Below are 56239 nucleotides of genomic sequence, written 5' to 3'. Positions count from 1 at the left end.
GCGACAAACGTAGTCAGGCGAACTCGTGAGGGAAAGCCCCCAACTCCGTTTTTGCTGGAAATGCCGTCAGATGACCCCAAGGAAGGTTGGCGCGTGCGCGGAAAACCGCTGCCGGCTTTGCTGTTCACGCCGCGGCGATGCGGCAGACCATCGCTTGAATACCGCTTCGCGCCTATCAGAGCAGCTTCAGAAGGTGCTGTTCGTCGGGCATTATGGCGACTTCCGCCGCTGCGTCAGCCGGCAAGACCTCCGCTATCGCTGCACTCAGGCAGAGATAGCGCCGGGCAAAGGCAGCAGCGCTGAGGCGGCTCTGCGAGAGAAGAGCGGCAAACTGCCGCGCGGTTTGGCGTGAATAGAGCAATACGGCGTCAAACCGCCCCGCGCGCAGAAGGCTGGAGAGCTCGTCTGGGCGATAGGCGATCGGCGCCATCCGATAGCATTCGACGGTGCTGTGATCGACGCCGCGCTGCCGCAGCGCCCGTTCGAGGCCATCGGAGCGCGGCGAACCGGCAAGATAAAGGAGCGGTTCGCGGGGTCCCGCGGCGAATGCAGCTGCAATCGTTTCGGCAAGATCTTCGCCCGTGCCAGGGCCGACATGAATGTCGGTGAACCCGAGCTCCGCAGCGGCGCGACCGGTCGCCTCGCCGACGCAGAAGAGCGGTGTTGCAAGATGCGGTTCAAGCGCGCGACCCAGCGCAGCCAGCACCCGGGTCGCTTCTGCGCTCGTCACCGCGATGGCGCCGTGCTTTCTTTTCAATGCGGACTCGACAGCGGCCACGAGATGCTGCGCCTGCATCAGCGGCAGCAGGATCGCTTCGTGGCCCATCGCCTCGAGCTTCAGCGCCGTCGCGGTAGCGGCCGGGCGCGGCCGAGTGACGAGCACGCGCATCGGCTCACGTCCAGCTCGAGAAAAATCCCGGTCCGGCCTTGGCGCGGATCTCTTCGCCGGCCCGGCGCCCGAGTTCGGTCGCCTCCGTCGCCTTGCCCTCGACGGCGATGCGATGGCAGGTTGTGCCATCCGGCGTCAGGATCATGCCGGCAAATCGGATATGCGTGCCGTCCGACTGGGCGTGCCCGGCGATCGGCGTGCGGCAGGAACCGTCGAGCGTCGCGAGAAAACCGCGTTCGCAGGAGACGGCCTCGTGCGTGCGCGGATCGTCGATGGCGGCAAGCAGCGTATTGACGCGCGTGTCGCCGATACGGCTTTCGATGCAGATCGCCCCTTGCGCCGGCGCCGGCGGAAATTCCTCCGGATCAAGCAGTTCTGTCGGGACGTCGGTCATGCCGAGCCGCTTCAGGCCGGCATAGGCGAGCAGCGTACCGTCGACCTGCCCTTCCGCGAGCTTGCGCAGTCGCGTTTCGACCTGGCCGCGATAAGTGATCACGTTGATGTCGGGCCGCAGGCGCCGAATGAGCGCCTGACGGCGCAGCGACGATGAGCCGACGGTGGCGCCGTGCGGCAGGTCCAGGAGTTTCGGTGCCGTCCGCCCGACAAAGGCATCGCGAATGTCCTCGCGCGGCAGGAAGGCCGAGAGGGCGAGCCCGTCGGGCAGCTTTGTCGGCATGTCCTTCGACGAATGCACGGCGAAATCGAGGTCTCCCGACGAAAGCTGTTGTTCGAGTTCCTCGGTGAACAGGCCCTTGCCGCCGATCTCCGCAAGCGACCGGTCGGTGATCCGGTCCCCCTTGGTGGACAGGATCACGATCTCGAACATTTCCGGCGGCAGACCATGAGCGGCGGCGAGCCGGTCACGCGTCTCATGCGTCTGGGCGAGCGCCAGCGGGCTGCCGCGCGTGCCGATGCGGAAAGGTTTTGTTTGCATCCTCGGTCATCCATTGTTACTGCATGGTTCCTTAAATCGGGACCGATTTAAGGATGAAACCATGCAGCAGTTCAAAGCGTTACAGCGTCCTTTGTGCTTCTGAAAGACGCACGGCGCTGACACAAGTTCCGTGTACCCACCTTTCCTTGCGACCGCAATCTTTGAGTAGACCACCTATGTCCGCGCCCCTGCGTATCCTCGGCATCGAAACAAGCTGCGACGAAACCGCGGCGTCCGTCGTGCTGCGGGAAAAGGACGGCAGCGGCCGGATCCTCGGCGATGTCGTGCTCAGCCAGCTGGAAGAGCATAGCGCCTATGGCGGCGTCGTTCCGGAGATTGCCGCGCGCGCCCACGTCGAGGCACTCGATACACTGATCGAGGAAGCGCTGCTGCGCGCCGGCGTCAAGCTTGACGACATCGACGCGATCGCTGCGACAAGTGGTCCCGGGCTGATCGGCGGGCTGATCGTCGGGCTGATGACCGGCAAGGCGATTGCGCGTGCGACCGGCAAGCCGCTTTATGCGGTCAACCACCTCGAAGGCCACGCGCTGACGGCGCGGCTCACCGATGGCCTGACCTTTCCCTATCTGATGCTGCTCGTCTCGGGCGGCCACACGCAATTGATCCTCGTGAAGGGCGTCGGCGACTACGAGCGCTGGGGCACGACGATCGACGATGCGCTCGGCGAGGCCTTCGACAAGACGGCAAAGCTGCTCGGCCTTCCCTATCCTGGCGGGCCGGCGGTCGAGCATATGGCCCGGACTGGCGATCCCAAGCGCTTCGACTTTCCCCGCCCGCTCGTCGGCGACGCGCGGCTCGACTTTTCCTTCTCCGGCCTGAAGACGGCGGTTCGCCAGGCGGCGCAATCGCTGGAGCCGGTGACCGAACAGGATATCGCCGACATTTGCGCCTCCTTCCAGCGCGCCATTTCGCGCACGCTCAAGGACCGTGTCGGGCGCGGGCTGAAGCGGTTCAAGGCCGAGTTCGCGACCGTCGAGCAATCGGCACTGGTTGTGGCCGGTGGGGTTGCCGCCAACCAGGAGCTGCGGGCGACGCTTCAGGAGCTTTGCGACCGGAGCGGCTTCCGCTTCGTGGCACCGCCGCTTCAGCTTTGCACCGACAATGCGGCGATGATCGCCTGGGCCGGCGCCGAGCGGCTGGCGGGGGGACTGGCGGCGGATGGCCTCGACGTTGCGCCGCGCTCGCGTTGGCCGCTTGACAGCCAGGCGCAGGCATTGATCGGCTCCGGCAAGCGCGGCGCCAAGGCATGATGGACAAGATGAGCGAAAAACCGAAAATCGTCGTCGTTGGAGCCGGAGCCTTCGGGACCGCGCTTGCAGCCGTCGCGGCGGCGACCGGCAATGCCAAGGTGACATTGCTTGCCCGGCGACAGGAGACGGTCGAGCAATGCTACCGCACGCGCCGGAACGATGCGTTCCTGCCCGGCATTCCGCTCCCGGCGGAACTTGGATTTTCTTCCGATACCGCCGTGCTTATGGACGCCGATATCGTCCTCTTCGCCATGCCTTCCCAGGAGCAGAGGGCCGCGGCCCGCAGCTATGGCGCCTCGATCGGCACCGGTGCGACGATCGTCACCTGTGCCAAGGGCATGGAGCAATCGACCGGCTGGCTCCTGACGGAAGTGCTCGACGAGGAGCTGCCGGGCCACAAGGTCGGTGTGCTGTCCGGTCCCGGCTTTGCCGCCGATATCGCCAGGGGTCTTCCGACGGCAATGGTCGTCGCGGCTCGCGACAGCGACACCGCCACGGAACTCGCGGAAACCCTTTCCGGCCGGACGTTTCGGCTCTACCCCTCGGCGGACCGCATCGGCGTGCAGCTTGGCGGGGCGCTCAAGAACGTGCTCGCGATCGCCTGCGGCATCGTCGAGGGCGCCGGTCTCGGCGATTCGGCCCGTGCGGCGCTGATCTCCCGCGGCCTTGCGGAAATGTCGCGCTTCGTCGTGGCGCAGGGCGGGGAACCGGATACCGTCCGTGGCCTTTCCGGGCTCGGCGACCTCGTGCTGACGGCGACGAGCCATCAGTCGCGCAACCTGCGCTTCGGCATCGCGCTCGGCAGGGACGGGCCGGCGAGCGGACAGGGCCGGGAACTGGTCGAGGGCGCCTTTGCCGCGTCGGTTGCCGCGCGCGTCGCGCACGAACTCGGTGTCGACATGCCGATCACCGAAGCGGTCGCCGCCATCATCGACGGAAGGCTCGATGTCCGCACCGCCCTGGAGCAGTTGATGTCGCGCCCGATCACCCAGGAATGATTCGGCGGCGGGATGGGCAAAAGCGTAAAGCGGCTTTCGGCTCGCCTCCCGCTCCGATCGATAACGTCAGGAGGAACCATGCTCTTCGCACTTCTATGCACGGACAAGCCCGGCGGCCTGCAACTCAGGCTGGATACGCGTCCCGACCACCTCGCCTATCTCGATCATCTCAACGCCAGGGGCATCCTCAAGATCGCCGGGCCCTTTCTTGGGGCGGATGGAAAGCCGACGGGAAGCCTGGTGATCGTCAAGACCGAGACGCTTGAGGAGGCGAAAGCGATCGCCGCGGCAGATCCCTATGCCAAGGCCGGCCTCTTCTCGAATGTCGAGATCAAGGCCTACAACTGGGTCTTCAACAATCCGGAGGCGTGAGGGCGATGGCTTTCTGGCTTTACAAATCCGAGCCGAATAAGTGGTCCTGGCAGATGCAGAAGGACGCCGGCGAAAAGGGTACCGAGTGGACCGGCGTTCGCAACTACCTCGCGCGCAACAACATGCGGGCGATGCAGATCGGCGACAAAGGCTTCTTCTATCACTCCAATGAAGGCCTGGAGATCGTCGGGATCACCGAGGTATGCGCGCTGTCGCACCCGGATTCGACGGCTGAAGGCGATGCCCGTTGGGACTGCGTCGATATCCGTGCAGTCATGGACATGCCGCGCCCGGTCTCTCTCAAGGAGATCAAGGAAAACCCCAAGCTTGCCAAGATGTCGCTGGTGACGTCGATGCGGCTTTCGGTGCAGCCGGTTACCGATGAGGAGTGGATCGAGGTCTGCCGCATGGGCGGGCTCGACAACCCGCCGCGCTGAGACGTTCTCCTTGAAGACCAATCCCGAAAGCTTCATCCGCGCCAACACGGGCATTCTCTCGCCGCCGCATGTACCGGAGATCCGGCTGCGTCTCGCGAGCGAAGCGCACGATCTTTGGCTGAAGACGCAGGAGGAGCTTGAGGAGATAGGTCTGCCGCCGCCGTTCTGGGCTTTCGCCTGGGCGGGCGGGCAGGGGCTTGCGCGTTATGTCCTCGACCGCCCGGAAACCGTGCGCGGCCGCCGTGTGATCGATTTCGCCTCCGGCTCAGGCCTCGTCGCGATTGCGGCGATGAAGGCAGGCGCCGCTTCCGTCCTCGCCGTCGACATCGATCCCTGGGCGGAAACGGCGGTACGGCTGAATGCGGCGTTGAACGGGGTCGAAATCGCGTTCAGCGACCGAAACATCATCGGCGAGCCGAAGTACGCCGACGTCTATCTCGCCGGCGACGTCTTCTATGACAAAGGGTTTGCCGATCTGCTTCGCCCCTGGCTTGCCGGGTTGGCGAGGGCGGGTGCTGCCGTGCTCGTCGGCGACCCGGGGCGCGCCTATTGCCCGCGGCAGATGATGACGGCGCTTTCGACCTATGAAGTGCCGGTCACGCGAGCCCTCGAAGACAGCGAGGTGAAGCGCACGACCGTCTGGCGCTTCGAGCCCGCCGACACCTTCGGCTGACAGGCGCCCACACTTTGCACGTCTGATAAGACCCCTCCCCAACCCCTCCCCACAAGGGGGAGGGGCTCATCGTGCCGCGAGCCTCCGTTCCTTTTGACGTTGCAGCGGGCTAAATTTTTGGAAATGGCACGCGGCCGCAGCGCATGCTGAAGCCCCTCCCACTTGTGGGGAGGGGTCTTTGTTGGGAGGGCGGGCGGACGCACCCGCGCGCCCATCCTGCCGCCTTATTCCGCCTATGGCCGGATGACGCAGACCCCATGTTCCCACGAGCAGACGCGGTCGTTCGGTTGCGGCGAGACGGCGATGATCTTCGCACGATTAAGCGGCGGGGCGGGATCGGCCGCACCCTCAGCCACATAGTTGTTGTTGTCGTAGTGGCTGAAATAGATGCCGTTGCCCTCCTGCCGGAAGGCCGAAATGCCGCCCGCATAGGTTCCGATGCCGGGTGTGACCGAAGGAAAGTCGTCGCCGCCATAGGACCCTATGGCATCGTATGGGCCGAAGCCCCCGCCAATCACGATCACGTCAACGTCCGGGCGCCAATCACGCCGCGCGAAGCCCCTCAGGTGATGCTTCAGCCGTACGTGCCGGGTGCGGGTCTGGATATTGGGCAGGCCTTGCGAAGTGAAGGACGAGAAATCATCGATGCCTGACATGACGGAGCGGTGTCTCCGATGGCCGGCAAAGAACCGATGGCCGCGGTGGAATTTGCGAAAGCCATGATGGCTGAAGCCGTGCTTGAGCCGGACATGGCGTGTCCGGGTCTGGACGTCGCCAAAGCTCGCGCCGTTCGCCGCTGCCGCCGGCAGACCGACAGGCATTGCCAGGGCGCAAGTCAGTACCAGGACTTTGGTCGCACCGACCACTCGCAACAGATTCATTCTGCCGTGCCCTCCGGACCATCCTTAACAAATCGTTAAAGCCATCCTGGGCCAGTTGCGGGCAAATGTCACGGATTTGCTTATGTTTTTTGCGCTTATCGTTAATTCGCTCCCATGTCTCAGCAGGGCTCAAAAATGCCGTTTTTTGTCTAATCGATTTTATTTATTTTGCACCGCAAGGATACTTGTCGTTATGCCCTGGGGTGATTAAAGGTCCGAATGACTGAATTGCGCACAATCGTGTGCGATACCGGACTAAAGCGATCAAGTTTTTGGCCGCGGCAATCCGATCACACCGTGAGGTTCCGATGACGAATGTCACAAGAAGCCGGCCGCTCTCGCCGCATCTTCAAATCTACAAACCCATCCCGACCATGGTGATGTCGATCGTGCATCGCATTACCGGCGGCGCCCTTTATTTCGGCACGATCCTCGTGGCCTGGTGGCTGATCGCCGCCGCCTCGGGTGCCGCCTATTATGATTGGGTCAGCTGGCTGTTCGGCACCTGGATCGGCAAGCTCGTCCTCTTCGGCTACACCTGGGCCCTCGTCCATCACATGCTCGGCGGCATCCGCCATTTCGTCTGGGATCTCGGCTACGGCTACGAGAAGCATTTCGCGACGAAGATGGCCAAGGCGACGATCATCGGATCGGTTTCTCTGACACTGCTGATCTGGGTGATCGGCTATCTGGTTCGGTACTGAGGGAATACGACATGGATATGCGCACACCTCTCGCCAAGGTCCGCGGCCTCGGCTCCGCCAAGGAGGGGACCGATCATTTCTGGCGCCAGCGTCTGACGGCTGTCTCCAATATTCCGCTGCTGATTTTCTTCGCCTTCTTCGTGGCCCGCTATGCGGGCGCTCCCCATGCGGAGGTCGTCGCGGCGCTCTCCAATCCGTTCGTCGCGGTGATCATGGCTCTCGTGCTCCTTTCCGCTCTCACACACATGAGGCTCGGCATGCAGGTGATCATCGAAGACTACGTGCATGCGGAAGGCATCAAGATCGCTCTTCTCATGCTCAACACATTTTTCGCGATCGCGGTCGGCGGGCTCTGTCTTTTCGCCATCCTGAAGATCGCTTTTGCAGGGTAATTTCGCCATGGCATCGATCAGTTCACCCGCTGCAAACGGCAGGGCTTACCAATGTGTCGACCACGCCTTCGACGTGGTCGTTGTCGGCGCCGGCGGTGCGGGCCTGCGCGCGACCCTCGGCATGGCCGAACAGGGGCTGAAGACGGCCTGCATTACCAAGGTCTTCCCGACGCGCTCGCACACCGTTGCGGCCCAGGGCGGCATCGCTGCTTCGCTGCAGAACATGACGCCCGACAGCTGGCAGTGGCATCTCTACGACACGGTCAAGGGGTCTGACTGGCTCGGCGACGTCGACGCCATGCAGTATCTCACCATGGAAGCGCCGAAGGCAGTCTATGAGCTCGAGCATTACGGCGTGCCCTTCTCGCGCAACGAGGAAGGCAAGATCTACCAGCGCCCATTCGGCGGCCACATGCAGAATTACGGCGAAGGCCCGCCGGTGCAGCGCACCTGCGCGGTTGCCGACCGCACCGGCCATGCGATCCTGCACACGCTCTACGGTCAGTCGCTCAGGAACAACGCCGAGTTCTTCATCGAATATTTCGCCATCGACCTGATCATGTCGGACGACGGCCGCTGCACCGGCGTTATCGCCTGGAACCTCGATGACGGCACGATCCACCGCTTCTCGGCGAAGATGGTGGTGCTGGCGACCGGCGGTTATGGCCGCGCCTATTTCTCGGCGACCTCGGCGCACACCTGCACCGGCGACGGCGGCGGCATGATTGCGCGCGCCGGCCTGCCGCTCCAGGACATGGAGTTCGTGCAGTTCCATCCGACCGGCATCTACGGCTCCGGCTGTCTGATCACCGAGGGTGCGCGCGGCGAAGGCGGCTATCTCGTCAATTCGGAAGGCGAGCGCTTCATGGACCGTTATGCCCCGTCCGCCAAGGATCTTGCCTCGCGCGACGTCGTCTCGCGCTGCATGACGCTGGAAATCCGGGAAGGCCGCGGCGTCGGCAAGAACAAGGACCACATCTTCCTGCACCTCGACCATCTCGATCCGGCCGTCCTGCACGAGCGCCTTCCGGGCATTTCCGAGAGCGCGAAGATCTTCGCCGGCGTCGACGTCACCCGCGAGCCGATCCCGGTTCTGCCGACCGTCCACTACAACATGGGCGGCATTCCGACCAACTATTGGGGCGAGGTCCTGAATGCCGACGGCGAGAACCCCGAGCGCATCGCGCCCGGCCTGATGGCAGTCGGCGAAGCGGGCTGCGCCTCGGTTCACGGCGCCAACCGGCTTGGCTCCAACTCGCTGATCGACCTCGTCGTCTTCGGTCGCGCCGCGGCAATCCGCGCCGGCCAGATCATCGACCGCAACGAATCGATTCCGGCGCTCAACACGGCTGCCTGCGACCGCATCGTCGAGCGCTTTGACCGCCTGCGCCATGCCAATGGCAGGACGCCGACGGCGGTGCTGCGCGAGAAGATGCAGCGCGCCATGCAGGAAGACGCCGCCGTCTTCCGCACGCAGGAATCCCTCGAATCCGGCTGCCGCCGCCTGTCGGAAATCTGGAAGGAGCTTTCCGACGTCAAGGTCACCGACCGCTCAATGATCTGGAACTCCGACCTTGTCGAAACGCTGGAGCTGGAAAATCTGATGGCCAATGCCATCACGACCATCTACGGCGCCGAGGCGCGCAAGGAGAGCCGCGGGTCGCATGCGCGCGAGGATTATACCGAAGGTCCGTTCGGGGGGCGCGACGACGACAACTGGCGCAAGCATACGCTTGCCTGGGTCAACGCGGCCGGCGATGTCCGGCTCGACTATCGCCCGGTTCACACCGACCTGATCGCCGAGGGCATCGATCCCAAGAAGATCGCCCCGAAGGCGCGCGTGTACTGATCTCGAGGACTAAGGCACATGGTTGAACTCGCTCTCCCCAAGAACTCGCAGATCACCGAAGGCAAGGTCTGGCCGAAACCGGTCGGCGCGACGAACCTGCGCGAATACCGCGTCTATCGCTGGAATCCGGACGACGGCAAGAATCCGCGCGTCGACACCTACTACATCGACATCGACGACTGCGGTCCGATGGTGCTCGACGGACTGCTCTACATCAAGAACAAGATCGATCCGACGCTGACGCTTCGCCGCTCCTGTCGCGAGGGCATTTGCGGCTCCTGCGCGATGAACATCGACGGCACCAACACGCTCGCCTGCACCAAGGGCATGGACGAGATCAAGGGCACGGTGAAGATCTATCCGTTGCCGCACATGCCGGTGGTCAAGGATCTGGTGCCGGATCTCACTAATTTCTATGCCCAGCACCGCTCGATCGAACCCTGGCTGAAGACGGTTTCGCCGACGCCGGCCAAGGAATGGAAGCAGAGCCATGAGGACCGGCAGAAGCTCGACGGCCTCTACGAGTGCATCCTTTGCGCCTGCTGCTCGACCTCCTGTCCGAGCTATTGGTGGAACGGCGACCGCTATCTCGGCCCGGCCGTTCTCCTGCAGGCCTACCGCTGGCTGATCGATAGCCGCGACGAGGCGACCGGCGAGCGGCTCGACAACCTCGAGGATCCGTTCCGGCTCTACCGCTGCCACACGATCATGAACTGCGCCCAGGCCTGTCCGAAGGGGCTCAACCCGGCCAAGGCGATCGGCGAGATCAAGAAAATGCTGGTCGAGCGCAGGGTCTGATTCCCGGCAACTTTTTCGGCATTGACGGCGAGCTTTCTGGGCCCGCCATCAGATCACGATGATTTTGGGTCGATTCGACCCAAAATCATAAACGTGATCGACTCTAGCGCATCGGCCCGAAAATCGGACCCGATTTTCGGAAAGCACGATGCGTGGAATCAAAGAGTTACAGCGTCCTTTGTGCGTCCTAAAGGACGCACGGCGCTGTAATAAGTTAGAGCGGGGTTGCGGGCGGAAAACCGCGCACACTTTTCCTCATCCCGCTCGGGCGTATTTCACGAACTTCACGGCCCCGTGTCGGCATTTGATTTTGAAACTTTCGGCGGTCCTCATAGCTTTATACTGGGGATCGGAGATCGCGATGAATCGTTTGCTGTTTGCACTTGCCGCTGCGTGCTTGCTGTCATTGCCGGCGCGGGCGGCCGAGCCGCAGTTTGCGCTGTTTGCCGGCGGCTGTTTCTGGTGCGTCGAGACCGATTTCGACGGCGTGCCCGGCGTGCTGGAGACGATCTCGGGGTACGCCGGCGGCAAGAGTGCCAATCCGACCTATGAGAACTATGTGAAGGGCGGCCATCGCGAAGTCGTCCGCATCAAATTCGATCCGGACCGCGTTTCCTATTCGACGCTTGTCTCGGTGCTGTTCCACACGACCGACCCAACGGATGCCGGCGGTCAGTTCTGTGATCGCGGCTTTGCCTACACGACCGCGATCTACGCGCTCGACGAGCGGCAGGCGATGGACGCCAAGGCCGGAAAGATCAAGGCTGAGGCCGAACTCGGGAAGCCGATCGTGACACCGGTCGAGCGGGCCGCAAAATTCTGGCGGGCCGAGGACTATCATCAGAACTTCGGCGCACGAAACCCGATTCGCTACTGGTACTACCGAAACGGCTGCGGCAGGAACCGGACGGTCGAGTCGCTCTGGGGCGACCGTGCCTATGCGGGTGTCAATCATTGATTGCATTTGCGCCGCCCGGCCATGCCGTGTTTTCAGCATCGGCGGGTGTGGCGCGCACCCGTTCGACGCGGCGTTTCAATCGTGCAACAGGCACTGCTGAAATGCCTTCCCTTGATTTGTCAGGTGGATTTGCTGTAGTTCGGCCATTATTATCGCGTTGCATCATGGTTCGACGAAGATATCGGGGGTAAGAGACATGCGGGTTTTTCATGCGGCGGCGGGGCTGGCGGTTGTGCTTGCGCTGACCGGATGCCAGCGGACATCTATGGGTGGTTTCGGTTCTCAGGATGTTTCACCTGCTCCGCTGCAGGCTCAGCCCGTTCCGACGGTTTCGTCGAGCCAACTTCCGGATCCGACGACGAACACTTCCCAGTTCCCGGCGGCACCCACCGCCGGCGCAGCCGTACCCGGCGGCGCGCCGGCCGGCACGCAAGTTGCGGCCAATCCCAACGCGCTTGACGTGACGAAGGAATCGATGGTCGGCAATTGGCGCGTGTCGAGCGCCGGCAGCTCCTGCGACATGTTCCTGACGCTGACGAACCTCGGCAGCGGATCGCGCGGCGGCACGCGCGGCTGCGCCGGCGAACTGACGACGATGGGCTCCTGGGAAGTCGCTGGCAAGCAGGTGGTGCTGAAGGACCGCGGCGGCAATCCGATCGCCCGCCTCTACAAGACCGCGGACGCGCGCTTCGACGGTTCGACCAACAGCGGACAGCCGGTCAGCCTCAGTCGCTGATCGCCACCAACGCCGGCGCGCCCAGCCAGATGCGACGCGGGACGAGGACGTGTGAGCAGCCTTGCCCGTCCCGCGCCTCTCACCGAAATTCTCCTTGCTCACCTTGGGTGCCGCGTGCTCAACCCAGACGACAGCATTCTTCACAAGCTTGAAACGCTCGTTGCCACCGGCGAACGGCAGCGCGATCCGGCGCAAATCGCCATCGCGCGGCGGCTCGACCACCTGACCGCGGAGCTGCTTGCCAGCAGGCCGTCGCGCAAGTCCAACGCGCTCGGCTGGCTCTTTGCCTCGCGCAAGAAGGAGCAAGCTCCAGTCCGGGGCCTCTATATTCACGGCGGCGTCGGTCGCGGCAAGACGATGCTGATGGACATGTTCTTCGACGCCGTGCCGATCCAGCGCAAGCGCCGGGCGCATTTCCACGAGTTCATGGCGGATGTGCACGAGCGCATCTACAAGCATCGGCAGAAACTCAAGAACGGCGAGACGAAACAGGCCGACCCTATCCCGCCGGTGGCCTCCGAGCTTTTCGGCGAGGCGCGGCTGCTGTGCTTCGACGAATTCTCGGTCACCGACATTGCGGATGCGATGATTCTGGCGCGCCTCTTCGGCGAACTCTTCGCCAAGGGATGCGTTCTCGTCGCGACCTCAAATGTCGAGCCGAGCGATCTTTATCGCGACGGTCTCAATCGGGGACTCTTCCTCCCGTTCATCGACCTGCTGAAGGCGAACACGGAGATCATTTCGCTCGACACAGAGACGGATTACCGCCTGCAGAAGACCGACGGAAACCCGGTCTGGCTTTCACCGCTCGGCCCGGAGGCGGAAGCGGCGATGGCGCGCGCCTGGTATGTCGAGACCGGCGGGGCACCGGAGGCACCGGCAGAGATCAGCCGCAAGGGGCGCAAGATCCACGTGCCGTCGGCGTCCGGCCGAAGCGCCCGGTTTGCTTTCGCCGACCTTTGCGCGCAGCCACTCGGTGCCGCCGACTATCTCGCCATTCTGACGCAATACAGCACCATCTTCCTCGACCACGTCCCGCATCTGGGGCCGCATCTGCGCAACGAAACCAAGCGATTCATCATCCTCGTCGATGCGCTCTATGACCAGGGTGCCCGACTGTTCGCCTCTGCCGCAGCCGAGCCGCACCAGCTTCTGACTGCGAAAAAGGGAACCGAGGGCTTCGAGTTCGATCGCACCGTTTCGCGCCTGATCGAGATGCAGAGCGAGGAATATGCGGCGCAGCATCCGGCAAGAACGGCCGCTCGATGACGCAATGATGACACGCAATCTTACGTTTACGTAAGAATTTTGTCATCTAACCGATTGAATTTGCTCTGTCGAAAAGTATGCGTTGATATTTTACCATTTGCCGTTTAAGGGCTTTCCCGAAGGTTTGGCGTTTGCCGCGTTTCAGGCCTCGATCATTTTGGGATCACAAAGGAAGCACTTTCATGGCGCGCAACAAGATCGCACTTATCGGCTCAGGGATGATTGGTGGCACGCTGGCGCATCTCGCCGGCCTGAAGGAACTGGGCGATATCGTCCTGTTCGACATTGCCGACGGCATTCCTCAGGGCAAGGGCCTCGATATCGCACAGTCGTCCCCGGTCGAAGGTTTCGATGCCTCGCTCACCGGCGCGAGCGACTATTCTGCCATCGAAGGTGCGGACGTCTGCATCGTGACCGCCGGCGTGCCGCGCAAGCCGGGCATGAGCCGCGATGACCTGCTCGGCATCAACCTGAAAGTGATGGAGCAGGTCGGCGCCGGCATCAAGAAATATGCCCCGAACGCATTCGTCATCTGCATCACCAACCCGCTCGACGCCATGGTTTGGGCGCTGCAGAAATTCTCCGGCCTGCCGAAGAACAAGGTCGTCGGCATGGCCGGCGTGCTCGACTCGGCCCGCTTCCGCCTGTTCCTCAGCCAGGAATTCAACGTGTCCGTCCAGGATGTCACGGCTTTCGTGCTCGGCGGCCACGGCGACACGATGGTGCCGCTCGCCCGCTATTCGACCGTTGCCGGCATCCCGCTGACCGATCTCGTCCAGATGGGCTGGGTCAAGAAGGAGCGCCTCGAGGAAATCATCCAGCGCACCCGTGACGGCGGCGCCGAAATCGTCGGCCTCTTGAAGACCGGCTCGGCCTATTATGCGCCGGCCGCTTCCGCGATCGAGATGGCGGAAGCCTATCTCAAGGACAAGAAGCGCGTGCTTCCCTGTGCGGCCCATCTTTCCGGCCAGTACGGCGTCAAGGACATGTATGTCGGCGTGCCGACGATCATCGGCGCCGGCGGTGTCGAGCGCATCATCGAGATCGACCTCAACAAGAGCGAGAAGGAAGCCTTCGACAAGTCGGTGGCGGCGGTCGCGGGCCTTTGCGAGGCCTGCATCAACATTGCACCCAGCCTGAAGTAACCGCCATCCGGCCAATCAGACAGGAAAAAACCCCATGAACATTCATGAATATCAGGCCAAGGCTCTCTTGAAGAGCTACGGCGCTCCGGTCGCCGAAGGCGTCGCGATCTTCTCCGCCGACGAAGCGGAGGCGGCCGCGAAGAAGCTGCCGGGACCGCTCTACGTGGTGAAGAGCCAGATCCACGCCGGCGGCCGCGGCAAGGGCAAGTTCAAGGAACTCGGCCCCGACGCCAAGGGCGGCGTGCGCCTTGCGAAGTCCGTCGACGAGGTCGTCACCAACGCCAAGGAGATGCTCGGCAACACGCTGGTGACCAAGCAGACGGGTCCGTCCGGCAAGCAGGTCAACCGTCTCTACATCGAGGACGGCGCCGACATCGATCGCGAACTCTATCTCTCGATCCTCGTCGACCGCTCGGTCGGCCAGGTTGCCTTCGTCGTTTCGACCGAGGGCGGCATGGACATCGAGGCGGTTGCCGAGCATACGCCGGAGAAGATCGTCACTGTCGCGATCGACCCGGACAAGGGCGTCACCCCGGAAAACCTGAAGACGCTCGCCGACGCGCTGAAGCTCGAAGGCGAGGCGCGGGCCGATGCCGAAAAGCTCTTCCCGATCCTCTACAAGGCGTTCGTCGAGAAGGACATGAGCCTGCTCGAGGTCAACCCGCTGATCGTCATGAAGAACGGCCGCATGCGCGTGCTGGACGCCAAGGTCTCCTTCGACGGCAATGCGCTCTTCCGCCACGAAGACGTCGTCGCGCTGCGCGATACGACCGAAGAGGACGAGAAGGAAATCGAAGCTTCCAAGCACGACCTTGCCTATGTCGCGCTCGACGGCAACATCGGCTGCATGGTTAACGGCGCCGGTCTCGCCATGGCGACCATGGACATCATCAAGCTCTATGGCGCCGAACCGGCCAACTTCCTCGACGTCGGTGGCGGCGCTTCGAAGGAGAAGGTCACGCACGCCTTCAAGATCATCACTGCCGATCCGGCCGTGAAGGGCATTCTCGTCAACATTTTCGGCGGCATCATGAAGTGCGACGTCATCGCTGAAGGCGTGCTCGCCGCCGTCAAGGAAGTGGGTCTCAAGGTGCCGCTCGTCGTCCGCCTCGAAGGCACGAATGTCGAGCTTGGCAAGAAGATCATCAATGAATCGGGCCTCAACGTCATCTCCGCCGATGATCTGGACGATGCCGCCCAGAAGATCGTTGCAGCCGTGAAGGGAGCCTGAGGCCGATGTCCATCCTGATCAACAAAGACACCAAGGTCCTCGTTCAGGGCCTGACCGGCAAGACCGGCACCTTCCACACCGAACAGGCGCTCGCCTATCACGGCACGAAGATGGTCGGCGGTATCCACCCGAAGAAGGGTGGCGAGACCTGGACCGGCGCCAAGGGCGAACAGCTCCCGATCTTCGCGTCCGTTGCCGAAGGCCGTGAGGCGACCGGCGCCAATGCGTCGGTGATCTATGTTCCGCCGGCAGGGGCTGCGGCTGCGATCATCGAGGCGATCGACGCGGAAATTCCGCTGATCGTCTGCATCACCGAAGGCATCCCGGTCGCCGACATGGTCAAGGTCAAGGCGCGTCTGGAAAAGTCCTCCTCGCGTCTCATCGGCCCCAACTGCCCGGGTGTGCTCACCCCGAACGAATGCAAGATCGGCATCATGCCCGGTAACATCTTCCGCAAGGGCTCGGTCGGTGTGCTGTCGCGTTCGGGAACGCTGACCTATGAGGCCGTCTTCCAGACCACCAACGAAGGCCTCGGCCAGACAACGGCGGTCGGCATCGGCGGCGACCCGGTCAAGGGTACCGAGTTCATCGACGTGCTGGAAATGTTCCTCGCCGACGACGAAACCAAGTCGATCATCATGATCGGTGAGATCGGCGGTTCGGCCGAAGAGGACGCGGCGCAGTTCCTCAAGGACGAAGCCAAGCGCGGCCGCAAGAAGCCGATGGTCGGCTTCATCGCCGGCCGTACGGCCCCTCCCGGCCGCACCATGGGCCATGCCGGCGCGGTCATCTCCGGTGGCAAGGGCGGCGCGGAAGACAAGATTGCGGCCATGGAATCGGCCGGTATTCGCGTCTCGCCGTCGCCGGCACGCCTCGGCAAGACACTGGTCGAAGTCCTGAAGGGCTGACATTCCGATAGCGAGGCTTGGGGCTGGTGTCTTCCGCCGGCCCCAAGCCGGACCCAATTAATGACGCAAGCTTGGTGCACTAAAAAGCGCCGAATAAACATGAACGACCGGGAAGACCCGGCATCCCAACTTCAGTCAGGAGGCGAACCAGGGGTTCGCGAAAGACCATGACAAGGCAAGAGGCCAACGAGCAATTCCAGCTCACATCGTTTCTGGATGGCGCCAATGCTGCTTATATCGAGCAGCTCTATGCGCGTTACGAAGCGGATCCGTCCTCCGTTTCGTCCGAATGGCAATCCTTCTTCAAGGCGCTCGCCGACCGGCCGGAAGACGTTGTGAAGGCCGCCAAGGGCGCCTCCTGGAAGAAAAGCAACTGGCCGATCGCCGCAAACGGCGAACTCGTGTCGGCGCTCGACGGCGACTGGGGCGTCGTTGAGAAGGTCATCGAAAAGAAGGTCAAGGCCAAGGCCGAGGAAGCAGCCGCCGTCGCCGGTGTCCCCGTGAGCGAAGCGGAGGTCCATCAGTCGACGCGCGACTCGGTCCGCGCCATCATGATGATCCGCGCCTACCGCATGCGTGGCCACCTGCATGCCAAGCTCGACCCGCTCGGACTTGCCGACCCGGTCGAGGACTATGACGAACTCTCGCCGAAGACCTATGGCTTCGAAGAGAAGGATTACGACCGCAAGATCTTCATCGACAACGTTCTCGGCCTCGAATACGCGACCGTGCGCGAAATGGTCGAAATCCTCGAGCGGACCTATTGCTCGACGATCGGCGTCGAGTTCATGCATATGTCCAACCCGGAAGAGAAGGCCTGGATCCAGGAGCGGATCGAGGGACCGGACAAGGGCGTCGAATTCACGCCCGAGGGCAAGCGGGCGATCCTGCAGAAGCTCATCGAAGCCGAGGGCTTCGAGCAGTTCATCGACGTCAAGTACAAGGGCACCAAGCGCTTCGGCCTTGACGGCGGCGAATCGCTGATCCCGGCGCTCGAACAGATCATCAAGCGCGGCGGCCAGCTCGGCCTCAAGGAGATCGTCCTCGGCATGGCCCACCGCGGCCGACTGAACGTTCTCTCCCAGGTCATGGCGAAGCCGCATCGCGCCATCTTCCACGAATTCAAGGGCGGCTCCTACGCACCGGACGACGTCGAAGGCTCCGGCGACGTGAAATACCATCTCGGCGCCTCGTCCGATCGGGAATTCGACGGCAACAAGGTGCACCTGTCGTTGACCGCGAACCCGTCGCATCTCGAAATCGTCAACCCGGTCGTCATGGGCAAGGCGCGCGCCAAGCAGGACCAGATCGCGACCGTGTTCGAAGGCGACATCATTCCGCTGCGCGAACGCGTCAAGGTCATGCCGATGCTGCTCCATGGCGACGCGGCCTTTGCCGGCCAGGGCGTCATCGCAGAAATCCTCGGCCTCTCCGGCCTGCGCGGCCACCGCGTTGCCGGTACCGTGCACTTCATCATCAACAACCAGATCGGCTTCACCACGAACCCGGCCTTCTCACGCTCCTCGCCTTATCCGTCAGACGTGGCGAAGATGATCGAAGCGCCGATCTTCCACGTGAACGGCGATGATCCGGAAGCCGTCGTCTACGCGGCCAAGGTCGCGACCGAGTTCCGGATGAAGTTCCACAAGCCGGTCGTCGTCGACATGTTCTGCTACCGCCGCTTCGGCCACAACGAGGGCGACGAGCCGGCGTTCACGCAGCCGAAGATGTACAAGGCCATCCGCGCCCACAAGACGGTCGTCCAGCTCTATTCCGAACGGCTGATCGCCGAAGGTCTGATGACCGAGGGCGAGGCCGAGAAGATGAAGGCGGACTGGCGCGCTCATCTCGAGCAGGAGTTCGAGATAGGCCAGTCCTACAAGCCGAACAAGGCCGACTGGCTCGACGGCGTCTGGTCGGGCCTGCGCACGGCCGACAACCAGGATGAGCAGCGCCGCGGCAAGACCTCGGTGCCGATGAAGCAACTGAAGGAAGTCGGCCGTAAGATCTCGGAGATCCCGGCCGGCTTCAACGCCCACCGCACGATCCAGCGCTTCATGGAAAACCGCGCCAGCATGGTGCAGACCGGTGAGGGGATCGACTGGGCAATGGCGGAAGCGCTCGCCTTCGGCACGCTTGTCACCGAGGGCACGAAGATCCGCCTCTCCGGCCAGGACTGCGAGCGCGGCACGTTCTCGCAACGCCACTCGGTTCTTTATGATCAGCAGACGGAAGAGCGCTACATTCCGCTCGCCAACCTGTCGCCGACCCAGGCGCGCTACGAGGTCATCAACTCGATGCTCTCGGAAGAGGCGGTGCTCGGCTTCGAATACGGCTATTCGCTTGCGCGCCCGAATGCGCTGACGCTGTGGGAAGCCCAGTTCGGCGACTTCGCCAACGGCGCTCAGGTGGTATTCGACCAGTTCATCTCGTCGGGCGAGCGCAAGTGGCTGCGCATGTCCGGTCTCGTCTGCCTGCTGCCGCACGGCTATGAAGGCCAGGGGCCGGAGCACTCCTCCGCACGCCTCGAACGCTTCCTGCAGCTCTGCGCGGAAGACAACATGCAGGTCGCCAACGTCACCACGCCGGCGAACTACTTCCACATCCTGCGCCGCCAGGTGAAGCGCGACTTCCGCAAGCCGCTGATCCTGATGACGCCGAAGTCGCTTCTGCGCCATAAGCGGGCGGTCTCCAGCCTTTCCGAAATGGCGGGCGAGAGCTCCTTCCACCGGCTGCTCTGGGACGATGCGGAAGTCATCAAGGACGGCCCGATCAAGCTACAGAAGGATTCGAAAATCCGCCGCGTCGTGCTCTGCACCGGCAAGGTCTATTACGACCTGCTCGAGGAACGCGAGAAGCGCGGCATCGACGACATCTACCTGCTGCGCGTCGAGCAGCTCTATCCGTTCCCGGCCAAGGCGCTGATCAACGAGCTCAGCCGCTTCCGCAATGCGGAGATGGTCTGGTGCCAGGAAGAACCGAAGAACATGGGCGCCTGGTCGTTCATCGATCCCTATCTCGAATGGGTGCTCGCCCATATCGATGCCAAGTATCAGCGGGTGCGCTACACCGGCCGTCCGGCCGCCGCTTCGCCGGCAACCGGCCTGATGTCGAAGCACCTGGCGCAGCTTGCCGCCTTCCTCGAGGACGCGCTGGGGGGCTGATCGGCTCCCCACGGTCTGCCAATCGCTGGAGCACTTCCAGGAAAAGTGCATAGCGGTTTTCCGTCCGGAAGTGCGTAACTCAAAGAGCTAGAAACAGATATCTGATCAACGGAACAAAAATCATGGCAACAGAAATCCGCGTTCCCACTCTTGGCGAATCCGTCAGCGAAGCGACCGTCGGCACCTGGTTCAAGAAGGTCGGCGATGCGATCAAGGCCGACGAACCGATCCTCGAGCTCGAGACCGACAAGGTAACGATCGAAGTTCCGGCACCGGCGGCCGGCACGCTCTCCGAAATCGTGGCGCAGGCGGGCGAGACCGTCGGCCTCGGTGCGCTGCTCGGCCAGATCGCCGAAGGCGCCGGTGCTGCGGCCGCAGCTCCGGCTCCGGCGGAGAAAAAGCCTGAACCCGCTGCTGTCGCTCCGGCTCCGCAGCCGGCCGCTCCCGCGCCGGCCCAGCAGGCGCCGACGTCGATGCCGCCGGCTCCGGCTGCCGCCAAGCTCATCGCGGAAAACAACCTCGCCGCCGAGCAGATCGACGGTACTGGCAAGCGTGGCCAGGTGCTGAAGGGTGACGTGATCGCTGCCCTTGCTAAGGGCGTTTCCGCTCCCGCGGCCGAACCGGCGAAGGTTCAGGCGCGTGCGCCGGCGCCGGCCGAGGATGCCCTTCGGGAAGAACGGGTCAAGATGACGCGACTGCGTCAGACGATCGCCAAGCGCCTCAAGGACGCGCAGAATACCGCCGCCATGCTCACCACCTACAACGAGGTGGACATGAGCGCGGTGATGAGCCTCCGCAACAAGTACAAGGACATCTTCGAGAAGAAGCACGGCGTCAAGCTTGGCTTCATGGGCTTCTTCACCAAGGCCGTCACCCATGCGCTGAAGGAGCTCCCGGCAGTCAACGCCGAAATCGACGGCACCGACATCATCTACAAGAACTTCTGCCACATCGGCGTCGCCGTCGGCACCGACAAGGGCCTCGTCGTGCCGATCGTGCGCGATGCCGACCAGATGTCGATCGCCGAGATCGAGAAGGAAATCGGTCGCCTCGGCAAGGCTGCCCGCGATGGCGTGCTGTCGATGGCCGACATGCAGGGCGGCACCTTCACCATCTCGAACGGCGGTGTCTATGGCTCGCTGATGTCTTCGCCGATCCTCAACGCGCCGCAGTCCGGCATCCTCGGCATGCACAAGATCCAGGACCGCCCGGTTGCGATCGGCGGACAGGTCGTCATCCGTCCGATGATGTATCTGGCGCTTTCCTACGATCACCGCATCGTCGACGGCAAGGAAGCGGTCACCTTCCTGGTGCGCGTCAAGGAAAGCCTGGAAGATCCGGAGCGGCTGGTGCTCGATCTCTAAGACAGGCGGGGGCGCGACAAGCAGCCCCCCCTTCTTCTTCCGGGTGCGCGGATGTCGCTGGAATTGACCTACCTGCTCGCCAGCGCGGTGCTGGCTTTCATCTACATGCTGGCGCAGGCTGGTGCCTATCGCTTGCAGCACGGCGTCATCGACCAGGATCCCAATCGCGATCGGGAAGAACGGCCGAACATGCTGACGGCGCGCGCCGGCCGCGCGCTTCGCAACTTTCATGAGACCTACCCGATCTTCATCGTGCTGGTGGTCGTGGTAGAGTTCACCGGGCGCAATGGACTGCTGACGCAGTGGGGCGCCGCAATCTGGTTCTGGGCGCGCGCCTCCTATCTGCCGGTCTATGTCGGCGGGCTCGGGCGCATTCGCTCGGCGATCTGGGCTGTATCGGCAGTGGGGCTGGCGCTGATCCTTGCGGGCATTCTCATCTAGACGGAGGAGAAAAGCATGGCATTCGAACCGAACGTTCCCCCGATCCAGGCGCATATCTGCGTAAAGGACGGCCTTGCCGCCATCGCCTTTTACGAAAAGGCGTTCGGCGCGGTAAACACGTTTCACCAGATGGCCGAGGACGGCAAGCGCGTCATGCACGCCAATCTCGCCCTCTTCGGCGGCGAGATCATGCTGCATGACGAGTTTCCGGAATTCGGCATGAGCATCAGCTCGCCCAAGACGGCGGGCGGCGCCAGCGTCGCGATCAATATCAACCTTCCGAAGGCGGAAGATGTCGATCAGGCCTATGCCAGGGCGATTGCCGCCGGGGCATCGACAGTGATGGAACCGCAGGATACGCTCTGGCAAGCACGCTATGCGCGCATCCAGGATCCCTTCGGCCACATCTGGGCCCTCAACGCACCGGTCGCAAAGTCATGAGCCACTATCTGATCGAACTCGCATCGCTGATGGCGATCTTCTCGTTCGCCATCATCTCGCCCGGTGCCGATCTCGCCATGGTGATGCGGCAGTCGCTGGTGCATGGGCGCCGCCAGGCCATCATCACGTCCTTCGGCATCGGCACATCGCTGATGTTCCACGTGACCTATACGATTCTCGGCCTGGGGTTGATCATTTCCCAGTCGATCTATCTCTTCAACATCGTCAAGTGGTGCGGCGTCGCCTACCTCGTCTATATCGGCATCAAGGCGCTCCGCGCCGGCCAGACGGAGATCGCGGTCGATGCCGGAGAGGGCAGGGCAGGCAGCGAGCAGTCGCCGGCGAAGGCCTTTGGCCTCGGCTTCGCCGCCAATGCGCTCAACCCGAAGGCGGTGTTCTTCTTCCTGTCGATCTTCTCGACGGTCGTGAACGCCCATACGCCGATGATGGTCAAGTTCGGCTATGGCCTCGTGATGGCGAGTTGCCTGATCCTCTGGTTCGTCGGTGTCAGCCTGTTCATGACGACACCGCGCATGCGGGCCGCCTTCACCCGGGCGAGCAAGTGGATCGACCGGGCAAGCGGCGTGGTCTTCATCGGGCTCGGGTTGAAACTCGCGACGGAGAAGGCCGCCTGACGATGAAGGGCCGGAACGCTCTCCTCGCTTCGCTCGCGACCATCCTGGCCGCCGCACCCGCCCTTGCGGACCAGTGTGCCCAGGCGCATGCGATCTATGCCGACCCTGCCGGCACCTACGAGTTGCGGTTCGAGCCGGTCGGCTCGGAAAGTGCCGTCACCAGCAATCACTTCAAGGTCAAGATCGGCAACACCCGCCTGTCGCTCGATGGCGTCGTGATGCAGTCCGGCGAGCCGCTGCGCGCGAACGGGATCGTCATGCATGACTGCCCGACGGGCGACGTCACCGGCGCGGAGCTTGAGGCCTGCACCGTCTGGGAGGGTGTGATCTACACGGTCGACAAGGCCGGCCGCATCGGCCTGCTTCTGGCGGAGGATGCCCCGGCGGCCGAGCAGCTCCTGCTTCCCGGTTTCGGTCCATCGCTGCGCACTTCGAGCGCATGGGGCGAGGGCAAGGCGAACGCCGACAGCTCCGACGTCTTCGAGTTCAAAGGATGTGCTGCATGAGTGGCGAGCGTGTTCTTCTCGTCACGGGGGGCAGCCGCGGGATCGGTGCTGCCGTCTGCATCGCAGCGGCAAGCGAAGGCTGGCGCGTCGCCGTGAACTATGCATCCAATCGGCAGGCGGCGGATGAGGTGGTGCGAGCGGTCGAGGCAGCGGGCAGTGCCGCAATCGCCATCGAGGGAGACGTCGGTTCCGAAGCCGGCGTGAAGGCGATCTTCGCCGCGGTCGACGCAGCCTTTGGTAGGCTCGACGGCCTCGTCAACAATGCCGGCATCGTCGGCCCGCCACAACGCATCGACGAGATTTCGCCGGAACGACTGGACCGCATGTTCCGTGTCAACGTGACCGGTTCGATCCGCTGTGCGGCCGAAGCGGTGCTCAGGATGTCGACGCGCCACGGCGGGCGGGGCGGTTCGATCGTCAACCTGTCCTCCATCGCGGCTGTGCTCGGCGCGCCGGGGCAATATGTCGACTATGCCGCCGCAAAGGGTGCGATCGACACCTTCACCGTCGGCTTGGCGCGTGAAGTGGCGGCCGAGGGCATTCGCGTGAACGCGGTGCGCCCCGGCATCATCGACACGGACATTCACGCATCCGGCGGACTGCCGGACCGCGCCCGCGACATGGCGCCCTCGATCCCTGCGCAACGCCCCGGCACGACCGGCGAGGTTGCCGATGCAATTCTCTATCTCCTGTCGGATAAGGCGACCTATGTGACGGGAGCAATTCTCAACGTCAGCGGCGGCCGGTAGCCGCCCTGAAACAAGGATTATCAAATGGCTTATGATCTCATCGTTATCGGAAGCGGACCCGGCGGCTATGTCTGCGCCATCAAGGCGGCGCAGCTGGGCATGAAGGTTGCCGTGGTCGAAAAGCGCAGCACCTATGGCGGCACCTGCCTCAACGTCGGCTGCATCCCCTCCAAGGCGCTGCTGCATGCTTCCGAGATGTTCCATCACGCACAGCACGGTCTCGACGCGCTGGGCGTGGAGGTCGCAAGCCCGAAGCTCAATCTCGAAAAGATGATGGCCCACAAGGACGCGACCGTTAAGTCGAATGTCGACGGCGTTGCCTTTCTCTTCAAGAAGAACAAGATCGACGGCTTCCAGGGCCTGGGCAAGGTTCTGGGCCAAGGCAAGGTTTCCGTCACCAACGACAAGGGCGAGGAACAGGTCCTCGAAGCGAAGAACATCGTCATCGCCACCGGATCCGACGTCGCCGGCATTCCGGGCGTCGAGTTCGAGTTCGATGAGAAGGTCATCATTTCGTCGGACGGCGCGCTCAAACTGGAAAAGGTTCCTGAGAGCATGATCGTCGTCGGCGGCGGCGTCATCGGCCTCGAGCTCGGCTCGGTCTGGGCGCGTCTCGGCGCCAAGGTGACCGTGGTCGAGTTCCTCGACACGATCCTCGGCGGCATGGACGGCGAGGTGGCCAAGCAGCTCCAGCGGATGCTGACGAAGCAAGGCATCGACATCAAGCTCGGCGCGAAAGTGACCGGCGTTGCGAAGCCCGGCAGTGGCGCGAGGGTCACCTTCGAGCCTGTTAAGGGCGGTGAAGCCACCGCGCTCGATGCGGACGTCGTCCTGGTCGCGACCGGCCGCAAGCCGTGCACGGAGAATATGGGCCTTGCCAAGGCGGGCGTCGTGCTCGACTCGCGTGGCCGGGTCGAGATCGACCGTCACTTCCAGACGAGCCTGACCGGAGTCTACGCGATCGGCGACGTCGTGCGCGGTCCGATGCTTGCTCACAAGGCGGAGGACGAGGGCGTGGCCGTGGCGGAAATCATCGCCGGGCAGGCCGGTCACGTGAACTACGACGTCATTCCGGGCGTCGTCTATACCCAACCGGAGGTCGCTTCCGTCGGCAAGACCGAGGAGGAGCTGAAGGCTGCGGGCGTCGCCTACAAGGTCGGCAAGTTCCCCTTCACCGCCAATGGCCGTGCCCGCGCGATGCTCCAGACGGATGGTTTCGTCAAGATCCTCGCCGATAAGGAAACCGACCGCGTGCTCGGCGGCCATATCATCGGCTTCGGCGCCGGCGAGATGATCCACGAGATCGCGGTGCTGATGGAATTCGGCGGTTCGTCGGAAGACCTCGGCCGCACCTGCCATGCCCATCCGACGATGTCGGAAGCAGTCAAGGAAGCGGCGCTCGCCACCTTCTTCAAGCCGATCCACATGTGACAATTGGCCCGGGGTCTGCGACAAGCGGCCCCCTGCTAATCACCGCCACGGGACGCGAACATGGGCGAGCCGATATGAGGATCGCTCATGAGACCGCGAAGCGTCGCCGCCCATCTTCCGAACGCATTGCTGCCCGAAGCCGACTGGGCGGATCGCTACGAGCTTCTCATTTTGAACGAGCGGCTGACGGCGGGCGAGGCGGCCCGGCGCATGCTCGGCCGCTTGCCGGCCTGGGTCCGAGCGCTTCTGGTACTTCGCAACCGCATCGTCTCGCCCGTCGGGCTGAAGACCGCTGCACCCGCCGCGGATCGCGGCTTGATCGGGTTCTTTCCGGTTTTGCTCGACGACGAGCGCAAGGCCGTTCTCGGCTTCGACGACCGGCATCTGGATTTTCGCGTTGTCGTGGACGTCCGTGATGGTCCGGCCGACAGCCAGGTGGTCAGTGTCACGACTCTGGTGCGTCGCCGGAATCTTTTCGGCCGCATCTATCTCGCGGTCGTCACGCCTTTCCACAAGACGATCGTCCCGGCATTGTTGGCCGGGCTTAACGAACGACGTTGAACGTGATCTCTAATGAGATGAGACGCGGGATGCGAGCGGAAAACCGCACACACTTTTCCTCATCCCGCTCTAGTTTACCGGCGTGACGGTGAAACCGCGTTGACGCAGGAGCTCGACCAGGCCTTCCGCGCCGGAGAGGTGCAGCGCACCAACGGCCATGAAGGCGTTGCCGCCCTTCAGGATCGGTTCGGCACGTGTCGCCATGATCTTGTTGCGGTCGATGATGATGCGCTGCTCGAAATCGGCAAAACCAAAGTCTTTTGCCGCAGTCTGCAAGGACACGGACTTCATCATCGGCATGATCATTCCGGTGTCGCCGGAGAGATAGAGATCAGTCGTCGTCGTCATGACATCGTCAATCGTCTTGCCGAGCGCCAGCGTCTCGATCAGCGCCTGCAGGTGGAGCTCGACGGGCAGCGAGTCCATTGCCGAAAGCTGCTCGACCAGCGTCTCCAGGCCCTTCAGCGCCTTCCCTTCCCTGATGGCGTCCTCCGCCAGCTTCTTGTCGAGGAAGGACGCGCCGCCGGCCTTGCGCGAGATCTCGCAGGCCGGAAGCGCCACGAAACTTGCAATCATCCACGGCTTCATCTTGGCGACGAGCGGCAGCGGAATGCCGCGTTCCTTGAGACCGGTTTCCAGGCGGGTGCGATCCTCGGGCTTGAGGAAGTCGTTGATCGTCTTGTCGCCGGCAAACATGGTCAGGTCCGGGCGCATCATGATTGCGGCCGCCGCCTTCTTGTCGTCGACGATCTCGTCCGATTCGACGATGACGATGGCCGCCTTGGCAAAGGCGTCCGCCGCACCTTCCGGCATCGCCAGGACGCGCGGGTCGGTGACGTGCATGGTGCCGAGCAGCCAGGAGGGTGCCGATCCTTGGGCTTCGATTTTCCAGAGGAGGCCCTTTCCGTTCGGCACCGCGTCGGCCTCTTGGCGCAGGGCGGCGAGACGCGTCGGGTCCGATTGTTCCAGTCCGGTCAAGATGTTGCTGCCGCCGCAGGCGGACTCTTCGGCGGCGCGCGCATCCGAAATGGAAAGCAGTGCGGCGATCAGGCTTGCGAGCACCAGAAGATTGAGGGACGCGATCAGCCACAGGGCGCTGTCTGCGAGCCTGTCGGCAAGATTGCGAACGGGTATTGAGATCGGAAACGTCATCATCGGCACCGGTTCTGCGCAATTCTACTTTCCTGGAATTGCTCCCTCGATCACGATGATTTTGGGTCGAATCGACCCAAAATCATCAACGTGATCGATTCTAATAAGTTAGAGCGGGATGCGGGCGGAAAACCGCTCACACTTTTCCTCATCCCGCTCCAGAACCCTACGCTGCGAGGGTCACGGGTTCCTTAACGCGTTTGGTTAATCCGGTACTTTGCCGAATTTCAGGCGCGGGGATGGGCGCGATCGTAGATTTCCAGGAGACGAGCCGAATCGACGCCGGTGTAGACCTGCGTTGTCGAGAGGCTGGCATGGCCGAGCAGTTCCTGGATGGTGCGCAGGTCGCCCCCGCCGGCGAGAAGATGCGTCGCGAAGGAATGACGCAGTGCGTGCGGCGTTGCCGAATCGGGAAGGCCGAGGGCGGCGCGCAGTTTCTGCATCTCGCGCTGGATGATCGCCGGCTGGAGCGTGGCGCCGCGGGCACCGCGGAACAGCGGTGCATCGGCGGCGAGATGGTAGGGGCAAATCCCGGTGTAGGTGGCCACGGCCTCGGTAGCAGCGGCAATGAGCGGGACGATTCGCGTCTTGCCGCCTTTGCCGCTGACGCGCAGCGAAGAGCTGGCGCCAGCGAAATCGTTGGGCGTCAGCGCAAGCGCCTCGGAAATGCGCAAGCCGCAGCCGTAGAGTAGCGTCAGAACGGCGGCATTGCGGGCGGCGATCCACGGCTCTTCAGCAAGCTGCGCGTCCGCGGTGACGACCTTCAGCGCCTCGCGGTCCGTCAACGGTTTCGGCAGGGATTTCGGTTGCTTCGGCGAGCGTACGGCCTTAGCGCCCGCGGCGTTGGCAAGACCATTTTTCTCCAGGTAGCGCAGGAAAGAGCGGAGGCCCGCCAGCCCGCGCCCGAGCGTGCGCGCCCCCGCACCGTGTTTGCGCCGCTGTGCAAGGAAGCCACGCAGATCGGCCGGGCGCAACGCGCGGATATCTACGAGGCGCGGTGGCCCGGCGAGATGGCCGGTGAGAAAGGTCAGGAATTGTCGCGTGTCGCGCTCATAGGCCTCGACCGTCTTGGCAGACAGCCGCCGTTCCTGGGTGAGGCTCGCCAGCCAGCGCTGGCGCTCCGCCATGATTTCGGGGTGACCAATTGCAAGTAGCTCGTTCATCGTCGCTCCGGCGATTCCGTGTGCCGTACACTATGTCGCCGGGCGTCTTATGTTTTTGCTAATGCACTTCTTTTTGCTGTTGCACTCTTGGAATTTGTCATTGTTCGATCATATTGAACTGCGATGGTCGGTCAGCAAACGCGGATGGGACTATGGCGAGACGGGACATGGGGGGCGGATTCGCGCATTTTGCTGAGGTCATTGCCCTGGTTTCGCAGGGACAACCCGGCCATATCGTCGACACCCTGATTGCGGAACGCGGCCAGAAGATCGTTCGCCACCCATTGTGGCCGGCCATGCGGCCCTTTCTCTACACGCTGCTCAATTATCGCAAGGCGATCGAGTTTGCCGATGCGGTCGCCAACATGCCGGGCTTTCAGGCGTTCGAACACTTGAGCTCGCTGCTTTCGCTCGACATTCGCGTCGACAAGGTCGAGCGCATTCCGGCAAAGGGCGGCTTTCTCCTTGTCAGCAATCATCCGACCGGCATTGCCGATGGTATAGCGGTATTCGATCTTCTGAAGTCCCGCCGGCCGGACATGATGTTCTTCGCCAATCGCGACGCAATCAGGGTCAATCCGCGCTTCGTCGAGATGGTCATTCCGGTCGAATGGCGTGAAGAATACAAGAGCAAGCTCAAGGCCCGCGAAACGCTGCAGGTCACCAATCGCGCCATCGAAGAGGGCAAGGCAACCGTTCTTTTCCCTTCGGGCCGCATCGCCTATTGGGCTGATGGGCGGCTCAATGAACGTCCATGGAAAAGCTCTGCCGTCGGTTTTGCGCGCAAATATGGCCTGCCGATCCTGCCGGTGCACATGAGCGCGCGCAATTCCGGCCTCTTCTACTGGTTCGCCAAATGGTCGACAGAGCTGCGCGACATGACGGTCTTCCATGAACTTCTGAACAAGAAGGGCGACCTTTTCGATTTTCGCGTCGGCAATCTGATCGCGCCCGAAGCGCTCGACGGCGATCCGGCAGACGTTACGCGTGCCCTCGAACGGCATACGGTCCATGCACTTGCTGAGGACAGCGATGCAGTGTTCCAGCCGTCGGTCAGCCAGATCTGAACGGCACGGCTCTCTCATGTCCGCGCCTCATCCGGCCTGCCGGCCATCTTCTCCCCGCAAGCGGGGCGAAGGACCCTCTCCCGCCTGCGGGGAGAGGGCTACTGCATGATTCCTTAAATCGGAATCGATTTAAGGAATCATGCAGTAAATCAAAGTGCTACAGCGGCCTTGGCGCGTCCGATTGGACGCGCGGCGCTGTAGTCCTCGGGTTTAAACCCGAGGAGAGGGGCCGATCACATGCAGGGCGACCCGAACGCACGAAGGCCTCGCATCGCTGCGAGGCCTCTCAAATTCTGCGCCCTTGAACGCGACCGATCAGCCGATCTTCTGGCCGGTCTTTGCCCAGTCGGCCAGGAACATTTCCAAGCCCTTGTCGGTCAGCGGGTGCTTGACCAGCGCCTTCAGCGTTGCCGGCGGTGCGGTAACGACGTCGGCGCCGATGAGGGCGGCTTCCTTGACGTGGTTGACCGTGCGCACCGAGGCGGCGAGGATTTCCGTCTCGTATCCGTAGTTGTCGAAGATGTGGCGGATTTCACGGATGAGATCCATGCCGTCGAAGGCGATGTCGTCGAGCCGGCCGATGAAGGGCGAGACGAAGGTCGCGCCGGCCTTGGCGGCGAGCAGAGCCTGGTTGGCGGAGAAGCAGAGCGTCACATTCGTCTGGTGGCCGTCCGAGGTCAGCGCCTTGCAGGCCTTGAGGCCGTCGAGCGTCAGCGGCACCTTGATGCAGATGTTGTCGGCGATCTTCGAAAGCGCGGCCGCCTCCTTCATCATCTCGCTGTATTCGGTTGCCGTCACTTCCGCCGAAACCGGTCCGTCGACGATCGAGCAGATTTCCTTGGTGACTTCGACGATGTCGCGGCCCGACTTCAGGATGAGCGAGGGGTTGGTGGTGACGCCGTCGAGCAGGCCGAGATCGTTCAGTTCCCGGATTTCCTTCACATCGGCGGTATCAACGAAAAATTTCATGGAGGTATCTCCCTTGGGGCATGATTGCCGTTCGGGCGCATATCTGCCGGACGGAAAATCCGCGGGCAGAAACCGCGCGTTGAAACTCTGATGGAACCGTGACAAACCCTGCTATCCACAAGGCAGCGGTTCGCTGCGCAGTTTTCTTTAGCTGAAAGCGGTGGCAAGGTCACGGCAAAATGACTCTTGATTCAACCGATTTATTCGGGGCCGTATTCGACCGCCGCATTGTGCCCGTCCTGGTGCCGATGCCGGCGCCGAAGGCCTATTCCTACGTGGTGCCGGATGGCATGGCGGTCGAGCCGGGCTCGATCGTGCAGGTGCCGCTGGGCCCGCGCCTCGTCGTGGGCGTCGTCTGGGACGGCGTCGATGAGGGTACGGTCGATCCGAAGAAATTGAAGCAGATCGAGAAGGTTTTCGACTGCCCGCCGCTGACGGGCGACATGCGGGCCTTTCTCGACTGGGTGGCGGCCTACACGGTGACACCGCCTGGCCTCGTCGCACGCATGGCGCTGCGCGCGCCGACGGCTTTCGATCCGGAGCCGATGGTGGAAGCGCTGCGGCTGACGGACCAACGGCCGGAGCGCATGACGTCGGCGCGCGAACGCGTTATCGCCGCTGCGAACGACGGGTTTTCCTGGACGCGGTCCGGGCTCGCGCATGCGGCGGGCGTTTCTTCGAGCGTGGTCGATGGCCTTACCGCGCAAGGCGTGTTCGAAACCGTCTTCATGCCGCCGCCGCCCGTTGTCGCCCCGCCCGATCCGGATTTCGCCGCTCCCCGGCTGGAGGGTGCGCAAAAGGACGCCGCAGCCGACCTGCTGGAGGCGGTGGAAGAGGGGAAATTCTCCGTTTCCCTGATTGACGGCATTACAGGCTCCGGCAAGACAGAAGTCTATTTCGAAGCGATCGCGGCGACCTTGCGGGCCGGCAAGCAGGTGCTGATTCTGCTGCCGGAAATCGCACTTACCGCAAGTTTCCTCGAACGCTTCCAGGACCGCTTTGGCGCGAAGCCCGCCGAATGGCATTCGGATCTCGCACCGCGAACGCGCGAGAAGGTATGGCGGCAGGTGACGACAGGCCAGATTCGTGTCGTCGCCGGTGCCCGTTCGGCCCTGTTCCTGCCCTTCGAGGATCTTGGCCTGATCATCGTCGACGAGGAACACGATCCCGCCTACAAGCAGGAGGACCGCGTTTTCTACAATGCCCGCGACATGGCGGTCGTGCGCGGGAGGATCAGCGGCTTTCCGGTCGTGCTGGTCTCGGCAACGCCCTCTGTCGAAAGCCGGGTCAACGGCGAGATGGGCCGCTACAGGCCGATCCACCTGCCGACGCGCTTCGGCGATGCGGCGCTGCCGCATCTCGGCGTCGTCGACATGCGCCGCCATCCGCCCGAGCGCGGCGGCTTTCTTTCGCCCGTGCTCCTCAACCAGGTCGGCAAGGCGATCGGCCGTGGGGAACAGGCGCTCCTGTTTTTGAACCGGCGCGGCTATGCGCCCCTGACGCTCTGCCGCGTCTGCGGCCATCGCTTCCAGTGCCCGGACTGCTCGAGCTGGCTCGTCGAGCACCGCTTCCGCGGCCAGATCCAGTGCCATCATTGCGGCTATTCGGAAAGGACGCCGGAGGCCTGCCCCGAATGCGGCACGCTCGATCATCTGGTCGCCTGCGGCCCAGGGGTCGAGCGCATTGCCGAGGAGGTCGAGCGGCATTTTCCCGAGGCCCGGACGATCGTGCTCTCCTCCGACCTGATGGGCGTCAAGCGACTGAGGCTGGAACTGGAAGCGATCGCGCGCGGCGAGGCGGATATCGTCATCGGCACACAGCTCGTCGCCAAGGGCCATAACTTCCCGCTGATGACGCTGGTCGGCATCGTCGACGCCGACCTCGGTCTCGCCAACGGCGATCCGCGTGCGGCGGAGCGCACGTTCCAGCTTCTCTCGCAGGTGACGGGCCGCGCCGGGCGGACGGGCTTGAAGAGCCTCGGCCTGCTGCAGACCTATCAGCCGCAACACCCGGTGATGCAGGCGATCGTCTCGGGCGATTCGGACGCCTTCTACGACCGCGAGATCAATGAACGGGAACGCGCCGCGCTGCCCCCTTTCGGCCGCCTCGCCTCGATCATCGTTTCGGCCGACACGCGCAACGACGCCGAGAGCCACGCGCGCGGCCTGCGCATGGCGGCCCCGCGCGTCGACGGCATCTCGATCCTCGGTCCGGCCGAGGCGCCGCTCGCGCTCATTCGCGGACGACACCGTTTCCGCCTGCTCGTCCACGGACGGCGCAACAGCGACATGCAGGCCTTCGTCAAGGCGATGATTGCCGGCGGGCCCAAGGAGAGGGGATCGATCAGCGTGCAGCTCGACATCGATCCGCAGAGTTTTCTGTGATCGATCGATCGAACGCCACGGAGCGGATTCACATCGGCGCCGACATGCGCTAGACCTCCCCGGTGCTGCGTCTGCGGGGGAACCACCCGAGCGCGACGCAATGGGGGTAATCAGCGGGGACGGCATGGAGTTCTACATTCCGACGGAAACCGGGGAGTTTCTGGCATTTTGCGCGGCGGCGACCGCGGCACTCATCGGCCTTTTCATGCTCTTCGCTCCGCGCCTTGTCTTTCGCGCGGCCGGCATCGGCCTTGCCGAAGGGCGCCGCGGCGGCCTTGCGGAAGCACGCTCCACTATGGGCGGCATGCATATCGGTCTCGGCCTCGGCGCCATCCTGCTCGGCCAGCCGATGGTCTATCTTGCGGTCGGCGCCGCCTTCGCGCTCGCGGCCTTCGGCCGCATCCTGTCGATCATGAGCGACAACGGCGCAACGCTTTTCAACTGGACCGCCCTTGCTGTTCAGGCGGTGCTTGCGATCCTTCCGCTTGCTTACGTTTTCGGGCTGATCTGACAAGCGTAAGCGGGATTTCACCGTTCCGTTCGGGATTTACGGCAAAATTCGGCCGACGAAGGTCGACTTATGCCGCATTCCTGCCGTTGGCGTGTTGCGAGTCCAAACATCCTATGCTAGACGAACCGCGAATTGCGGGGGAAGTGGGTCGAAAGGCCTCGATAGCCTGCGAGTTATTGCAGCAAATTCAAGATGTTAAGTCAGCGGTTCGCCGCAGCTGACGTTCTTGGATGATTTTGAGAGAAGCTTGTGCCCGTGGCAGACACATCCCAGCTTATTTCCGGTGTTGCAGAAAGATATGCGTCCTCGCTCTTCGAGCTGGCTCTTGAGGCTGGTTCGGTCGAGGCCGTTGGCGCCGATCTCAATCGCGTCCAGGCGCTGATCGACGCTAGCGATGATCTGAAGCGACTGATCGTGAGCCCTGTCTTTTCTGCCGACGACCAGTTCAAGGCCATTTCCGCGGTCGCGGAAAAGGCTGGAATTTCCGGGCTGGTCGGCAACTTCCTCAAGGTCGTTGCCCGTAACCGCCGTCTTTTTGCGCTGCCGGGCATCATCAAGGCATTCCGCCTGATTGCTGCGCGCCACCGCGGCGAAATTTCCGCCGACGTCACGTCGGCCCACGCGCTCACTCAGGCGCAGGAAACTGAATTGAAGGCGACGCTCAAGGGCGTCACCGGCAAAGACGTGGCGGTCAACGTCACCGTCGACCCGTCTATTCTTGGAGGTCTGATCGTCAAGGTCGGTTCCCGCCAGATTGACACCTCCCTTCGCACCAAACTCTCTACCCTTAAGCTTGCACTGAAAGAGGTCGGCTGATGGATATCCGCGCCGCGGAAATTTCCGCAATTCTCAAAGATCAGATCAAAAATTTCGGCCAGGAAGCAGAAGTCTCCGAAGTTGGCCAGGTGCTTTCCGTCGGTGACGGTATCGCCCGCGTCTACGGCCTCGACAACGTTCAGGCAGGCGAGATGGTCGAATTCCCGGGTGGAATTCGCGGCATGGCGCTGAACCTCGAAGCCGACAACGTCGGTGTGGTTATCTTCGGTTCCGACCGTGACATCAAGGAAGGCGACACCGTCAAGCGGACCGGCGCCATCGTGGACGTCCCGGTTGGTCCGGAGCTGCTCGGCCGCGTCGTCGACGCGCTCGGCAACCCGATCGACGGCAAGGGCCCGATCAATGCCAAGCAGCGCGCCCGCGTTGACGTCAAGGCTCCCGGCATCATTCCGCGCAAGTCGGTTCACGAGCCGATGTCGACCGGCCTCAAGGCGATCGACGCCCTCATCCCGGTCGGCCGCGGCCAGCGCGAACTCGTCATCGGCGACCGCCAGACGGGCAAGACCGCGATCATTCTCGACACCTTCCTGAACCAGAAGCCGATCCACGACAACGGCCCGGAACAGGACAAGCTCTATTGCGTCTACGTCGCCATCGGCCAGAAGCGTTCGACCGTTGCTCAGTTTGTGAAGGTTCTCGAAGAGCGCGGCGCGCTGCAGTACTCGATCATCGTTGCTGCAACCGCTTCCGATCCGGCTCCGATGCAGTACCTCGCTCCGTTCGCCGGCTGCGCGATGGGTGAATATTTCCGCGACAACGGCAAGCATGCCCTGATCGGCTACGACGACCTTTCCAAGCAGGCCGTCGCCTACCGTCAGATGTCGCTGCTTCTGCGTCGCCCGCCGGGCCGCGAAGCCTACCCGGGTGACGTCTTCTACCTGCATTCCCGCCTTCTGGAACGCGCCGCGAAGCTCAACGACGACAATGGCGCCGGCTCGCTGACGGCTCTGCCGGTCATCGAAACGCAGGGCAACGACGTGTCCGCGTTCATTCCGACCAACGTGATCTCGATCACCGACGGCCAGATCTTCCTTGAAACCGACCTGTTCTACCAGGGCATCCGTCCGGCCGTTAACGTCGGCCTCTCGGTTTCGCGCGTCGGCTCCTCGGCGCAGATCAAGGCGATGAAGCAGGTCGCAGGCTCGATCAAGGGCGAACTCGCGCAGTACCGCGAAATGGCGGCCTTCGCACAGTTCGGCTCGGACCTCGATGCCGCAACGCAGCGCCTGCTTAACCGCGGTGCCCGCCTGACCGAACTCCTGAAGCAGCCGCAGTTCTCGCCGCTGAAGACGGAAGAACAGGTCGCCGTGATCTTCGCCGGCGTCAACGGCTATCTCGACAAGCTGCCCGTCAACCAGGTCGGCAAGTTCGAGCAGGGTCTGCTCTCCTACCTGCGTTCGGAAGGCAAGGACGTGCTGGAAACGATCCGCACGGAAAAGGCGATTTCCGACGACACCAAGGGCAAGCTGAAGGCTGCAATCGACACCTTCGCCAAGTCTTTCGCCTGAGCGGGTTTCATTTAGGACGGACAACGGATGCCTTCACTTAAGGATCTGAAAAACCGGATCGCCTCCGTCAAGGCGACGCAGAAGATCACCAAGGCGATGAAGATGGTCGCCGCGGCGAAGCTTCGGCGTGCGCAGGAGGCGGCCGAGGCCGCCCGGCCTTACTCGCAGCGCATGGCTGCCGTTCTCGCCAACATCGCCCAGGCGGTCGGTGCGGACGAAAGCGTACCGCAGCTGATGACCGGAACCGGCAGGGACGACACGCATCTGCTGATCGTCTGCACGGCGGAACGCGGCCTCTGCGGCGGCTTCAACTCGCAGATCGCGCGCTTTGCCCGCGATCATGTGCGCAAGCTGCTCGCAGCCGGCAAGACCGTGAAGATCATCTGCGTCGGCAAGAAGGGCTTCGATATCCTGCGGCGTGAATTCGCGTCGCTGATCATCGACCGTGTCGACCTGCGTGAAGTCAAGAAGATCGGTTTTGAAAACGCCGATCAGATCGGGCACAAGGTCATCGCGCTCTTCGAGAAGGGCGAGTTCGATGTCTGCACGCTGTTCTACTCCGAGTTCAAGTCCGTCATTTCGCAGGTTCCGACCGCGCAGCAGCTCATCCCGGCCTCGGCCGGCGATGTTTCCGTCGAGAGCGCGGATGCTTCGGCGATCTACGAGTACGAGCCGGACGCAGCCGCCATCCTGACGGATCTCATCCCGCGCAACATCTCGGTGCAGATCTTCCGGGCTCTGCTCGAGAACGTCGCTGGCGAAATGGGTGCCAAGATGAGCGCCATGGACAATGCGACGCGCAACGCCGGTGAGATGATCAACAAGCTGACGCTCAACTACAACCGTCAGCGGCAGGCGCAGATCACCAAGGAACTCATTGAAATCATCTCTGGCGCGGAAGCGCTCTAAGGTTACGAAAGAGGGTAAGAATTATGGCTAAGGCAGCTACCCCGAAAGAAACCGCAGCGGCGAAGAAGCCCGCTGCTCCGCGTAAGGCAGCTTCCGCCAAGACAGTCGTTACGGCTACCGGCGCTGTCGGTCGCGTCACGCAGGTTATCGGCGCCGTTGTCGACGTCACTTTCGAGGAAGGTCAACTCCCGCAGATCCTGAACGCGCTCGAAACCGACAACAAGGGCAACCGCCTTGTTCTCGAAGTCGCGCAGCATCTCGGCGAAAACTCCGTCCGCACGATCGCCATGGACTCGACCGAAGGCGTGGTTCGCGGCCAGTCGGTCACCGACACCGGCGGCCCGATCTCGGTTCCGGTCGGAAAGGAAACGCTCGGCCGCATCATGAACGTCATCGGCGAGCCCGTCGATGAAGCCGGCCCGCTGGAAACCTCGGCACGCCGCGCGATCCACCAGGACGCACCGGCCTATGTCGAGCAGTCGACGGAAGCACAGATCCTCGTCACCGGCATCAAGGTCGTCGACCTGCTCGCTCCCTATGCGAAGGGCGGCAAGATCGGCCTCTTCGGTGGTGCAGGCGTCGGCAAGACCGTTCTGATCATGGAACTGATCAACAACGTCGCCAAGGCGCACGGTGGTTACTCGGTCTTCGCAGGCGTCGGTGAACGTACCCGCGAAGGCAACGACCTCTATCACGAAATGATCGAGTCGGGCGTGAACAAGCACGGCGGCGGCGAAGGCTCCAAGGCTGCTCTCGTTTACGGCCAGATGAACGAACCGCCGGGCGCACGCGCTCGCGTCGCGCTCACCGGCCTGACGGTCGCCGAACAGTTCCGCGACGAAGGCCAGGACGTTCTCTTCTTCGTCGACAACATCTTCCGCTTCACCCAGGCGGGTTCGGAAGTGTCGGCTCTGCTCGGCCGTATTCCTTCGGCCGTGGGTTATCAGCCGACGCTCGCAACCGACATGGGCGCGATGCAGGAACGCATCACCACGACGACCAAGGGCTCGATCACCTCGGTTCAGGCCATCTACGTTCCGGCTGACGACTTGACCGACCCGGCGCCGGCAACCTCGTTCGCGCACCTTGATGCGACGACCGTTCTGTCGCGCTCGATCGCCGAAAAGGGCATCTACCCGGCCGTGGACCCGCTCGACTCGACCTCGCGCATGCTGGATCCGATGATCGTCGGCGAAGAGCACTACGAAGTGTCGCGCAAGGTGCAGTCGACCCTGCAGCGCTACAAGGCACTCCAGGACATCATCGCCATCCTCGGCATGGACGAGCTTTCCGAAGAGGACAAGCTGGCCGTTGCCCGCGCCCGCAAGATCGAGCGCTTCCTGTCGCAGCCGTTCTTCGTCGCCGAAGTCTTCACCGGTTCGCCGGGCAAGCTGGTTGCGCTCGAAGACACGATCAAAGGCTTCAAGGGCCTCGTCAACGGCGAATACGACCATCTGCCGGAAGCTGCCTTCTACATGGTCGGTTCGATCGACGAAGCGATCGAAAAGGCCAAAAAGCTGGCTGCCGAAGCCGCTTAATCAGCATCGTGAACCGTGGCGTGAACACTTCACGCCACGGTTTTCATTCTGCCGCGACAAGCGGCAGAGAACATGCCACAGCCGCTGCCAACGAGCGGCGCGCACGAGAAGTGAATGGTCATGGCCGACAGTTTCAATTTTGAGCTTGTTTCCCCCGAGCGCCTGCTGCTTTCGGAAAAGGTGACGGAGGTCGTCATTCCGGCAACCGAGGGCGAGATGACCGTGATGGCCAATCACGCGCCGACGATGACGACCGTCAAGCCGGGCGTGGTTACCGTGAAGACGGCTGACGGCAAGACCGAGCGTTTTGCGGTTTTCGGCGGCTTTGCCGATATCCTGCCGACCGGTTGCACGCTGCTCGCCGAGTCCGCCGTCCACGTCGATGAGCTCGACCGTACGGTTCTGGAAAACCGCATCGACGCCGTTCGCGCCGAATTGGAAGGCGCGGGCGACGAGAAGAAGACGCGCCTCGAGCAATTCATCGCCGAACTGACGAAGCTCGGGGAGATCGTCATCCCGGCCTGAAAGGGACATCCCGATAAGGGATAATGCCTATCGAACCCCGCCTCGAGCGGGGTTTTTCGTGTTCAGCGCAAGCGCCTCCGCATTCGCGAGGGCGACGTTGGCGAAGGCCGGTCGAGCGAGCGGGCGCGACTGCAGCGATTCGACCAATTTGCCCCTCACCCTGACCCTCTCCCCGCAAGCGGGGCGAGGGAACGCCGTCGCGGCTCTCCGCGCTCCGTCACCATCGACCTCTCTTCGCTACGGGCGGAGAAGGGCGATCGAAGCGGTGCCGCGAGTCTCCTTCGCCCCGCTTGCGGGGAGAAGGTGGCCGGCAGGCCGGATGAGGGGATGCGAGACGGGATGACCCTTGAACGCAAAAATGCCCGGACCTTGCCCGGGCATTTCTCGTGTCTCATTTCGTCGGCGCGTTGGGAACGCCCCTCTACAGCGCCGCGCGGCTTATGAGACGCGCGAAGGACGCTGTCGCACTTTGAATTGCTGCATGTTTTTATCCTTAAATCGGCTACGATTAAGGAAACATGCAGCAGGAGCAGCGCTTCAGCTCGCCGCGCGTTCCGTCTCGTGCTTCTGCGCGTAGTAATGACCGAAGCGGTTGGCGAGGAAGGTGTCGAGCGCGATGTCTTCCTGGCGGACGAAGCCCTTCGTCGCGATCTTGCATTCGGCGAGCAGGTCGAGGACGGCGCAGATGCTGCCGGCCGTGGTGATCTGGATGCCGCTCTGCATGCGTCCGGCGACAACACCGCTATAGACCTTGTTGGCGTAGGTTTCCTGAACCAGGCGGCCTTCGCGGAAGCCGGAGACGGTGACGAAGATGACGACGACGTCCTGCGTCGTGGTCGGCAGGGCATTCTCCAGAATGTCCTTCAGCACCTCGCGGCGATGGCGCAGGCCGAGGTCGTTCAGGAGCGCCTTGAAGATGGCGGCGTGACCCGGATAGCGAATCGTCTTGTAGTTCAGCGTGCGGACCTTGCCCTTCAAGGTTTCGCAAAGCGTACCAAGGCCGCCGGAGGTGTTGAAGGCCTCGTAGGTAACGCCGTCGAGCGAGAATTCCTCGCGCTCTTCCATCGCCGGAACTTCGATCAGCGAGCCTTCGACGATCGCTTCGCAGGGTTCGATATATTCGTTGATGACGCCGTCCGTGCTCCAGGTCAGGTTGTAGTTGAGAGCGTTGGACGGATATTGCGGCAGCGCGCCGACGCGCATGCGCACGCTTTCCAGCGTCTCGAAGCGCTTCGCCAGATCGTTGGCGACGATCGAGATGAAGCCCGGCGCAAGGCCGCACTGCGGAATGAAGGCGGTCTGCGCTTCTGCCGCGATCGCCTTGACCTGGCGGGTCGATTCGACGTCCTCGGTCAGGTCGAGATAATGGATCTCGGCTTCGGCGGCGGCTTCGGCAATGGCGACTGTCAGGTGGAACGGTGCGGCACTCAATACGGCGAACTTGCCGGTCAGCAGGCCGACGAGAGCCTTCCTGTCGGCGATGTCGATGGTCGCGGTCGAGATGGCGTCGTGCTTCTCGACCTGTTGCAACTGCTCGGCGCTGCGGTCGGCAACACAGACGCGATAGTCGCCGGTATGCGCCAGCATGCGCGCGATGGTGGACCCGATCTTGCCGGCGCCGATGACAACGATGTCTTTCATTCTTTTCCCCAGGGTATGAGTTGCTTCCTATTCTATTCTCCCGCGATCGCTTGTTGATTTGAAGCGTCGATGCGGCTAAATCGCCGGTCAATATTCGGCAATTCGCCAAAATGGATCGACGATATGCAAGTGACCGACAAGGACCGTGAGCTCCTCGCCATCCTGAGCGAGAATGCGCGCATGCCAACGGCGACGATTGCGCGCCGTCTCGGTCTTTCACGCACGACGGTGCAGGCGCGAATCGATCGGCTGGAGCGCGAGGGCCTCATTGCCGGCTACGGCGTGCGGCTTTCGGAAAGTTACGAGAAGGGTTTGGTGAAGGCGCATGTGCTGATCACCATCGCGCCGCGGGCGCTGAGCCGCGTCACGCCCGAGCTTAGCGCCATCCGGGAGATCCGCACGCTCCATTCCGTCAGCGGCAGTTTCGATCTCATCGCGGTGGTGGCTGCGGCTTCGATCAGCGAACTCGACCTGCTGATCGATCGCATCGGCGAAATCGACGGGGTCGAAAAGACGCTGTCGTCGATCATTCTCTCGACCCGCATCGACCGTTGAGCGTTAGCGGTTTCAGCGGACTGATTGCTCAGGCGTCGATGGCGAGGCGCTGCTTTTCTCAGGCACGGCGTTCGGCGCGTTCCAAGCCGCCGGACCGCGCACGAAGGAGACAGCCGAGCCGTCGCCGGGAGTGAGCCACTTGCCGCGATCGAAAAAGACTTCGGCGATGCTTTTCGGCCGTGATCGCGCCGCCTGGTTGGCGAGGAAATTGTAGCGGGGCACGTCGCCCGCTTCCTGCTTGAACTGGATGCGGCTGCCGAAGCGTTTGAGGTCGAATTCCTTGAGTGCCTGGATCTGCAAGGCGATGCTTTCGCCATCCGCCCAGCGGACCTGCGTCAGGAATACCGAGGCGGCTTTGGCGGCGGCGCTGGTGACGGCCTGCGCGTCCTCGTGCCGTTCGATGTTCAGCTTCACGCGGAACGACGTGATTTCGTCTTCGCCGCTGCCTTTGACGAAAATGAAGATCGACGAGGGATTGTCTTCGCCGGGCCGGGTAAGGGGGACGAGCGACGAGCATTCCCAGCGGCCACTCTCGGCGGATTTCCATTCGAGTTCGCGAAATCCCGCGTCGCGCAAGCCTTCACAGAGCGCGCGCGGATCGCTGCGGATTGCGCGCAGAAACTGCTGCTCCGGTGTGTGCAGATCCTCAAAGGTCCGGGCCGGCAGCAGCATGCGCGGCGCCTCCGTTTTCCTGGGGGCCTCGCGTGCCGGCGTGGTTTGCTTCGTCTCCTGCTTCGCCGTCTCCAAGAATGTGGTTGGCAGCCCGGCGGCCGCAAGCAGTTGTTTCAGGTTGCGGTGCTCATTGGCAAGGAGAACGGTTGCGAGGATCGCCGTGAAGACGAGCCCCACGGCGAGGAAGAAGAAGGCGATGCCGGAACGGCCTTTCTGCTTCTTCTCCATCGGGCGTCAGCGCCTCGCCTCGAAGGGCGTCTGACCGACCCAAACTGAGTCCGCGGCAAGCATCTTAAAGCACGCAGCCAAAGTTCCGCTGCGCGGGCTATCCATGGGAGAGACGCTAGTCATGCCGGCCTGCTAAGTGCTGCGTGGAGGCGGAGGACTTCGTCCGTCGATGGCCGGTTGCGTGGCAGCCCGAGATAATAGCCATAGCCGGAGGCGAGACTGCGTTGGCCGAGCATCGCCAATCGGCCGTCGTTCAAATGTTCCCGCACCAGACCGAGGCTGCCGAGCGCCACGCCGTCGCCGCGCAGCGCCGCATCGATCGCCATCACATAGGTGGAAAAGGTGTATTTGGGGCGCGGCTTTACGCCATGCCGGGATGGCTCGATCCGCTCGAACCATTTCTGGAACGAGATCCAGTGGGCGTTGAAGCGGTCGTAGTCGATGAGATCGAGCGCTGCTATGGTGTCGGGCTGCAACTCGGCCGCCTGAAGACCCCGGGCGCCGAGATAGTCGGGCGAGGCGACCGGTGCCAGCTCTTCGGCCATCAACAGGGTCAGCGACCAGCGCGGATGGTCTCCGGTGGAATAGAGGATGACGAGGTCGTTATTCTCCGAGGCAAGCTCGGAGGGGCTGTCGGTCGTGAGGAGACGGATCGAAATACCGGGGTTCTCCTTCCCGAACTCACGCAGCCGCGTGCCGAGCCAGAGGTGCGAGACCGAGCCGCTGGCGGCGATGGAAATCGTTTGGCCGGAGGCACCGCGGAAAGGTTCGAGGCTTTCCTCGAGATAGTCGAGCGAGGCGCGTACCCGCTGGAAAAGCCGCTCGCCTTGCGGTGTCAGTTCCAGGTTCTTGCCGCGACGGTTGAAGAGACGGCTGCCCAGATGATCCTCAAGCGTCCTGATGCGACGGCTGACAGCCGCCTGGGTGATGTTGAGCTCGCGACCAGCGCGGGAAAAGTTCATGTGCCGGCTCGCGGCATCGAAGACGCGGAAGGCCTCCAGCGGAATGCGATCGAGCAGACGGTTTTCCATGACTTCAGGTTATCAAAAAGGCCGAAAATTCACCGGATTTGAAAATATCAGATCGTGTTGCAGGGTAAAGCCGCGACATACAGCGCCGCGCGTCTTATCAGACGCGCAAAGGACGCTGTAATACTTTGAATTGCTGCATGTTTTTATCCTTAAATCGGATACGATTTAAGGAAACATGCAGTAAGGTCAGCCGGGAGCACGACCCTTGCAGTTCTCCATGTCCTTCATTCCGGAAATCCGTTTCGGAGAGAATATTCATCAGACCCTTGGCCTCGCCGCAAGGACGCTTGGCGCGCAACGCGCGATCATCGTTATCGATATCTTTCTCGCGCAGTCCGGTTTGAGCGAAAGTGTCACGAATGCTCTTGAGCAGGAGGGCATCCGCACCCGCGTCCTCTCGGAATTCACCGGAGAGCCGAAGCTTGCCCATCTGCACGCGGCGCTTGAAACGGCGGCGGGTTGCGATCTTGTCGTCGGCATTGGCGGCGGGTCAGCGCTCGACATCGCCAAGATCGTCGCCTGTTGTGCGGCCTCGGACCGGGACCCGATGCACTATGCGCTCGGCGCCAATCCGTTGCCGAAAAACCCCTTGAAGAAAATCCTGGTGCCGACGACGGCCGGCACCGGGTCTGAGACCTCCGCTACCAACATCTTTTCAGGCCCCGAAGGCAAGAAGCTCTGGATCTGGGGGGCGGAGACAAAGGCCGATCTGGTGCTGCTCGATCCAGCACTGACCATGACCTTGCCCGCCAACTTCACCGCCTGGTGCGGGCTCGATGCGTTCGTCCACGCGTTCGAAGCGGCGACCAATCGCAACACGCACAGCGGCGCCCAGTTTTATGCGCATGAGGCATTGCGGCTCATCACAAGCGCGCTGGAGACGGCGGTGAAGGAGTCCGGCAATCTGGAAGCGCGCGGCAAGGTGCTGCTCGGTTCCTGCCTTGCCGGGGTTGCCATCGACAATTGCGGCACGGCGATCGCGCACAACATCAGCCATGCATTGGCCGGGCTCGCACCGGTGCACCACGGGCTTGCCACCGCGCTTGGCTTCGAGGCGACGATCGGCTGGCTTGTCGAGGCGGACACGGCCGATCTCGACCGCGCGGCAAGGGCTTGCGGCGTGGATAAGGCCGCCGATCTTCCCGCCTTCGTCTCCGAACTGATGGACCGCTGCGGCGTCGCGCGTGCTTTACCGAGGGCATTCGGCGCCTTCCGCGCCGACGACCTCGCCCGCGAAATGAAAGCTCCGGAAAACCAGCCCATGCGCCGGTCGACGATCCGCGACGTGACGGATGCCGATATCGATCGCTTTGCGGCGAAGTTGATGGCGCTGGCGAAAGGACAATGAGATGACGAAGGAATACACGCGCGCCTATTGGGAAAGCCTGCTTGCCGAACTGACGTTCAAGGGTCGGCATTTCATCGACGGCGCGCACCGGGCCTCCGTGTCCGGCGAGACGTTCACGCGCTTCCGGCCGATGGATGGAAGGCCGGGTCCGGAACTGGCACGCGGCAACTCCAAAGATATAGACGCGGCTGTGGCAGCAGCCCGGGCCGCCTTCGAGAGCGGCATCTGGCGCAAGAAGGAACCGCTGGAAAAGAAGAAGATCATGCTCCGATGGGCGGATCTCATCCGGCAGCACGGCGAGGAACTCGCTTTGCTGGACACGCTCGATGTCGGCAAGCCGATCATGGCGTCGCTCAACGTCGATGTCCGGCTCGCAGCCGAAGGCATCCAGTATTACGGCGAGATGATCGACAAGCTCTATGACGAGATCGCGCCGACCGGGCCGAACGCACGTGCCTTGGTGCGGAAAGTGCCGCTCGGCGTCATCGGTGCGATCACGCCGTGGAACTATCCGCTGATCATCGACGCCTGGAAGCTCGGCCCGGCGATCGCGGCCGGCAATTCGGTCGTGCTGAAGCCGGCCGAACAGTCTTCGCTCTCCGCCATCCGGCTCGCTGAACTCGCAGTGGAGGCGGGGCTTCCGGCTGGTGTGTTCAACGTCGTCACCGGATACGGCGAGGAGGCTGGTAAGCCGCTGGCGCTGCACATGGATGTCGACATGATCGCCTTTACCGGCTCGACCGAAGTCGGCAAGCTGATCATGGGCTATGCGGCGCAGTCGAACGTCAAGCGCGTGGCGCTGGAACTGGGCGGCAAGTCGCCGCTCGTGGTCTTCGACGACGCCGACCTCGATGCGGCGGCAAGTGCCGCCGCCTGGGGCTGCTTCTACAACTCCGGCGAAACCTGCCACGCATCGACGCGGCTGATCGTCCAGCGCTCGGTGCAGGAGATGCTGATCGAAAGGATCGAGGCGGTGACCAGGCGCGAGATCACGCTCGGCCATCCGCTCGATCCTTCGGCGCAGATCGGCGCCTTGATCGAGGAAGACCATATGAACAAGGTGCTTTCGATGATCGATGCCGGCGAAAAGGAAGGTGGGCGCCGTGCGTTTGGCGCCAAGCGCGTCATGGATGAAACCGGCGGCTATTATGTTTCGCCCGGCGTCTTCGTGGACGTCACCAACGACATGATGCTCGCGCGCCAGGAAATCTTCGGGCCGGTGCTCGCCGCCATTCCCTTCGACACGGAGGAGGAGGCGCTGAGGATCGCCAACGACACCATCTACGGGTTGGCGGGCGCGGTCTTTACCCGCGACATGGACCGGGCGCATCGCTTCTCCGAGGCGATCCATGCGGGCACGGTCTGGATCAATAGCTACGACATGTCGAACTTCGCGACACCGTTCGGCGGCTTCAAGCAATCCGGCTTCGGCCGCGACCGTTCAGTGCATGCGATCGACAAATATTGCGACTACAAGACCATCTGGCAGCAGTTCGGTTAGAGTCTCTGAGGGATGTGAAGAACAAAGAGGCGGATCGGAAGAGCCATGAGCAAGATCGTTTCCGTAGAGATCACCCATCACCGCCTGCCGCTCGACCCGCCGTTCAAGGCAAGCTGGGACGGGCGGCCGCGCAGACACTTCGATGCGACGATCGTCAGGGTGCGCGACGACGAGGGTCGCGAGGGGATCGGCTCCGGCGACCTCATGAAAGGCTTCGAGGGCCACGAAGACCTCTTCATCGGCGAGGATCCGCGCCATGTCGAGCGGCATTACGAGGTGCTGTCGCATATCAACTTCCACTATGGCCGCTGCTGGCCGATGGATCTGGCGCTCTGGGATCTGACCGGAAAAATCACAGGCGAGCCCGTGTGGCGGATGCTTGGCGGTCGGGCGGAAAGAGTTCGTCTCTATGCCTCCTCCGGCGTCCTCCGCGACGCCGGCGCGATGGCGGCGCAGGCCGAAAGCTATCTGGAGGAAGGCTTTCCGGCGATGAAGGTTCGCTTCACCGCGTCCGCCGGCGGCCGCGACGGCTGGCGGGAGGACGTGCGGGCGCTGGAGGCAATCCGCGCGCGGGTCGGCGACCGGCTGGAATTGATGGTCGATTGCAATCAGGGCTGGCGCATGCCTTGGGATACGATGCTTGCCTGGACCTTCAAGGATGCGCTTGCAGTTGCCGGGGAACTGGAGCGGCTCGGCGTCTACTGGATGGAGGAACCGCTGCATCGCTCCGACCGGAAAGGCATGAGACGATTAAGCGATGCGACGTCCGTCCGCATCGCCGGCGGAGAGATGACCCGCGAGCTTTACGAGTTCCGCGACATCATCGAGGAGCGGGCCTTTGACGTGATCCAGCCGGACGTGGCGCTGGTCGGCGGCATCACCGGCTGCCGCAGGCTCGCCTGGCAGGCGCGCGAGGCGGGCGTGATGTTCACGCCGCACTCCTGGACCAACGGCATCGGCGTGTTGGCAAACGCGCATCTGACGGCGGGCGTCGGCGATGCGCCCTGGCTCGAATATCCTTACGACAATCCGGAATGGAGCGAAATGCGCCGCGACTATCCGCTGGCAGTGCCGCTCCGACATCAGAAGGGCTGGCTCGAACTTGGCGAGGCGCCCGGCCTCGGTGTCGTTCTCGACGAGGGGCGGTTGAACGCGACCCGGATCGGCTGAGACATTAGTTGCACTGCGCTTTCGCTAATGCCAAATCTCATCCACGCCGGTCGTCTGGTGCGCATTGAGGTTGATTGACAGCGAGTTATCAACCTTTGTGACATTTAGCGCCGAAAGTGATCCGCCGTTTCCGGTCCTGGCATTGCTTTGTGCGCCATTTTAGACAGTTAATGCACAATCGACTAATTCGATCTCGAAAGTGACGCAGGTTGGCGATCGGATCAACAGACCTAATGCGTTTCGAGGCTCTATCGAGGCCGTCCGGGTCCCCCGACCTGCTTAGCGGGGCCGAACCAAAGTGATGGTCGAGCCGAATATTCGTGCTGTACCGCGGCGTGATGACATTCAGGGCCTGCGGGCTATCGGCGCACTTCTGGTCGCGATTTATCACATATGGATCGGTCGGGTTTCCGGTGGTGTCGATGTCTTTTTCATCGTCTCCGGGTATCTGCTTATTGGGTCGCTGGCGCGCCAGGCGGAAGCCGGGCACCACGTGGACCTCGTCCTCTTTGCCACCAAGTTGGCCCGTCGGCTTCTGCCCTCGTCCTTTCTGGTGGTTGCTGTGATCGCAATGTCGGCGCCGTTTTGGCTGCCGAGGATGCGATGGGAAGCCGGGATTCATCAGATTGCGGCGAGCTCGGCATATGTAGAGAATTGGTTCCTCGCGACTGCGGCGATCGACTATCTCGCACGAGACGAAGTGGGAAGCCCGGTCCAGCACTATTGGGCAATGTCCGCCCAGGTCCAATGCCTGCTGATCTTGGCAGCGGGTATTGCCATATTTGCCTTGATAAGGCGTCGGCCGTCGCGCACCGACCTGCTGGTGTTTCTCACAAGTGTATTTGCGCTGTCGTTGGCCTACTCGATCTATAGCACCTCCCGAAACCAGGCATTCGCCTACTACGACACCTTTGCACGTATCTGGGAATTTGCGCTTGGTGCAATCGCTCGCCTGCTGCTGCCCGGCATCATTTTGTCGCCAACGCTGCGGACCGTCGGCGGATGGGTTGGTTTGGCGGCTATTCTGAGCTGCGGCATCCTGCTTGAGGTTTCGACTGTTTTTCCCGGTTACGCGGCGCTCTGGCCGACACTCGCCGCCGCGGCGATCCTTGTTTGTGGCGATGGTCCGCCACTACGGTTCGGCGTCGCAAGGTTGCTGGCTGCGCGACCGCTTACGTGGCTTGGGGACATCTCTTATTGTCTGTATCTCTGGCACTGGCCAATCCTCGTCTTCTATCTCACCTACACGTATCAAACCTCGGCCGGTCCAATAGAGGGCTCGGTCGTCCTGCTCGTCTCGATCGTCCTCTCCTATCTCACGACGCGAATCGGGGAGGCGCGTTTTCCCCGACGGAAGAAGGATGACCGCCCCTTGCAAACGGCCTTCGGAGCGATCACCGCCCTTGCCGTAATCGCGGCGGGCCTGTTCGTCTGGAGAGTAGAGGCCGCCCAAAGCATGGCCGAGGAGCGACTGCGTGTCGTTGATCCCGAGCATTACCCCGGTGCGGCTATCAAGGGGCTCGCGGCGGGTTCGAGTGAGATCCCCGTCCATCCTGGACCAATGACCGCAAGGTGGGACGATGCCGACGTATATCGGGACGGTTGCCATCAGTCGCTGCTGGGCACCGCCTTGCTCAGTTGCAGTTATGGACCGAGAGACGCAAGCCACATTTTGGCGCTAGTCGGCGGTTCGCACAGCGTGCATTGGCTACCTGCCCTGCAGGGCGTGCTGCAGCGGTATCCAGAGTGGAAAATTGTCACCTACACCAAGAGCAGTTGCGTCCTGAGCTCGGAGGTGTCGTCCGACGTACCCGCCTATCGTGATGCTTGCACCAAGTGGAACGAACTGCTGATGGAAAGATTGCTGACCACAAGGCCGGATCTGATTTTCACCACATCCACGCGGGTAGTCGGTGGTGTCGAGGAGGTTCCGGCCGGTTATCAACGGCAATGGGAGAAACTGGCGGCGGCGGGAATTCCGATCGTGGCAATGCGCGACACGCCCTGGTTTGGCTTTGACGTTCCCGAGTGCGTGGAAATCAATGGCCGCTTCTCGCCGAAATGCACTGTAGAGCGGAATTCGGTGCTCGCTCCGATCAGCCCGACACGCGCGGTGTCCTTCAAGAAAAACCTGCATTTCCTGGACTTTTCCGATTATTTCTGCACCGCGGAAATCTGCCCTGCCGTCATCGGCAATGTGCAGGTCTATTATGACAAGCATCACGTAACAGCGACTTACATGCGCACGTTGAGCGAGGAGCTTGCTCGTCAGCTTGCGCCGCTATTATGCCACGCGGAACCTTTGGCGCGGAAATGAACGTCGCGAGCGCCTTGGCTCCAGTCATGAGAGCGCTAATCGTTTGAATTCAACGCGCTCGCCAGGCGTGCCGTCCTCCAGGTGGAATAGGCGAAGGCGGCGAGGAAGATCACCGTCATCAGCATCACGATGGTCGGGGCAGGGGCGCTGTCGATGAAGAAGGACAGGTAAACCCCGGCAAATGAGGCGACGACGGCGACAAGCACCGCGACGATCAGCATGCCGCCGAATGTGCGCGTCAACAGAAAGGCGATTGCCCCGGGTGCGATCAGCATCGCGATCGCGAGAATGAGGCCGACGGCCTTCAGCGCGCCGACGATCGTCAGCGACAGGATCGCAAGCAGCCCGTAGTGCAGCCATCCGACCGGCAGCCCGACAGCGCGCGCCTGGGCGGGATCGAACGCGTGCAGCAGCAGGTCGCGCCACTTGAGGCCGAGAACACCGGCAGCAACAAGCGCAATAATGCCCGTTTCCAGAATATCGCCCCAGCCGATGCCGAGCATGTCGCCGAAAAGAATGTGGTCGAGATGCACGTCGCTCTGGATTTTGGTGTAGAGCACCAGGCCGAATCCGAACATGCCGGAAAAGACGATGCCCATTACCGTGTCCTGCTTGATGCGGCTGTTTTCCTTGAGATAGCCGGTCAGGAGCGCACAGCACATGCCGGCAGCAAAGGCGCCGACGGCGAGCGGCAGGCCGACGATGTAGGAGATGACGACGCCGGGAAAAACAGCGTGTGAGATCGCATCGCCCATCAGCGACCAGCCCTTGAGGACGAGGAAGCAGGAGAGCATTGCCGTCGGGATCGCGACCAGCACCGAGATCAATAGCGCATTGCGCATGAACTCGAATTCGAAGACGGCGAGAAGCATGTCGAACGAGATCATCGTGCGGCCTCCAGGGCTTCGGAGCCGCGACGGCGGGCGGCGATCAGCCCATGCTTCGGGGCGAAGACGAAGGCGAGGAGGAAGATCAGCGTCTGCAGCACGATGATGATGCCGCCGGTCGCGCCATCGAGGAAATAGCTCGCATAGGCGCCGAAGAAGCTCGTAGCCGCGCCGATCGCGATGCTGATCGCAATCAGCTTCGGGAAACGATCGGTGAGCAGGTAGGCGGTCGCCCCGGGGGTTACAACCATGGCGATGACGAGAAAGGCGCCGACGGTCTGAAGGGCGGCGACGGTGGAGGCCGAGAGGAGCGTGAAGAACAGCACTTTCAGGAAGGTCGTCTTGATGCCGATTGAGCGGGCATGGCTCTCATCGAAGAAGGTGACCATCAGGTCCTTCCATTTCGCGAAGAGGATCGCCAGCGAGACGACGCCGATGATTGCGAGCTGCAGCGTGTCGGCCGGGGTGATGGCGAGGATGTTGCCGAGCACGATCGTCTGGATGTTCACCGAGGTCGGCGATAGCGACACCATGAAGAGGCCGAGGCCGAAGAAGGACGTGAAGATCAGCCCGATGATCGTGTCCTCCTTCAGCCGCGTGCGCTGGTTCAGGAACAGCATGGCGGCTGCGGCAAGGGCGCCAGAAAAGAAGGCGCCGAGCGAAAAAGGAAGCCCCAGCATATAGGCACCGGCGACCCCGGGCACGATCGAGTGGGAAAGCGCGTCGCCGATCAGCGACCAGCCCTTGAGCATGAGATAGGCCGAGAGGAAGGCGCAGACCGCACCGACCAGTGCGCTGACCCACATGGCATTCAGCATATAGCCGTATGTGAACGGCTCGACGAGGGTGGCGATCATTCGCTGTCCGCCTCGCTCTCGGGCTTTGCCGGCTGCGTCACCATGCGCCCCTGCGCGCCGTACATGACGAGCGGGCGCTCGTCGTCGCTGATGACGGCAAGCTGGCGTGGGTCGGCGTCGTCGTGCAGATGCTCGCCGCCGAGCACGAAGTGGCGCAGCACGCCGCCGAAGGCGAGTTCGAGGTTTTCGCGGGTGAACGTGGTTGCCGTCGGTCCGTAGGCGAGCACCGTGTTCTTCAGAAGCACGGTGCTGTCGCAGAACTCCGGCACGCTGCCGAGATTATGGGTGGAGACGAGCATCACGCGCCCCTCGTCGCGCAGGCCGATCAGCAGACGGATGATCGCATCCTCAGTCTTGACGTCGACACCGGTAAAGGGCTCGTCGAGCAGGATGACGCGGCCGTCCTGGGCGAGAGCGCGGGCGAGGAAGACGCGTTTCTTCTGGCCACCGGAAAGCTCGCCGATCTGGCGCTTGCGGAAATCGCTCATGCCGACACGCGCAAGTGCGGCCTCGACCGCGTCATGATCCGCTTTCTTCGGGATCCGAAGCATGTTCATGTGGCCGTATCGGCCCATCATCACCACGTCCTCGACGAGAACCGGGAAGTTCCAGTCGACCTCCTCGGCCTGGGGCACGTAGGCGACGAGGTTTCGCTTCAGCGCCGCCGATACGGGAAGCCCGAGGATCGAGATTTCGCCCTGCGCCAACCGGACGAAGCCCATGATTGCCTTGAACAGGGTCGACTTGCCGCTGCCGTTGACCCCGACGAGGGCTGCGATCGTGCCGGTCGGGATCCCGAAGGAAGCATCGCGAAGCGCCCGGTGACCGGTGCGATAGGTCACGGTGGCGCCGCGGACGCGGATGCCGCTGCCCTCGTCCGTTGGAGCTGGCGCCGGCCCGGCGCGTTCCTTTACCTCAAGTTTCATTGCGAAAGACCTTTCGCGATCGTTTCGGAGGTGACGCGCAGGAGATCAATGTAGGTCGGCACCGGGCCATCGGCCTCGCTCAAGGAATCGACGTAGAGCACACCGCCATATCTCGCGCCGGTTTCCCGCGCCACCTGTTCCGCCGGATCCGGCGAGATCGTGCTCTCGGAAAAGACCACCGGAATGTTGTTGGCACGGACCGCGTCGATCACCTTGCGCACCTGCTGCGGCGTGCCCTGCTGATCGGCATTGATCGGCCAGAGATAAAGTTCCTTCATGCCGAAGTCGCGGATCAGGTAGCTGAAGGCGCCCTCGCTCGAGACGAGCCAGCGCTTTTCCGCCGGGATCTTCTCGAGTTCGGCCCGGATCGGCGCGACAGCCGCCTCGATCTTCTGCTTATAGGCCTCGGCATTCGCCTTGTAGGTTTCGGCGTTCTGAGGGTCGAATTTCACGAAGGCGTCGCGGATGTTGTCGACATAAATCAGTGCTGCCGAGGGCGACATCCAGGCATGCGGATTCGGCTTGCCGGTATACGGACCCTCCGCGATCCCCATAGGCTCGACGCCTTCCGAGACGACGACGCCGGGAATGTCATCGAAGTTCTGGAAGAACTTTTCAAACCAGAGTTCCAGGTTCAGCCCGTTCCAGAGAATGAGCTTGGCGTCGTGCGCTTTCAGGATGTCGCGCGGCGTCGGCTGGTAGTTGTGGATCTCTGCGCCAGGCTTGGTGATCGATTCGACGATTGCCGCGTCGCCCGCGACATTCTGCGCCATGTCGGCAATGACCGTGAAGGTGGTGACAGCCTTGAATTTTTCCTGGGCCAGCGCCGCGCCGGGAATGAAGGAAAAGGCGGCCGCCGCCGCTGCTGCCGCCAATATCATGCGCCTCGTGCGATCGATCATCCATTACTCCTTAGAACCAGCGTCGATGTCATCCGACACTATGGGTAGGCGAATGACCTGCATAAGTCAATGCAAATGAGAACCATTTGCAACTAGCTATTTTCAAACAGGTCGCCCTTGGCTAGTGTCGGCTAATGAGACAAAGCAAGAATCGGATCAAGGAACTGGAAGGAATCCTGCGGGACGGCGGCGTGCGCGTTACCCGCCAACGCGCTGCAATCCTTAAGATTCTGGCCGAGGCCGAGGATCATCCCGATGCCAGCGAATTACACCGGCGCGCGAAGGAAATCGATGCGACGGTGTCGCTCTCGACCGTCTACCGGACCCTATCGGCACTGGAGCAGCAGGGGGTCGTGCAGCGGCATGCCTTCGAGAACGCAACCGCTCGATTCGAGACGGCCGACGCCCCGCATCACGACCATCTGATCGACATCGATACCGGCGCGGTGATCGAGTTTCGCTCGGACAAGATCGAGCAGTTGCAGGCGGAGATCGCCGCCGAGCTCGGCTACGATCTGGTGCGCCACCGGCTGGAGCTTTATTGCCGGAAGCGCAAGGATTGACCAAGGATTACCCTTGGGCTTCGGCCGCCGCTGCGCGTTGGCGCGCCGGTATAGTCATGGCGGCGACGCCGGCGATAACGCAGCAGAGGCCGATCCACGCGGTTGTCGGTAGAGTTTCGCCAAGGAACAGGACTCCGATGGCAACGCCGATCGGAACGCGGACATAGGCCTGTGCCGTCGTGCCGACGGATCCGAGCGTGTGGATCAGGCGGAAATAGATGACGAAGGCGAGTGCCGTTGAGAAGGCTGACAGGCAGACGAGCGCGATCAGCGATTCGGGCGAGGGGTTGAGCGTCCAGGGCCGATCGATGACCAGGCTCGTCGGGACGAGCAAGATCGCGCCGGCGAGAAGCGACCCTGCGGCGGGTATCATCGGATCCAGCCCCTTGAAATTCTTCCCGAAGATTGCCGCGCCCGCATAGCAGATGGTTGCAAGAATAACGGCAAGCTGCGGGATGAGCTGATCGCCGATGCCGCTAAAGGCTTCGAGCCCAATGATCAGGCTGATGCCGGTGAGACCCGCAATGACGCCCACGAATTTGCGGGCAGTAACGGGTTCGTGCCGGGTGATCAGAGCCGTCAAAAGGAAGGCGAAGATGGGCGTGGTGGAGTTGAGGATCACCGCCACGCCAACGTCGATCGTCCGCTCAGCCCAGGCAATCAGTGTGAACGGAACGACGCTGTTGAGGCAGGCCTGGAACAGAAAACGCTTCAAGGTGGCCGTGTCACAGGGCAACGAGAGGCCGCGCCATCCGATCACTGCCAGGAGAATTGCGCCGGCGAGCAGGGTGCGCGCTGCAATCAGCGTCACCGGTGGAATGGTTTCAACCCCGATCTTGATGAAAGTGTAGGAGGCGCCCCAGAGGGTCGCAAGCGCGAGAAGAAGCAAGAGTTCGACGGCGATGTTTATTTTGGCGGCAGCGGTCATCAAGTCCATCCTTGAAGCAGGTCCAGGCCGCTCTTTTAGCATCGTCGGACAGTGGATGCTTCGGTCCCGATCGAAATGTGATGCATTTTGCGGAGGTCTCCCCGAGGAGGGGAGATCCTTTCAAAAGCCGCTGCGACTGCGCTGAGGCCTGATTGCGGAAGCCGCTTAGTTCAGCGGAATGGCGTTCTCCCCCTTGCTGGCCTGATACGTGGCAGACAGCTCAGCGTATTTCCTGCCGATTGCCTGGGCGCGCTTTTCGAGAGACACGCGATCGGACTCGGGAAGACTGGCGATCAGATCCGGGATCGATTGGCCTTTCCAGAAGGCATTCGTCCTGTTGTAGCCGCCGGGCTCCAGCGTAAAGACCTCCTTCAGGATCCTGAGGTCGTGCGGGATGGAAAAAGCATCTCGCGAATCCTCGTGACTGAAGAAATAGTAGAAATTGTCGAAACCTGCCCAGGTGATCGCTGAGAGGCACATGGAGCAGGGCTCGTGCGTCGACAGGAAGATGAGTTCGCGCGCGTCGGGGCGGTCGGATCCCGCCATTTCGTAGAACCGCTTCAAGGTATGCACTTCGCCGTGCCAGAGCGGATTCTCGGTTTCGTTGTTGGTCTCGACGAGAACGATCGACAAATCCGACTTCTTGAGCAGGGCGGCGCCGAAGACCTTGTTGCCGGCCGCCACTCCGGCCTCCGTTGCAGGGATGATCCCGCGCTCCATTGTCGTCAGCAGTGCGTCGAGCAAGGGCAGCATTTCGCTTTCTTGTGTCATGCAGTTCTTCCTTGATTGGGTGCGTGTCCGGCATCTTGGTCGGCGTCGGTTCCAACCGACGCCGACCAAGATGTAAGCGCCGGCGAGAGCGTGGATGTTCAGTGCGCCTCGGAAGCGATCACGGGCACCTCGATGCCTTTTGCATCGTAGAGCTTGCCGTTGAGGAAATAGTCGCCGTCGTGAAGCCGTGCGATGTCCTGATACCGGAGCGTACGTTCCGTTCCGGCAACGAACACCGACTGCTGGTCGGAGTTCCCGACCGTCAGGTGGTTGAAGATCAGGTTGAGGCTGATTGCCATCAGCGCGGCGGAGCTGATGCCGGAGTGGAAGATCGTTGCGACCCAGGCCGGGAAGTGCTCGTAGAAGCCGGGAGAGGCGATCGGGATCATGCCGAAGCCGATGGACGTGGCGACGATGACCAGGTTCATATTGTTGTTGTAGTCGACCTTGGAGAGCGTCCGGATGCCGCTGGCGGCGACCGTGCCGAAGAGCACGATGCCGGCGCCGCCGAGCACGGCGCTTGGAACCGCCGCGACGACGCGGCCCATGACCGGCAGCAAGCCGAGCGCCACCAGGAACATGCCGCCTGTCGCCACCACGTAGCGGCTCTTCACGCCCGTGACGGCCACCAGCCCGACATTCTGGGCAAAGGCACTTTGGGTGAAGGAGCCGAAGACCGGCGCGATGAGGCTGGAAAGCATGTCCGCCCTGAGGCCGTCGCCCAGGCGACGCGAATCCACTTTGGTTTCGATGATTTCGCCGACGGCGAGAATGTCCGCCGAAGTCTCGACCAGGGTCACCATGATGACGATGAACATAGAGACGACCGCTGCGATCTCGAAGGTCGGATAGCCGAAATGGAACACAGTCGGAAGGGAGAAGAGCGGCCCCTCGGCCACCTTCGTGAAATCGGTCATGCCGGCGAAATAGGCAATGACGGTGCCTATAAAGAGCGCAATCAGGATCGACAGCCTTGAGATCGATGCGCTGCCAAGCTTGCTGAGCAGGAGCACGATTACGAGCGTTGTCGCCGCGAGCTGGATGTTGGCCGGGCTGCCGAAGTCCGGCGCAGCACTGTTGCCTCCCATAGCCCAGCGGGCGGCGACGGGCATCAGAGTCAAGCCGATGGTGGTGATCACGATGCCGGTCACGAGCGGCGGGAAGAAACGGGTGATCCGCGAGAAGACGGGTGTGATCAGAAGTCCGATCAGCGACGCGGCCATGACGGCCCCGAGCACCGACTCGATGCCGCCACTGCCGGAAATGGCAATCATCGTCGCAACGCCCGAGAAGGAAACGCCCTGGACCAGCGGCAGCCGGCTTCCAAAAAACGGCAGGCCGATGGTTTGCAGGATGGTGGCGAGGCCGCCGGCGAAAAGAGAGGCGGTGATCAGCAGGCCGACGTCGCTGGAGCTGAGGCCTGCCGCCTGGCCCAGGATCAGCGGTACGGCGACGATGCCGCCATACATCGTCAGAACATGTTGCAGGCCATAGGCCAGATTGGCACCGATGCCGAGATTCTCGTCTTCCGGCCGCGTATGTCGTACAGTTTCGTCTGCGTTGTTTGCCAAGGTAATCTCCTCCAATACCTTTGCATGTATTCCCGCCCCTTCATAAGGCAGGTGGCAAACTATGGCAGCGA

Annotated in this window: 54 protein-coding genes; 38 read left to right on the top strand and 16 right to left on the bottom strand. The window is 62.6% G+C overall.

Annotated features, from left to right (window positions below):
• Positions 1-175: 175 nt before the first annotated feature.
• Both QA637_RS15620 and hemC read right to left on the bottom strand, forming a co-directional pair.
• On the bottom strand, positions 176-889 hold the full coding sequence (locus QA637_RS15620; RefSeq protein ID WP_283062229.1) for a uroporphyrinogen-III synthase: 714 nt from the start codon (positions 887-889) through the stop codon (positions 176-178).
• Between the two features lie 4 nt (positions 890-893).
• Positions 894-1823, bottom strand: coding sequence for a hydroxymethylbilane synthase (hemC, locus tag QA637_RS15615; protein WP_283062228.1), 930 nt, complete (start codon positions 1821-1823; stop codon positions 894-896).
• Between the two features lie 176 nt (positions 1824-1999).
• Between hemC and tsaD the strand changes: the two genes are divergently transcribed.
• The 5 genes from tsaD (at position 2000) to QA637_RS15590 (ending at position 5574) form a co-directional block, all read left to right on the top strand.
• A complete protein-coding gene (tsaD, locus tag QA637_RS15610) occupies positions 2000-3094 on the top strand; it encodes a tRNA (adenosine(37)-N6)-threonylcarbamoyltransferase complex transferase subunit TsaD (RefSeq protein ID WP_283062226.1) in 1095 nt (364 codons plus the stop codon).
• A gap of 8 nt (positions 3095-3102) precedes the next feature.
• The gene (locus QA637_RS15605; protein WP_283062224.1) at positions 3103-4092 is read left to right on the top strand and encodes an NAD(P)H-dependent glycerol-3-phosphate dehydrogenase; all 990 of its coding nucleotides are present in this window, start codon (positions 3103-3105) and stop codon (positions 4090-4092) included.
• Between the two features lie 78 nt (positions 4093-4170).
• A complete protein-coding gene (locus QA637_RS15600; RefSeq protein ID WP_283062222.1) occupies positions 4171-4464 on the top strand; it encodes a YciI-like protein in 294 nt (97 codons plus the stop codon).
• Positions 4465-4469: 5 nt separating this feature from the next.
• Complete coding sequence (locus tag QA637_RS15595) at positions 4470-4901, top strand: EVE domain-containing protein (RefSeq protein ID WP_153436710.1); 432 nt, start codon at positions 4470-4472, stop codon at positions 4899-4901.
• Positions 4902-4911: 10 nt separating this feature from the next.
• Positions 4912-5574 carry a class I SAM-dependent methyltransferase gene (locus tag QA637_RS15590; RefSeq protein ID WP_283062221.1) on the top strand — a complete coding sequence of 221 codons (663 nt, stop codon included), beginning with the start codon at positions 4912-4914 and terminating at the stop codon, positions 5572-5574.
• 233 nt (positions 5575-5807) lie between these two features.
• On the opposite strand, the gene QA637_RS15585 is transcribed toward QA637_RS15590, so the two are convergent.
• Positions 5808-6455: a hypothetical protein gene (locus QA637_RS15585; RefSeq protein ID WP_283062220.1), complete on the bottom strand. Its 648-nt coding sequence runs from the start codon at positions 6453-6455 to the stop codon at positions 5808-5810.
• A gap of 308 nt (positions 6456-6763) precedes the next feature.
• Between QA637_RS15585 and sdhC the strand changes: the two genes are divergently transcribed.
• The 19 genes from sdhC to QA637_RS15490 all read left to right on the top strand — a co-directional run bounded on the left by sdhC (position 6764) and on the right by QA637_RS15490 (position 25737).
• Entirely contained in the window at positions 6764-7159 is a 396-nt protein-coding gene (gene sdhC / locus QA637_RS15580) for a succinate dehydrogenase, cytochrome b556 subunit (RefSeq protein ID WP_153436707.1), read from the top strand.
• Positions 7160-7170: 11 nt separating this feature from the next.
• The gene (sdhD, locus tag QA637_RS15575; protein ID WP_283062218.1) at positions 7171-7551 is read left to right on the top strand and encodes a succinate dehydrogenase, hydrophobic membrane anchor protein; all 381 of its coding nucleotides are present in this window, start codon (positions 7171-7173) and stop codon (positions 7549-7551) included.
• A gap of 7 nt (positions 7552-7558) precedes the next feature.
• Complete coding sequence (gene sdhA / locus QA637_RS15570; RefSeq protein ID WP_283062216.1) at positions 7559-9400, top strand: succinate dehydrogenase flavoprotein subunit; 1842 nt, start codon at positions 7559-7561, stop codon at positions 9398-9400.
• An 18-nt stretch (positions 9401-9418) separates the two neighbouring features.
• On the top strand, positions 9419-10198 hold the full coding sequence (locus tag QA637_RS15565; RefSeq protein ID WP_153436704.1) for a succinate dehydrogenase iron-sulfur subunit: 780 nt from the start codon (positions 9419-9421) through the stop codon (positions 10196-10198).
• Between the two features lie 361 nt (positions 10199-10559).
• Positions 10560-11156 carry a peptide-methionine (S)-S-oxide reductase MsrA gene (gene msrA / locus QA637_RS15560; protein WP_283062213.1) on the top strand — a complete coding sequence of 199 codons (597 nt, stop codon included), beginning with the start codon at positions 10560-10562 and terminating at the stop codon, positions 11154-11156.
• Positions 11157-11352: 196 nt separating this feature from the next.
• Positions 11353-11892: a protease inhibitor Inh/omp19 family protein gene (locus tag QA637_RS15555; protein WP_283062211.1), complete on the top strand. Its 540-nt coding sequence runs from the start codon at positions 11353-11355 to the stop codon at positions 11890-11892.
• A gap of 114 nt (positions 11893-12006) precedes the next feature.
• A complete protein-coding gene (gene zapE / locus QA637_RS15550) occupies positions 12007-13161 on the top strand; it encodes a cell division protein ZapE (RefSeq protein ID WP_283064981.1) in 1155 nt (384 codons plus the stop codon).
• Between the two features lie 182 nt (positions 13162-13343).
• The gene (gene mdh / locus QA637_RS15545) at positions 13344-14306 is read left to right on the top strand and encodes a malate dehydrogenase (protein ID WP_153436701.1); all 963 of its coding nucleotides are present in this window, start codon (positions 13344-13346) and stop codon (positions 14304-14306) included.
• Positions 14307-14340: 34 nt separating this feature from the next.
• The gene (gene sucC / locus QA637_RS15540) at positions 14341-15537 is read left to right on the top strand and encodes an ADP-forming succinate--CoA ligase subunit beta (protein WP_283062209.1); all 1197 of its coding nucleotides are present in this window, start codon (positions 14341-14343) and stop codon (positions 15535-15537) included.
• A gap of 5 nt (positions 15538-15542) precedes the next feature.
• Complete coding sequence (gene sucD / locus QA637_RS15535; protein ID WP_153436699.1) at positions 15543-16445, top strand: succinate--CoA ligase subunit alpha; 903 nt, start codon at positions 15543-15545, stop codon at positions 16443-16445.
• A 167-nt stretch (positions 16446-16612) separates the two neighbouring features.
• Positions 16613-19609: a 2-oxoglutarate dehydrogenase E1 component gene (locus QA637_RS15530; protein ID WP_283062207.1), complete on the top strand. Its 2997-nt coding sequence runs from the start codon at positions 16613-16615 to the stop codon at positions 19607-19609.
• 122 nt (positions 19610-19731) lie between these two features.
• Entirely contained in the window at positions 19732-20973 is a 1242-nt protein-coding gene (gene odhB, locus QA637_RS15525) for a 2-oxoglutarate dehydrogenase complex dihydrolipoyllysine-residue succinyltransferase (RefSeq protein WP_283062205.1), read from the top strand.
• A 51-nt stretch (positions 20974-21024) separates the two neighbouring features.
• The gene (locus tag QA637_RS15520) at positions 21025-21414 is read left to right on the top strand and encodes an MAPEG family protein (protein WP_283062204.1); all 390 of its coding nucleotides are present in this window, start codon (positions 21025-21027) and stop codon (positions 21412-21414) included.
• Between the two features lie 15 nt (positions 21415-21429).
• Complete coding sequence (locus tag QA637_RS15515; RefSeq protein WP_283062201.1) at positions 21430-21855, top strand: VOC family protein; 426 nt, start codon at positions 21430-21432, stop codon at positions 21853-21855.
• On the top strand, positions 21852-22490 hold the full coding sequence (locus QA637_RS15510) for a LysE family transporter (protein WP_283062199.1): 639 nt from the start codon (positions 21852-21854) through the stop codon (positions 22488-22490). Before QA637_RS15515 ends, QA637_RS15510 begins: the two co-directional genes overlap by 4 nt.
• A gap of 2 nt (positions 22491-22492) precedes the next feature.
• Positions 22493-22996 carry a hypothetical protein gene (locus tag QA637_RS15505; protein WP_283062197.1) on the top strand — a complete coding sequence of 168 codons (504 nt, stop codon included), beginning with the start codon at positions 22493-22495 and terminating at the stop codon, positions 22994-22996.
• Positions 22993-23745 (top strand): SDR family oxidoreductase, encoded by a 753-nt coding sequence (locus tag QA637_RS15500; protein WP_283062195.1) that lies wholly within the window; start codon positions 22993-22995, stop codon positions 23743-23745. The genes QA637_RS15505 and QA637_RS15500 overlap by 4 nt, the downstream gene beginning before the upstream one ends.
• 24 nt (positions 23746-23769) lie before the next feature.
• Positions 23770-25176, top strand: a complete 1407-nt coding sequence (gene lpdA / locus QA637_RS15495) for a dihydrolipoyl dehydrogenase (protein ID WP_283062193.1) — start codon at positions 23770-23772, stop codon at positions 25174-25176.
• Between the two features lie 87 nt (positions 25177-25263).
• Positions 25264-25737 carry a DUF2867 domain-containing protein gene (locus QA637_RS15490; RefSeq protein ID WP_153436690.1) on the top strand — a complete coding sequence of 158 codons (474 nt, stop codon included), beginning with the start codon at positions 25264-25266 and terminating at the stop codon, positions 25735-25737.
• Between the two features lie 69 nt (positions 25738-25806).
• Here QA637_RS15490 and QA637_RS15485 read toward each other — a convergent pair whose 3' ends face one another.
• Both QA637_RS15485 and QA637_RS15480 read right to left on the bottom strand, forming a co-directional pair.
• Positions 25807-26892, bottom strand: a complete 1086-nt coding sequence (locus QA637_RS15485) for a TraB/GumN family protein (protein ID WP_283062191.1) — start codon at positions 26890-26892, stop codon at positions 25807-25809.
• A gap of 224 nt (positions 26893-27116) precedes the next feature.
• A complete protein-coding gene (locus QA637_RS15480) occupies positions 27117-28052 on the bottom strand; it encodes a tyrosine recombinase XerC (protein WP_283062189.1) in 936 nt (311 codons plus the stop codon).
• A 152-nt stretch (positions 28053-28204) separates the two neighbouring features.
• On the opposite strand from QA637_RS15480, the gene QA637_RS15475 reads away from it, so the two are divergent.
• On the top strand, positions 28205-29119 hold the full coding sequence (locus tag QA637_RS15475; RefSeq protein ID WP_153436687.1) for a GNAT family N-acetyltransferase: 915 nt from the start codon (positions 28205-28207) through the stop codon (positions 29117-29119).
• A gap of 315 nt (positions 29120-29434) precedes the next feature.
• Here QA637_RS15475 and fsa read toward each other — a convergent pair whose 3' ends face one another.
• Positions 29435-30088, bottom strand: a complete 654-nt coding sequence (gene fsa / locus QA637_RS15470; protein WP_136508991.1) for a fructose-6-phosphate aldolase — start codon at positions 30086-30088, stop codon at positions 29435-29437.
• A 179-nt stretch (positions 30089-30267) separates the two neighbouring features.
• Here fsa and QA637_RS15465 point away from each other — a divergent pair, with 179 nt between their 5' ends.
• The 7 genes from QA637_RS15465 to QA637_RS15435 all read left to right on the top strand — a co-directional run bounded on the left by QA637_RS15465 (position 30268) and on the right by QA637_RS15435 (position 38300).
• Positions 30268-32472 carry a primosomal protein N' gene (locus tag QA637_RS15465; protein WP_283062187.1) on the top strand — a complete coding sequence of 735 codons (2205 nt, stop codon included), beginning with the start codon at positions 30268-30270 and terminating at the stop codon, positions 32470-32472.
• A 124-nt stretch (positions 32473-32596) separates the two neighbouring features.
• Positions 32597-32983: an AGROH133_08824 family phage infection protein gene (locus QA637_RS15460; RefSeq protein WP_283064979.1), complete on the top strand. Its 387-nt coding sequence runs from the start codon at positions 32597-32599 to the stop codon at positions 32981-32983.
• Between the two features lie 249 nt (positions 32984-33232).
• Positions 33233-33799, top strand: a complete 567-nt coding sequence (locus QA637_RS15455; RefSeq protein WP_184108648.1) for a F0F1 ATP synthase subunit delta — start codon at positions 33233-33235, stop codon at positions 33797-33799.
• Entirely contained in the window at positions 33799-35328 is a 1530-nt protein-coding gene (atpA, locus tag QA637_RS15450; protein WP_153436685.1) for a F0F1 ATP synthase subunit alpha, read from the top strand. Before QA637_RS15455 ends, atpA begins: the two co-directional genes overlap by 1 nt.
• Positions 35329-35355: 27 nt before the next feature.
• The gene (locus QA637_RS15445) at positions 35356-36237 is read left to right on the top strand and encodes a F0F1 ATP synthase subunit gamma (protein ID WP_283062184.1); all 882 of its coding nucleotides are present in this window, start codon (positions 35356-35358) and stop codon (positions 36235-36237) included.
• Positions 36238-36260: 23 nt separating this feature from the next.
• A complete protein-coding gene (atpD, locus tag QA637_RS15440; protein WP_283062182.1) occupies positions 36261-37775 on the top strand; it encodes a F0F1 ATP synthase subunit beta in 1515 nt (504 codons plus the stop codon).
• Between the two features lie 120 nt (positions 37776-37895).
• Positions 37896-38300 (top strand): F0F1 ATP synthase subunit epsilon, encoded by a 405-nt coding sequence (locus tag QA637_RS15435; protein WP_283062180.1) that lies wholly within the window; start codon positions 37896-37898, stop codon positions 38298-38300.
• Positions 38301-38837: 537 nt separating this feature from the next.
• Here QA637_RS15435 and QA637_RS15430 read toward each other — a convergent pair.
• On the bottom strand, positions 38838-39941 hold the full coding sequence (locus tag QA637_RS15430) for a saccharopine dehydrogenase family protein (RefSeq protein ID WP_283062178.1): 1104 nt from the start codon (positions 39939-39941) through the stop codon (positions 38838-38840).
• Positions 39942-40064: 123 nt separating this feature from the next.
• Between QA637_RS15430 and QA637_RS15425 the strand changes: the two genes are divergently transcribed.
• On the top strand, positions 40065-40496 hold the full coding sequence (locus QA637_RS15425) for an Lrp/AsnC family transcriptional regulator (protein ID WP_283062176.1): 432 nt from the start codon (positions 40065-40067) through the stop codon (positions 40494-40496).
• A 12-nt stretch (positions 40497-40508) separates the two neighbouring features.
• Here the strand turns inward: QA637_RS15425 and QA637_RS15420 are convergent, their stop codons facing one another.
• Together QA637_RS15420 and QA637_RS15415 are read right to left on the bottom strand one after the other, a co-directional pair.
• Complete coding sequence (locus tag QA637_RS15420) at positions 40509-41396, bottom strand: DUF6030 family protein (RefSeq protein ID WP_283062174.1); 888 nt, start codon at positions 41394-41396, stop codon at positions 40509-40511.
• Between the two features lie 119 nt (positions 41397-41515).
• Positions 41516-42415 (bottom strand): LysR substrate-binding domain-containing protein, encoded by a 900-nt coding sequence (locus tag QA637_RS15415; RefSeq protein WP_428843133.1) that lies wholly within the window; start codon positions 42413-42415, stop codon positions 41516-41518.
• Positions 42416-42632: 217 nt separating this feature from the next.
• Here QA637_RS15415 and QA637_RS15410 point away from each other — a divergent pair, with 217 nt between their 5' ends.
• From QA637_RS15410 to QA637_RS15395, 4 genes are all read left to right on the top strand, one after another.
• On the top strand, positions 42633-43775 hold the full coding sequence (locus QA637_RS15410; RefSeq protein WP_283062171.1) for an iron-containing alcohol dehydrogenase: 1143 nt from the start codon (positions 42633-42635) through the stop codon (positions 43773-43775).
• A 1-nt stretch (position 43776) separates the two neighbouring features.
• Complete coding sequence (locus QA637_RS15405) at positions 43777-45276, top strand: aldehyde dehydrogenase (RefSeq protein WP_283062169.1); 1500 nt, start codon at positions 43777-43779, stop codon at positions 45274-45276.
• A 45-nt stretch (positions 45277-45321) separates the two neighbouring features.
• The gene (locus tag QA637_RS15400) at positions 45322-46446 is read left to right on the top strand and encodes a mandelate racemase/muconate lactonizing enzyme family protein (protein ID WP_283062168.1); all 1125 of its coding nucleotides are present in this window, start codon (positions 45322-45324) and stop codon (positions 46444-46446) included.
• A gap of 301 nt (positions 46447-46747) precedes the next feature.
• A complete protein-coding gene (locus QA637_RS15395) occupies positions 46748-48763 on the top strand; it encodes an acyltransferase family protein (RefSeq protein ID WP_283062167.1) in 2016 nt (671 codons plus the stop codon).
• 35 nt (positions 48764-48798) lie between these two features.
• Here the strand turns inward: QA637_RS15395 and QA637_RS15390 are convergent, their stop codons facing one another.
• From QA637_RS15390 to QA637_RS15375, 4 genes are read right to left on the bottom strand one after another with little or no spacing between them, the layout of a single operon-like run.
• Complete coding sequence (locus QA637_RS15390) at positions 48799-49650, bottom strand: metal ABC transporter permease (RefSeq protein ID WP_283062166.1); 852 nt, start codon at positions 49648-49650, stop codon at positions 48799-48801.
• Positions 49647-50507, bottom strand: a complete 861-nt coding sequence (locus QA637_RS15385; protein ID WP_283062164.1) for a metal ABC transporter permease — start codon at positions 50505-50507, stop codon at positions 49647-49649. Before QA637_RS15385 ends, QA637_RS15390 begins: the two co-directional genes overlap by 4 nt.
• Positions 50504-51433 carry a manganese/iron ABC transporter ATP-binding protein gene (locus QA637_RS15380; protein WP_153436671.1) on the bottom strand — a complete coding sequence of 310 codons (930 nt, stop codon included), beginning with the start codon at positions 51431-51433 and terminating at the stop codon, positions 50504-50506. Before QA637_RS15380 ends, QA637_RS15385 begins: the two co-directional genes overlap by 4 nt.
• The gene (locus tag QA637_RS15375; RefSeq protein WP_153436670.1) at positions 51430-52335 is read right to left on the bottom strand and encodes a metal ABC transporter substrate-binding protein; all 906 of its coding nucleotides are present in this window, start codon (positions 52333-52335) and stop codon (positions 51430-51432) included. Before QA637_RS15375 ends, QA637_RS15380 begins: the two co-directional genes overlap by 4 nt.
• Before the next feature lie 134 nt (positions 52336-52469).
• On the opposite strand from QA637_RS15375, the gene QA637_RS15370 reads away from it, so the two are divergent.
• The gene (locus QA637_RS15370) at positions 52470-52898 is read left to right on the top strand and encodes a Fur family transcriptional regulator (RefSeq protein WP_153436669.1); all 429 of its coding nucleotides are present in this window, start codon (positions 52470-52472) and stop codon (positions 52896-52898) included.
• Positions 52899-52905: 7 nt separating this feature from the next.
• Here QA637_RS15370 and QA637_RS15365 read toward each other — a convergent pair whose 3' ends face one another.
• The 3 genes from QA637_RS15365 to QA637_RS15355 form a co-directional block, all read right to left on the bottom strand.
• Positions 52906-53826, bottom strand: a complete 921-nt coding sequence (locus tag QA637_RS15365) for a DMT family transporter (RefSeq protein ID WP_283062162.1) — start codon at positions 53824-53826, stop codon at positions 52906-52908.
• Between the two features lie 165 nt (positions 53827-53991).
• Positions 53992-54597 carry a deaminase gene (locus QA637_RS15360; protein ID WP_283062161.1) on the bottom strand — a complete coding sequence of 202 codons (606 nt, stop codon included), beginning with the start codon at positions 54595-54597 and terminating at the stop codon, positions 53992-53994.
• Between the two features lie 98 nt (positions 54598-54695).
• Positions 54696-56168 carry a nucleobase:cation symporter-2 family protein gene (locus QA637_RS15355; protein ID WP_283062160.1) on the bottom strand — a complete coding sequence of 491 codons (1473 nt, stop codon included), beginning with the start codon at positions 56166-56168 and terminating at the stop codon, positions 54696-54698.
• Positions 56169-56239 lie beyond the last annotated feature (71 nt).

Source organism: Sinorhizobium terangae, from assembly GCF_029714365.1.
Lineage (GTDB): Bacteria > Pseudomonadota > Alphaproteobacteria > Rhizobiales > Rhizobiaceae > Sinorhizobium > Sinorhizobium terangae.
This window is presented reverse-complemented; position numbering and strand designations above follow the sequence as displayed.

What these genes read in the sequence shown, in the direction of transcription:
- QA637_RS15620 (WP_283062229.1), bottom strand. Translation starts at nt 889, where the DNA reads ATGCGCGTGCTCGTCACTCGGCCGCGCCCGGCCGCTACCGCGACGGCG.
- hemC (WP_283062228.1), bottom strand. Translation starts at nt 1,823, where the DNA reads ATGCAAACAAAACCTTTCCGCATCGGCACGCGCGGCAGCCCGCTGGCG.
- tsaD (WP_283062226.1), top strand. Translation starts at nt 2,000, where the DNA reads ATGTCCGCGCCCCTGCGTATCCTCGGCATCGAAACAAGCTGCGACGAA.
- QA637_RS15605 (WP_283062224.1), top strand. Translation starts at nt 3,103, where the DNA reads ATGAGCGAAAAACCGAAAATCGTCGTCGTTGGAGCCGGAGCCTTCGGG.
- QA637_RS15600 (WP_283062222.1), top strand. Translation starts at nt 4,171, where the DNA reads ATGCTCTTCGCACTTCTATGCACGGACAAGCCCGGCGGCCTGCAACTC.
- QA637_RS15595 (WP_153436710.1), top strand. Translation starts at nt 4,470, where the DNA reads ATGGCTTTCTGGCTTTACAAATCCGAGCCGAATAAGTGGTCCTGGCAG.
- QA637_RS15585 (WP_283062220.1), bottom strand. Translation starts at nt 6,455, where the DNA reads ATGAATCTGTTGCGAGTGGTCGGTGCGACCAAAGTCCTGGTACTGACT.
- sdhC (WP_153436707.1), top strand. Translation starts at nt 6,764, where the DNA reads ATGACGAATGTCACAAGAAGCCGGCCGCTCTCGCCGCATCTTCAAATC.
- sdhD (WP_283062218.1), top strand. Translation starts at nt 7,171, where the DNA reads ATGGATATGCGCACACCTCTCGCCAAGGTCCGCGGCCTCGGCTCCGCC.
- sdhA (WP_283062216.1), top strand. Translation starts at nt 7,559, where the DNA reads ATGGCATCGATCAGTTCACCCGCTGCAAACGGCAGGGCTTACCAATGT.
- QA637_RS15565 (WP_153436704.1), top strand. Translation starts at nt 9,419, where the DNA reads ATGGTTGAACTCGCTCTCCCCAAGAACTCGCAGATCACCGAAGGCAAG.
- msrA (WP_283062213.1), top strand. Translation starts at nt 10,560, where the DNA reads ATGAATCGTTTGCTGTTTGCACTTGCCGCTGCGTGCTTGCTGTCATTG.
- QA637_RS15555 (WP_283062211.1), top strand. Translation starts at nt 11,353, where the DNA reads ATGCGGGTTTTTCATGCGGCGGCGGGGCTGGCGGTTGTGCTTGCGCTG.
- mdh (WP_153436701.1), top strand. Translation starts at nt 13,344, where the DNA reads ATGGCGCGCAACAAGATCGCACTTATCGGCTCAGGGATGATTGGTGGC.
- sucC (WP_283062209.1), top strand. Translation starts at nt 14,341, where the DNA reads ATGAACATTCATGAATATCAGGCCAAGGCTCTCTTGAAGAGCTACGGC.
- sucD (WP_153436699.1), top strand. Translation starts at nt 15,543, where the DNA reads ATGTCCATCCTGATCAACAAAGACACCAAGGTCCTCGTTCAGGGCCTG.
- QA637_RS15530 (WP_283062207.1), top strand. Translation starts at nt 16,613, where the DNA reads ATGACAAGGCAAGAGGCCAACGAGCAATTCCAGCTCACATCGTTTCTG.
- odhB (WP_283062205.1), top strand. Translation starts at nt 19,732, where the DNA reads ATGGCAACAGAAATCCGCGTTCCCACTCTTGGCGAATCCGTCAGCGAA.
- QA637_RS15520 (WP_283062204.1), top strand. Translation starts at nt 21,025, where the DNA reads ATGTCGCTGGAATTGACCTACCTGCTCGCCAGCGCGGTGCTGGCTTTC.
- QA637_RS15515 (WP_283062201.1), top strand. Translation starts at nt 21,430, where the DNA reads ATGGCATTCGAACCGAACGTTCCCCCGATCCAGGCGCATATCTGCGTA.
- QA637_RS15510 (WP_283062199.1), top strand. Translation starts at nt 21,852, where the DNA reads ATGAGCCACTATCTGATCGAACTCGCATCGCTGATGGCGATCTTCTCG.
- QA637_RS15505 (WP_283062197.1), top strand. Translation starts at nt 22,493, where the DNA reads ATGAAGGGCCGGAACGCTCTCCTCGCTTCGCTCGCGACCATCCTGGCC.
- QA637_RS15500 (WP_283062195.1), top strand. Translation starts at nt 22,993, where the DNA reads ATGAGTGGCGAGCGTGTTCTTCTCGTCACGGGGGGCAGCCGCGGGATC.
- lpdA (WP_283062193.1), top strand. Translation starts at nt 23,770, where the DNA reads ATGGCTTATGATCTCATCGTTATCGGAAGCGGACCCGGCGGCTATGTC.
- QA637_RS15490 (WP_153436690.1), top strand. Translation starts at nt 25,264, where the DNA reads ATGAGACCGCGAAGCGTCGCCGCCCATCTTCCGAACGCATTGCTGCCC.
- QA637_RS15485 (WP_283062191.1), bottom strand. Translation starts at nt 26,892, where the DNA reads ATGATGACGTTTCCGATCTCAATACCCGTTCGCAATCTTGCCGACAGG.
- QA637_RS15480 (WP_283062189.1), bottom strand. Translation starts at nt 28,052, where the DNA reads ATGAACGAGCTACTTGCAATTGGTCACCCCGAAATCATGGCGGAGCGC.
- QA637_RS15475 (WP_153436687.1), top strand. Translation starts at nt 28,205, where the DNA reads ATGGCGAGACGGGACATGGGGGGCGGATTCGCGCATTTTGCTGAGGTC.
- fsa (WP_136508991.1), bottom strand. Translation starts at nt 30,088, where the DNA reads ATGAAATTTTTCGTTGATACCGCCGATGTGAAGGAAATCCGGGAACTG.
- QA637_RS15465 (WP_283062187.1), top strand. Translation starts at nt 30,268, where the DNA reads ATGACTCTTGATTCAACCGATTTATTCGGGGCCGTATTCGACCGCCGC.
- QA637_RS15460 (WP_283064979.1), top strand. Translation starts at nt 32,597, where the DNA reads ATGGAGTTCTACATTCCGACGGAAACCGGGGAGTTTCTGGCATTTTGC.
- atpA (WP_153436685.1), top strand. Translation starts at nt 33,799, where the DNA reads ATGGATATCCGCGCCGCGGAAATTTCCGCAATTCTCAAAGATCAGATC.
- QA637_RS15445 (WP_283062184.1), top strand. Translation starts at nt 35,356, where the DNA reads ATGCCTTCACTTAAGGATCTGAAAAACCGGATCGCCTCCGTCAAGGCG.
- atpD (WP_283062182.1), top strand. Translation starts at nt 36,261, where the DNA reads ATGGCTAAGGCAGCTACCCCGAAAGAAACCGCAGCGGCGAAGAAGCCC.
- QA637_RS15435 (WP_283062180.1), top strand. Translation starts at nt 37,896, where the DNA reads ATGGCCGACAGTTTCAATTTTGAGCTTGTTTCCCCCGAGCGCCTGCTG.
- QA637_RS15430 (WP_283062178.1), bottom strand. Translation starts at nt 39,941, where the DNA reads ATGAAAGACATCGTTGTCATCGGCGCCGGCAAGATCGGGTCCACCATC.
- QA637_RS15425 (WP_283062176.1), top strand. Translation starts at nt 40,065, where the DNA reads ATGCAAGTGACCGACAAGGACCGTGAGCTCCTCGCCATCCTGAGCGAG.
- QA637_RS15420 (WP_283062174.1), bottom strand. Translation starts at nt 41,396, where the DNA reads ATGGAGAAGAAGCAGAAAGGCCGTTCCGGCATCGCCTTCTTCTTCCTC.
- QA637_RS15405 (WP_283062169.1), top strand. Translation starts at nt 43,777, where the DNA reads ATGACGAAGGAATACACGCGCGCCTATTGGGAAAGCCTGCTTGCCGAA.
- QA637_RS15400 (WP_283062168.1), top strand. Translation starts at nt 45,322, where the DNA reads ATGAGCAAGATCGTTTCCGTAGAGATCACCCATCACCGCCTGCCGCTC.
- QA637_RS15395 (WP_283062167.1), top strand. Translation starts at nt 46,748, where the DNA reads ATGGTCGAGCCGAATATTCGTGCTGTACCGCGGCGTGATGACATTCAG.
- QA637_RS15390 (WP_283062166.1), bottom strand. Translation starts at nt 49,650, where the DNA reads ATGATCTCGTTCGACATGCTTCTCGCCGTCTTCGAATTCGAGTTCATG.
- QA637_RS15385 (WP_283062164.1), bottom strand. Translation starts at nt 50,507, where the DNA reads ATGATCGCCACCCTCGTCGAGCCGTTCACATACGGCTATATGCTGAAT.
- QA637_RS15380 (WP_153436671.1), bottom strand. Translation starts at nt 51,433, where the DNA reads ATGAAACTTGAGGTAAAGGAACGCGCCGGGCCGGCGCCAGCTCCAACG.
- QA637_RS15375 (WP_153436670.1), bottom strand. Translation starts at nt 52,335, where the DNA reads ATGATCGATCGCACGAGGCGCATGATATTGGCGGCAGCAGCGGCGGCG.
- QA637_RS15370 (WP_153436669.1), top strand. Translation starts at nt 52,470, where the DNA reads ATGAGACAAAGCAAGAATCGGATCAAGGAACTGGAAGGAATCCTGCGG.
- QA637_RS15365 (WP_283062162.1), bottom strand. Translation starts at nt 53,826, where the DNA reads ATGACCGCTGCCGCCAAAATAAACATCGCCGTCGAACTCTTGCTTCTT.
- QA637_RS15360 (WP_283062161.1), bottom strand. Translation starts at nt 54,597, where the DNA reads ATGACACAAGAAAGCGAAATGCTGCCCTTGCTCGACGCACTGCTGACG.